Source organism: Parafrankia discariae (assembly GCF_000373365.1).
GTDB classification, from domain to species: domain Bacteria; phylum Actinomycetota; class Actinomycetes; order Frankiales; family Frankiaceae; genus Parafrankia; species Parafrankia discariae.
The window spans coordinates 1-40,905 of the sequence record NZ_KB891237.1 but is presented as its reverse complement, the minus strand read 5'-3'; the positions used below and the strand labels follow the sequence as shown (position 1 = coordinate 40,905).

Here is a 40,905-nt window from a genome sequence, read left to right as displayed (position 1 = left end):
GACGCATTCTAATAGAGCAGGAACAACGCATCAGCAAAGCGTGGAGGAGGCATTCCGAAAAACTTATCCATCACCGCACCCAGAGACGGTCGACGCGCTAACTAAGCGGCATTGGGCCATGACCACCCTCAAAACCTGGCGGCTACTCCGCAAGCCGCGCTGCTCCACCACCCGCATCACCAGCCTCGTTCAGGACATCCTCACCCTCCACCTCAAGACCACCCACCGAGGTTGAAAAAGCTCACTGAAGCGAGTTGGCCGAGCAACCGCATACGCCGGTAGGACAACTCACATCAGAACCGTCCCCGACCACTCACCCCGACACCGGGACATGACCGAAGCGAGTTGGCTGAGCCAGCCCACATACGCCGGTCAGACAACTCGCATCAGAACTGTCTCCCGGCCGCTCCGCCACGGCGCGGGTGAAGTGGGTGGCGCGGGGCGACGGACGGGCACCGGCAGGTACCGCGCAAGGCGCGAAGCACAAGGCGCGAGGCGGTACCCGCCGGCGACTAATCGCGCGCGTTCACCAGACGTAGCCGGGCGACAACCTCATGACCGGCCTGATAAAGCGCGGAAAAAGGGTGCCCTGGTTCACGGAGATCCCGTTCCGCCAGGTCCAGGTATCGGCGACCGACATACGTCAGAGCACGGAAGGTCACCTGCCCGGACTCCGGAACGGGAGCCCGCTCCGAGTCTTCGTCGAAGGTGTCGAGGTGCGCTTCGACGACCGAGAGGAAATGACGGGTCGCGGCGACCACGACACGGTGTGCGCCACCGCCCACCAGGCCACCACCGGCACTCGTGTAGAGGCTGGTGGTGCCGTCGGCCAGCGAGACGGCCGTGGCCGTGCCCTCGGTCATCCCGATTTCCATCAGCGCACCCCACACTACGGTGCCATCTGCGGGACGCCGCATTCCCTCGACCGCGGGATCAAGGGTGAGAACACCCTCGCGAAGCCGATGGAACAATAGTGCACAGTTGTCGGAGCGAAGAGGCGCGCGGCTACCGAGCATCGTCCAAATCGTAGTGGGGGAACCCGGGTCCGTCCCAGCATCCGACCGAAGCAGGCCCTTAATGATCAGTGCTGACCACACTTTTTGGTGGTGTGGTCGGCCGCGTGCGGACCACACACCGCTCCAAGGTCACCGTCAGGCAGCACACCAGCCCGCCGCCGTGACCGGCTCCGGCCCGGCGGCCAGGCCCGGGCGACAGAACCGGGCCATGGCTCCGGCCTCGGATCCAACTCCGGAACCGGGCCATGCCCCGGCCCTGGAACCGGGCTGTGGCCCTGACCTCGGATCCGGGAGGCCTCCCGGGCCGGACGGCACTCTGCAGAGGAACGAACCAGTCACTTAAGGCACACTTCGACCCGTGAGTGTCCGGATCACGACGTTCAGCCGCGACGGCGGGTCGTCCTCATGCACACCGGCGACCGACCAGGGCGGTCTCACGACTCCTACCTGGTTCCTGATCTGCGCCGTCGTGTGTGTCTGCCTGTGCGCGGCGGCCGGGGTGGGCACGATCGCCGTGGCCGAGCGGCGTGCCCACGCGGTGTCGACGATCGGTGGGCAGACGGCGGCCCGCACCCAGGCGTCCTGGGACATCCACCGACATCTGGCCGAGGCGGCGGCGGCCGAGGCAGCGACGTTCCTCGGGATCAACGCCACGCCGGACGAACCCGACTACGCCGACTTCGCCGCCGCGATGCGGGCCGCGACCGAGGCGATGGTGCGGGCCGGAGCCACCACCGATCCGGGGTTCGGCGACCTCGCCTGCTCCGGGCGGGAGCCTCCCGCCACAGCCGGACCGAGCCCCGCCACCTCGAGCAGGCCAAGCCCGGACAGCCCGGACCCAGCCAATGACAGCCCGGCCAGCCCGAGCCCGGCCGACGGCGGGCCGGGCGGAAGCGGGCCGGCCGACGGCAGCCCGGGCGGAGGCGGGCCGGGCGGAGGCGGGCCGGGCGGAGGCGGCGCCCGGCCCGTGCCGCCGCCGAGCGGCGAGGCCGCGGCCGAGGCGCTGGCCACCCTGGTCTGCCTCACTCCGGTGTACACGCGCTACGTCGGCGAGGCCCGCGCCAACGACCGCCTGGCGATGAGTGTCGGCGGGGCCTACCTGCGCGCGGCCAACTCGCTGATGAACGACCGTCTCCTGCCCGCCAGCGCGACTCTCGCCCGTTCCCAGACGGAGGAGCAGGCACAGGCGTTCCGGCGCGCGACCCGGGCGGGCGACGTCGTGGGGCTGGCCGTGGTCGCGTCGCTCGCGCTCGCGGCGCTGGCGGCCGCCCAGGTACTCGGCCTGTTACGGACCCGCCGGTTACTGAATCCGGGTCTGCTCGCCGCCGTGCTCCTGGTCGTGGTGGGGATCGCCTGGCCGCAGGCGGCCCTGGCCACGGAGCGGGCGAAGCTGGCGAGCGCCCGGTCCGCGGGCTATGACGTCCAGGCCATGCTGGCTCGGGTCCGCCATCTCGCGCTGCGTGCGGAGGGGGACGTTCTCTACTGGCGGATCGCTCAGGGCGGTGAGATCGTCTTCGACGCCGACTACGACCGGGCCGCGGCGCAGCTCGCCTGCGCCGCCCGGGGCCGCGAGCCGGGCACCACGCCCCTGAGCGACCCGCGGGCCCGCAACGGTCCGGGCTACCCCGGCGACCCCGGCGGCCAGAACGCTGCCGACGGCACCGACGGCTCGGCCGGCGCCCACGACGCCGGCGGCGCGGGCGGCGCGGGCACGGCGCGGGAAGGTCCGCCAGGCCCGCACGAGGCGTTGGCTCGCGATCCGGACTTCGTGCGCTGGTGTGGTCCGGCGACAGCCCACCCGCTCGATCCGGGCACCGTCGAACTCGCCGACCTGGCGCGCCGGGGCGGGGCGATCGCGATCGACGCCCCGGCCGACGATTCGACGCGTGACTCCACGGGTCGGTTCCGGGACCTGGCCAACACGCTGACGAGGGCGGACGGTGCGGCCGAGGCGCGGTTCGGCACCGAGGTCGCCGGGGCTGGTGACGCACTGCGCGGCGTGGCCGCCGGCGCGGGGGCGTTGTTCCTGCTCGCGGCGGTGCTGGTGGCCTTCGGGCTGGCGCCGCGGATCCGGGAGTACGGGTGAGACGCGCCGCGCTGGTGCCGCTGGTGGCCGCGGTGGCGCTGGCCGGGTGTTCGACCGTCCACGGCGATTTGTCCCAGGCGGCCGACCAGCCCTGGGAGCCGCTGGTGACCGCGTCGGCCGAGGCCGGCCAGGTCGCCGCGCCCGAGGCCGGAACGCCGACCGACCTCGTCCCGCCGATCGACGTCGAGGACCTCGTGCCGGGAGGGTCAGTCGACCGGATCCGCGGGCGCGGTTTCCTGTGGGTGGGTGTCTCGCGTGACACCCAGACCCGTGGCGCGTGGAATCCGGTGTTCCGCCGGTTCGAGGGCTTCGACGTCGACCTCGCCCAGCGGATCGCGCAGGCGCTGTTTGGGCCGGGTGAGACGGACACGAGGATCCGGTACCGCCCGGTCAGCTACGCGGAACGGCTGCCGGCGGTCGAGAACGGGGAGGTCGACATCCTCGTCAGTACCCTGACCTACTCGAGGTTACGAGCCGCGCGGGTGGGTTTGTCCGCGGGTTACTTCACCGCTCATCCACGGCTGCTCTCCCATCGGGAGCGCCCGTCCTCGGGTGCGGGGCCGGGCATCGACTCCCCGGAGGAACTCGCCGGGAAAAAGGTGTGCGCCCCGCGGGGCACGACAACGCTGACAAACCTGGAGAATGCCCATGAAATTTATCCGACCTTCGAGATCGTGGATCATCTCGACGAGCTGTCCGACTGTCTGGTCGCCTTCCAGCAGGGTGAGGTCGACGTCGTGGCCGCGAACGACGCAAGCCTGGTGGGGATGCTGAAGCAGGATTCCACCGCCGTCCTGGGCGAGTTCCCCCAGTGGCCGGACGAATACTACAGTGTCGCGTTCGAACGAGACGACACCGAGCTCGCCGGATTCGTCAACGGGGTTTTGGAACGTCTACGGCGCGATGAGGGGGCGTGGCTGGAACTATGCAGGAAATGGGAGGACCACGACGAGATGCCCTGCGAGGACTCGCGGCCACCCGAACCGCGGTGGAAACGTTGACCACGCACGGGGCTGGCGGCACCGGAGGCGCGGGCCGCCCGGCGGCACCCGGGAAGGAGGGTGGGTGATGACCGCTGACGATCGGATCGTCTCGGCAGCCGGGCACGGGAAGGCCGCGCGGCTGGGGCTGGCCGAGGGGCCGGGCCGATGAGCGAGCCGACGGGCGTCGCGTGCGTCCGGCCCGGCTGCGTCGGCGGGGTCATCATGACCAGCGGCTTCTGCAACCGGTGCGGCGCGCCTGGCCCGGAGTCGGAAACGGAAACGGAGTCCGGGCCGGTACCTGTGCCGATACCGGCACAGGCGGCGCCCCCGGAGCGGGAAGCCGAACAGGACCCGGAGCGGGAAGCCGGGCAGGCCTCGGAGCGGGGAACCGGGCGGGAACCGGACACCGCCGATCCCGTGCTGGTTCCCACCCAGCCGATCAGCGTCTCCCGCCCGGCGGCCAAGGATCGCGACCCGCTGCGGCTGCCCGTTCGGCGCGACGTCGTCGTGGCGAACCGTCCCGTGCTGCTGTCGAGCCCGAACGTGCCGAACAACCTGCGCGAGTGCGCCGCGTGCGGCACCAGGGTCGCCCGGCCCGGCCCGGACGGCGCCGTCGAGCTGGAGGGGGTCTGTCCCCGCTGCCGACAGCCGTACTCGTTCACGGTCAAGCTCGTCGCCGGCGATCACGTCGGGCAGCAGTACACCGTGCACGGCGCGATCGGCCACGGCGGGATGGGCTGGGTGTACGCGGCGACGAACGACAATCTGGGTGACGACGACATCCAGGCCTGGGTGGTGCTCAAGGGCCTGCTCGACGTGGCGAACCCGGAGGCGCGGCGGATAGCCGAGGTGGAACGGCGGATGCTGATCTCCGTCAACCACCCGAACATCGTGAAGATCCGTGACTACGTCTCGCACCGGGGCGAGGACTACATCGTCATGGAGTACGTCCCGGGGGTGTCGCTGTCCCGGCTGGCCGAGACCCAGCCGCCCGGCCCGGACGGCCGGCCGCTGCCGCTGCCACCCGCGGACGCCATCCGGTACCTGCTGCGGCTGCTGCCCGCGCTGAGCCATCTGCACCGGCGCGGGCTGGCGTACTGCGACCTCAAACCGGACAACATCATGGTCAGCACCGAGCAGGTCACGCTGATCGACCTCGGTGGCGCGCGGCGCCTCGACGACCAGTTCTCCAGCTTCCTGTCGACGCCCGGGTACCGCGCCCCGGAGCTGGAGGACGGCGAGTTCCGCCCGGCGGAGGTGACCCGGCACAGCGTGCCGACCGTCGCCTCGGACGTCTTCGCCGCCGCCCGCACGCTGGCCCGACTCGTCCTCGGTCGGTTCCCGGGCTTCCTGGACGTCCACCGGCACGGCCTGCCACCGCGGGACGGACACGCGCCACTGCTCGACTTCGAGTCCCTCGACCACCTGCTGCGCCGGGGCACGGCGAGCGACCCGGCCGACCGGTTCGCGACCGTTGCCGAGTTCGCCGAGGAGCTCACCGGCGTGCTCTACGAGATCGTCTCGCGCACCGAGGGGAACGTCCCCCCGCTGGCCAGCCGCTGGTTCGAGCCGGAGCTGCATCCGACGGGGGAACCCGACGACGGCGGGCACGGCGAGGACGACGAGCCACCGACGGTCTGGGAGATCCTGCCCGACCTGCGCATCGACGCGGACGACCCGCAGGCCCGGGTGCTCGCGACCACCCTGGGGGAGGACCCGGCCGCGCTGGCCGACCGGCTCGCGGAGGTCGCGCGGCCGACCCGGCAGACCCGGCTGGCGCTGGCCCGGGCCCAGATGCGCGCCGGCCACACCGAGCAGGCCCAGCTGACGGTGCGGGAACTGGCCGCGGCCTACCCGCTGGAATGGCGGGTGATCTGGTGCCAGGGCCTGCTCGACCTGGCGGCCGGGCGGGCGGAGCAGGCCGCCGCGGCGTTCGAGAGGATCTACGCGCGCATGCCCGGCGAGCTGGCGCCGCGGCTCGCCGTCGCGACCGCCAGTGCCGCCGCCGGTGACCGGGGCCGCGCCGCCGAGCTGTTCGACGTCGTCAGCCAGGTCGACCCGGCGATCACCAGCGCCGCGTTCGGGCTGGCCCGTTGCCTCGACGACCGGGACGGCAAGCTCGACGCCTATCGGCGGGTGCCGGCGTCCACGCACGCCTACACGGCCGCCCGGGTGCGGATGATCGGGGTGCTCGTCGGCTCGCACCTGCGGCCCGAGCAGACCGGCCCGGTTCCACCCGTGGTGTCCCTGGACGACCTGCGCAGCGCCGAGGCGATCCTCGAGAGCTCCCGGCCGCGGCTCGGTCTCGACCGGCGGCGCCGCGCCGAGCTGCGGCTGGACATCCTCGCCGCCGCGCTGTGCCTGGTCGGCACCGGCGCACCGGTGCCGGAGCCGCAGTCGGAGTCGTCCGGGACCGGGCCGACGAGGGTGTTCGGGCGCAGGCTGGTCCCCCGCGAGCTGCGGCTGGGGCTTGAGGCGGCGTACCGGGACATCGCCCGGCTCGCCGGTGACCGCCGCGAGCGCATCCACTACGTCGACGCGGCGAACCGGATCCGCCCGCGGACCCTCTGGTGATCGGCGGGGCCAGCGGGCAGTCAGCCGATCCCGGCCGGGCGCCCTCTCCCGCCGCGCGACGGCGACTGGGCGTGCGCCGGTGCCTGGACCCGGATCACGATCCGCCGCCCGGGACGAGCACGCCGTCCGGCCAGTTCGGCTGGATGACGTTCGGGGGCACGCCCGGCACCCGCAGGACGTCGCGCAGATAGCGGTTGTAGAGCGTGTTCCAGGTCGGGCCGGTCATCAGGTCGAGCAGCACCCGGTTGACGAAGGCGACGAAGTCGTCGTCGGCGGCCCGGTTCGCCGCGGCCTCGGCCGGGGAGAGGCCCGGCCCGAGATCGGTGCGGGCGATCGCCACGCCGTACGGCTCGTCGAGGACGGCCCGGCCGGCCGGGCCCAGCACGCCGTCGAACGCCTCCGGGCCCAGGACGGTGACGGTGGCGTCCTCGGCGCGCATCCCGGCGAGGATCGTGTCGTCGGTGGCCACCGCGTCCACCTCACCGCGCTGGAGCGCGGCCAGGCAGTCCACGATCCCCACCCGGTTCACCGCGATCGGCCGGCCGGGCCCGCGCACCAGGTTCGCGATCTTCTCGAACGAGGTGCTCCCCTGCGAGGAGCAGACCGGCCGCCCGGCCAGGTCGGCGACGGTGCGCAGGCCCGCGCCGGCCGTTACCAGGATGCGCATCGCGGCCTCGTAGTAGACCCCGGAGAAACGGACCCGTTCCTTGCGGAGGCAGGTCATCGTCATCGTGCCGGCGACGATGTCGACGGTGCCGTCGGCGAGCAGCGACTCCCGGTCCCGCGTGTCGACGGCGCGGATCTGGACCAGGTCGGGATCGCCGAGGATGACCCGGGCGATCTCGCGGGCGATGGCCGGGTCGAAACCCTCCACCTCCATGGTGTGCCAGTTCATCGACCCGAACGGCGGGGCCACCGTGGTCACCCCGACGCGTAGGTAGCCGTAGCGCCGGATCGCCTCGATCCGCGACCCGCGCGCTCCCGGCGGCGGCAGCGTGGCGAGCGGGGGCATGCTCGCGCGGGCGACGCAGGCCGGCGCCGACGGACCCGGCGACGCCGACGGCCCCGCGGTGCCGGCGGATGCCTCGGTACGGGCCGGGGCGGCGACGCCGTCGGCGGGTGGCAGCGGCCGGGCCTGACGGGGCAGCGGGCTGCCGGTCGTCGCGCAGCCCGGCAGCGCGGCGAGCCCCAGCCCGATCCCGAGCGCGGCGAGCGCGGCGGTCACCCGGGCGCGAGAGCCGGGCCGGCGGCGCCTGGTCACAGGTACTCCCGGACCCGGACGCCGATCCCGATCACGCAGCAGGACGCCGCGGTGAGCAGAGCGACCGGCAGGATCGCGGCGAGCAGGCGGACGTCGGCGGACGCGGCGTCCACGTCGGTGTCGAAGCCGCCGAGATGGCCGTTCACCAGCCCGTCCACCTGGGTGATGAACCGGTCGAAGTGCTCCGAGCGCAGGGTCATGCCGACCACGTCGTCGAAGACGTCCGGGCTGCCGGCGGCGTCACCGGTCGGACGCGGCGGGCGCCGCAGGGTCGCGACGACCTCGCCGCGCTCCCGCAACCAGGCGGAGAACTCGGCCGTCAGCCCGGCCCGCTCGGCGGGAAGCTCGGCCAGGGCGGCCGAGAGTGCGCCCCCCCTCGGGGTGGGGCGGCCGTCCAGGCCGTAGCCGAGGCCGGCGACCGCGCGCTGGAAGCACGCGTCGGCGCCGCCGCCGTTGCCCAGCGACGCCAGGGACAGGTACTCGCAGGTCCGCGCCTCAAGGGCGAGGGTGCGCGAGGCGGCCAGCAGGGTCATCGGCACGAAGTCGCCCCGCTGGGCGGCGGACAGCCGGCTCTGCTGCCCGCCGAGCAGGAACAGGCAGGCCACCGCGAGCGCGCCGAGCGCGCCGGTCGCGGCGAGCAGGCCGGCGTTGAGGATCCGCCGCGTGCGGCGGTGCACGTACACCTGCGCGCCCACGAGGGCGACCAGCGCGAAGGCCAGCACGAGGAGCAGCAGGTCCTCACCGTGGCCACCGGTCGCCCGGCGGTAGTCGGCGTCCACCCGGTCGCCGTAGGCGGTGACCAGCAGGTTCGTCTGGCCGAGGATGCTCGTCGCCATCAGGTCGGACGCCAGACGCTGGTAGGAGCCGCCGACGGTGTTTCCCGCCCGGGTGTTCGCGGACGCCTCGGCGACCAGGCCCACGTACTCGGGGATCAGGGTGGCGATCCGGCTCATCGCGCAGTGCGTGGCGGCCGCGGGAGAACCCGGTGCTCGGGCCGGCCCGCACTCCCCCGGGTCGACCTCCCGCAGGTCGAGCAGCGCCGTCGTCGCCGAACGCACCGCGGCGCTGTACTCGTTGGGGGCCGCCGGCGCGGTCCCGCGGGAAGCGGCGGCCCCGCCGGAAGCCGCGTCGTCACTCGTGGGCCCGGTGACGGTGGCGTCCCCGCTGTGGTCACCGGTGTAGAAGCCGCTGGCCTTCACCCGGTCGTAGTCCGCGCGGCGCTCCGCGGGCGACGACGGGCGGGACGGCACGAGATCGGCCCAGGCGAAGACGTTGGCCGCGGCGGTCGCGTCCGCCTGGGCGAGAGCGGCCCGCAGCCGCTCGGCGATGATCAGCGCGGCGGCGGACCGCTTCTGGAGGCTCTCCGTGGCGTCGAGGCGCTGGGCGACCACCGCGCGGCTCACCGCCCCGGCGAGCAGGAGCGCCCCGATCAGCACCGCGAGGACTCCGACGAACCGCGAGCCCGCGCCGACAGCGAGAAACTGGCGAACGGACCGGACGGCAGCCGGAGCCTGCGTCGTCACAGTCACGCATCGTACACAGTTCACCCAATCGCCGCAGCCGCGATGACCGCCGCCGGCGGACGTCCGATCAGGGCCCGGTGAGCCGCCAGGTGGGAGGTTCCCCGGGCCGCTCGCGCACAAGCCCGCGCCGTTCGAGCGCCCGCAGATGCGCGAGCGCCTCGGAGACGGCGCTGCGCTTCATGAAGCCCCCGATCTCGTCCCACGGCCGCGACCACGTCATGAGCCGGGCGACCTCCCAGGCGGTGGTCGCGCCGGGGCGCAGCGCGGCGGTCACCTCGGCGAACCGGTGCTCGTGGTGCAGGCGCAGCTCGGCCAGCCGGGACGACAGGCCTTCGAAGCGGTACTCGTGCGCCGGCAGCGTGCCCTCCGCGGGCAGGGTGTCGACCTTGTCCAGCGAGCGCAGGTAGTCGCCCAGCGGGTCGTCCGTGGCCCGCGGCTCGAACGGGATGTTCGGCGTGATCCGCGGCAGCACGTGGTCACCGGAGAGCAGCAGGCGGTTGGCCGGCTCCCAGAAGCACAGATGGCCCGGGGAGTGGCCGGGTGTCCAGACCGCGCGCAGGTCCCAGCCGGGCACGTCCGGGCGGTCCCCGTCCTCGAGCAGGATGTCCGGCTGCGGCAGCGCGGGCAGCGGGCCGGGCGGCAGCATGTCGACGGTGAAGTCCCGCAGGGCGTCGGCGGGCGCGCCGGCCCGCAGCATCCCCGCGTTCGCGGCCTCGAACAGCTCCATCGGATCGGTCGGATGGTCACGCAGCAGGGCGGCGTCCGCCGGGTGCAGCGCGATCCACGCCCCGGACGCCTCACGCAGCCGCCCGGCGAGACCGTAGTGGTCGGGGTGCATGTGGGTCGGCATGATCCCGCGCAGGTCCGTGACCTGGTAGCCGGCGATGGCCAGGCCCGCCTCGACCGCGGCGAAGGCGGCGTCGGTGTCCCAGCCGCTGTCGATCACGTAGGCGCCATGATCCGTCTCGAACAGGTAGACGAAAACGTGGCTCAGGCCGGACGTCGGCAACGGCACCGGGATGCTCCACAGGCCGGGCCGGAGCTGTTCCACGGGTGGCAGGCCCACTCCGGGGCGCCGCGCCACGGCGGTCACGCGCCGATCACCGCCAGCTGACGGTCGGGCTGCGTCATCCGATCACTCCCCCGCTCCGGCCCGCACGACGTCACAGGTACCGCGAGTGGAGCTGGTACCGCCGACGGCGGACGGGCAACGGTCGTCCGCTCCCGACCGGCCGGAGCCGCACCGGACACAGAGAGCGAACAGCCGGGACGATATTAGGTACCTGTTTAACACTACTAAACGACCGGTAGCGAGCGCCACGTATGCGCGGCACTCACCGAGGGCACCCGCGTCCGGCCAGACCCGCGGCGAGGGGCCGCCACACGAACAAATGCGATCAAGCGCAGAACGGTTCTTCGACAATTCCCGCCAAGATCCCCGCCAAGATCTTCAAAATCACCGCTCGCCGTCAACAAAGTTGACTATCTTGAGTTTCCCGGTTCGATCAGCCAAGTTCCCATGCGGCGCTAGGGTAAATCTCATCATGGCGGCACCAACCGGGGCGAGGCAGGCCAGCCTCAGCACACGATGATCATCGACCGAGGGCGGGTCGCGGCCGCACTGCCCGGCTACGCCCTCGGCGCCGAGCTCGGTTCCGGGGCGTTCGGGCTGGTCCTCGCCGGCGAGCACCGGCGGATGAGACGCCCGGTCGCGATCAAGGTGATGCGGGCCAACGGCCTGGACGACCTGGCGGTGACCTTCGACAGTGAGGCCCGCGCCCTCGGCGGGCTGGATCACCCCCACATCGTCCGTGCCTACGACTACCTCGAGGTTCACGGGCTCTGCCTGGTCATCATGGAACTGCTGCCCGGGGGGACCCTCACCCACCGCCGAGCGACCCTCAACCCGCAGCAGAGCTGCGCGGTCGCTCTCGCGGTGGCCGCTGCGCTGGACCACGCCCACACCCGCGGGATCCTGCACCGGGACATCAAACCCGACAACATCCTCTTCGCCGCCGACGGCACCGTGAAAGTCACCGACTTCGGCGTCGCGAAGATCTTCGAAGGGTCCGCGGCGAGCGCGAGTGGCCTGGCCGGCACCCCCCAGTACATGGCCCCCGAACAGATCATGGCCGGCCACCTGGGACCCGCGACCGACTTATACGCGCTCGGCATCGTGCTCTACCAGCTCCTCACCGGCTACCCTCCCTTCAACCCGCAACAACCCGTCCAGGCCCTGTGGCACCAGCACCTCAACAGCCCGCCCCCTCCACCGGCCGGCGTGCCCGACCCCGTCGCGCAGGTCGTGCTGCGGTCCCTGGCGAAGAACCCCACCGACCGCTCGGCGAGCGCCGCCGCGTTCGCCGCCGAGCTCGCGCAGGCGGTCACCGATGCCTACGGCCCCGGCTGGGCTGGCCGTACCGGCCTGCCCCTGCATCTACCCGACCCGGGCCGCCGCGCCCTCCACCTACCGCCCCCGGCCGCCATCACCCCGCCCAGGTCCGGCGCCGGTTCCGAATCAACCCTGCCCACCGACGCACCCTCCGTCCTCCTCTCGCCTCCGGCACCCCGACGCGGCCTCCGCCGTCTCCTCGCCGCCGGCGCGGCGACGCTCACCCTCGCGATCATCACCACCCTCCTCCTGGTGATCACCTCCGCGCACCACCCCCCGGCCACGCTCTCCGCCACCCCCTCCACGACACCGTCCACCACCCCGTCCGCCGGCCCCCGCTCGGAACCCTCAGCGATTGACCCCCAGCCCCTCGGCCAACCCTTCACCGGCCACACCGGCGGAGTGTGGGCGATGGCGTTCTCCTCCGACGGGCGCACCCTCGCCACCGCCTCCGGCGACAGGACCGCGCGGCTGTGGAACATCACCGACCCCGCCCACCCCCAGGCACTCGGCCAACCCCTCACCGGCCACACCGACGGGGTGACCTGGCTGGCGATCTCCCCGGACGGACGCACGCTGGCCACCACCTCCCTCGACGACACGGCGCGGCTGTGGAACATCACCGACCCCGCCCACCCCCAGGCACTCGGCCAACCCCTCACCGGCCACACCGACGACGTGAACTCAGTGGCGTTCTCCCCCGACGGGCGCACCCTCGCCACCGGCGCGACCGACAGCACCGCGCGGCTGTGGAACATCACCGACCCCGCCCACCCCCAGGCACTCGGCCAACCCCTTGGCCACCCCGGCGGGGTCTGCTCAGTGGCGTTCTCCCCCGACGGGCGCACCCTCGCCACCGGCGCGACCGACAGCACCGCGCGGCTGTGGAACATCACCGACCCCGCCCACCCCCAGGCACTCGGCCAACCCCTCACCGGCCACCTCGACGTCGTGAACTCGGTGGCGTTCTCCCCCGACGGACGCACGCTGGCCACCGCCTCCGTCGACGACACGGCGCGGCTGTGGAACATCATCGACCCGGCCCACCCCGAGGCCCTGGGGCAACCCCTCACCGGCCACACCGCCGACGTGTGGACGGTGGCGTTCTCCCCGGACGGACGCACCCTCGCCACCGCGTCCAGCGACAAGACCGCGCGGCTGTGGAACATCACCGACCCCGCCCACCCCCAGGCACTCGGCCAACCCCTCACCGGCCACACCGCAGAGGTCTATCTGGCGCTGTTCTCCCCGGACGGGCGGACCCTTGCCACCGCCTCGAACGACAAGACGGTACGGCTGTGGAAGATCCGCTAGGCGGCGCCGGCCGCGGAACTCCCGCACCCCCAGGTTCGACCCGGTGACTCCCGACCAGGCATACCGGGCTGCGATGGGTGGCAGCGTCGAATGGTGACCGTTGCGACGAGGGTGCCCCGCACCGGCCATGTCGCCTGCCGCACGGTCGCGGCCCACCGCGGTACCCGCTGCGCGTGGCACAGTCCGTCGAGCAGCGGCTGCGGCAGCATCCCCCGGTAACCGACCCGCCAGGACGACACATGCGCCTGCGCGATCCGGTCAACACACCTTAAAGATCACAAACGGGATCAGGGCATGTCAGCATCGTTGACTGTCTTGTGTGGACCACAGGCCGCGGATGTCCTCGCGATGGCTCTGAGCCCAACGGGTGATCCAGGCGCGCGGGCCCGCCGGAGGGTCGTCGCGCCATCCGACGACGTCCCAGCCGATGAGCTCGGTGAACAGGTCCCGGCCGGCGTCGGCGGCGCCGAGGGCGGCCAGGTCGAGCGCCAGGTGCAGCGCCGCGAACAGGGTCAGTGGATGTTCGTCGCCGAGCCGCGCCCGGGCGCCGGCCAGCGCGCGGGCGTGCAGGTCGCGGGCGTGCGCGCCGCGGCCGAGGCCACGCAGCGCGACACCGAGCACTGCGGCGGTCCACACGGTGTCCGGGTGGGCGGCGCCGGACGTCCGGCCACGGCGGGCGAGGGTCTCCGCCAGCAGGTCGTGGGCCGCCCCGTACTCCCCCAGCCGGGTCAGGGCATGGCCGAGGCTGTGCGCCGAGCGCAGGGTGTCGCGGTCGTCCGGGCCGAACACCGCCCGCTGCCGGTCGAGGGTGTCCCGCAGCAGGCGGGCGGACTCGTCGTGGTCGCCGCTGTCCGCGGCCGCGCGAGCCAGGTTCCACGCCGAGTGGAGGGTGTCGCGGTGCTGCCCGCCGAGCACCCGGGCCCGGCGGGCGTGGACGTCGCCCAGCAGCGCCCGCGCGGTGTCGTAATCGGCGAACCCGTCCGCGCGGATCGCGGCCTCGAGGTCGGCGGCGGCGAGCGTGTCCGGGTGGTCCGGGCCCAGCTGGCGGCACCAGCGGAGCCGGGCCCGGTGCGCGAGGTGCTCACCCGCCTCGTACCGGGCGGAGGCGGCCAGGTAACGGGCGGTGCGCAGCACCAGCCGGCGGAACTCCGGGCACTCCTCGGCGTTCTCTTCCTCGGCGTTCCGTTCCTCGGCGCCGCGCGTGGTGAGCGCGCGGACGTGTGAGGCGAGCGGGGCGAGCGCCGGCCAGGAGGCCGGGTCCACGGGATCGCGGCCGGCGCGGTCCGCACGGACCAGCAGTTGTTGGGCGCCGAGCAGGGCCGCCGCCCGCCGCCCGCCGGCCAGCCGGGCGCGCACCAGCGCCTGGATGTGCCCGGGCACCCGGATCGTCGCCCCGTCCCAGTCGGCCAGCCCGAGGCGGTCGAGCCGGCCCGCCGCGGCGGCGGTGCCGGCCGGCGCCCGGGTGAGGGCCAGGGGCTCCGCGGCGAGGAACGCCAGCTGGTCGAGGAGGGCGGCCGGGCCCGGGTCGACCCCGTCCAGTCGGGTACGGCTCGCCGCCACGGCCGCGGCCACCGGGTCGGTAACGGCCCTCGGATCGGTAACGGCCGCCCGACCGAGCAGGGCCAGGTAGTCCGCGACCGGCTGACCGGTCACCGCCAGGTGCCGACCGGCCAGCGCGACCGCGCAGGGGACGTCCGCCAGCGCCCCCGCGAGCGCCGCGGCGGCCGGCGGGCTGATCCCGCGATGGTGCTGGCGCAGCAGCAGGACCGACTCGTCCCGGCTGAGGTCGCCGACCTCGATCAGCACCGGCGTGAGCGTGGCCACCGCCGGCCCGCGGCTTGTCACGAGCAGCCGGCCGCTGTCCGGCGGGGCGACGACGGCCAGGGCGCGGGGATCACCGACACCGTCGTAGATCAGCAGCCAGTCCGAGCGCTGGCCGAGCTCGGCCCACAGGCGGCGCAGCACGGCGGCCCGGGGGCCGGCCGCCGGCGGGGCGACGACGGCGGCCAGCTCGGCCAGGCACGACTCGGCGCGTTCGGGTGTGTCCGCGGCCACCCACCACACCAGGCCGTAGTCGCCGGCGTGCCGGTGCGCGTACTCGACGGCGAGCCGCGACACGCCCATCCCGGCCGCGCCGCGCGCGGACACCAGCCCGACGGCACGTCCCCGGTCGGCGTCACGCCCCGGGCCGGCGGCCCGGCCGGCTCCCCGCGGGTGCAGCTCGCGGTGGAGGCGCCGGAGCAGCGCGCCGCGGCCCACGAAGAACGGGTCACGGCGCGGGACGTTCCACCCGGCCGGCTGCCAGTCGCCCGCGGCGCGCCCCACGGGGAACCCGGGGCGGGTCCCCCGGCACGGGTCCGGTCGGCCGCCGGTCACCACCCGCGTCACCTCGGCTCGGTCGGCTCAGGAGGTCAGGTCGACGCGACCCGCGTCGACCCCCGGGGACGAACCCGTCGACCGGTTTCCCCATCCTCGCCGACGGTCGGCGTCATCGGCCGCGTCCGCGCCGGGCTGGGTGGCGGTGGCGGTATCGCCGCAGGCCCGGGGCGTGCCGCCGGCTCCCGCCGCCGCCACCTCGGTGGGATCCACGCCGGACGCCGCAGGTTGTCGGGCCGGCGGCCGTCTCATGGTGCCGGGCCGTCTCATGGTGCCGGGCTGACGTCCAGCCGGATCAGGATGGACTTCGACGTCGGGGTGTTGCTGCGCTTCGCGGTGCTGTCGAGCGGCACCAGGACGTTGGTCTCCGGGAAGTAGGCGGCGGCGCAGCCGCGGGCGGTGGGGTAGGAGACCACCCGGAAGTCGGGGGCGCGGCGCTGAACACCGTCGGTCCAGACTCCGACCAGGTCGACCCGGGTCCCGTCGGCGATGCCGAGCTCGGCCAGGTCGTCCGGGCTGACGAGGACGACCCGGCGGCCGTGGCGGACCCCGCGGTAACGGTCGTCCAGGCCGTAGACGGTGGTGTTGTACTGATCATGGGAGCGGATCGTCTGCAGGAGCAGGTGGCCGGGGGGTGTCGGCCGGAGCTCGCAGGTGTTCACGGTGAACGCGGCCCGCCCGCTCGGCGTCGGGAAGGTCCGGCTGTCGCGGGGCGGGTGCGGCAGCAGGAAGCCGCCGGGCTCGTCGAGGCGGGCCTCGTAGTCGGCGAACCCGGGGACCACGTTCGCGATGTGCGCGCGGACCCGTCGGTAGTCCCCGGCCAGCGCCGCCCAGTCCACCGCGGGCGTGGTGGCGGCCGTGGCGGAGGCGGCCGTTTCCGTCGGCCCGGTGGCCGTGGCGGTGCGGCCGAGGGTCGCCGCGGCCAGGCCGCAGATGATCGCGACCTCGGAGCGCAGCTCGGGCCCGGCCGGGGCCAGCCGGCCGCGGGAGGCGTGCACGGAGCCCATCGAGTCCTCGACGCTGACCCGCTGCGGGCCGCCGGCCTGGACGTCCAGCTCGGTGCGGCCGAGCGTGGGCAGGATGAGGGCCCGCTCGCCGGTGACGGCGTGCGAGCGGTTGAGCGCGGTGGAGACCTGCACGGTGAGCCGGCACCGGCGGATCGCGTCCTCGGTGACGGCCGAGTCGGGCGTCGCGGCGACGAAGTTGCCGCCCATGGCGACGAACACCTTCACCCGGCCGTCGCGCATCGCCCGGATGGTGTCGACGACGTCCAGGCCATGGTGGCGGGGCGGCGCGAAGCCGAACTCGGTGCCGAGGGCGTCCAGGAACGCGTCGGGCATCCGCTCCCAGATACCCATCGTCCGGTCGCCCTGGACGTTGGAGTGCCCACGCACCGGGCAGACCCCCGCGCCGGGACGGCCGATGTTGCCCCGCAGCAGCAGGAAGTTCACCACCTCCCGGATCGTGGCGACGGCGTCCGGGTGCTGGGTGAGCCCCATCGCCCAGCAGACGATCACCTTGTCGGCGGCGAGGACCCGCCCGGCGAGCTCGTCGATCTCGGCCGGGCGCAGGCCGGTCGCGGCGGTGACGTCGTCGGGGGTCAGGTGGGTGCGGGCATGCGCGGCGAACTCCGCGAACCCGGTCGTGTGCGCGGCGATGAAGGCCTGGTCGAGGACGGTGCCGGGGTGGGCCCGCTCGGCGGCGAGCAGCCGGGCGGACAGCGCCTGGAACAGGGCCAGGTCCCCGCCGAGACGGATCTGCAGGAACTGGTCGGCGAGCGCGGTGCCCCGGCCGAGGACCCCGGAGACCCGCTGCGGGTTGCGGAACCGCATCAGCGCCGCCTCGGGCAGTGGGTTGACCGCGACGACGCTGCCACCGGCCCGCTTCAGCCGTTCCAGCGAGGTCAGCATCCGCGGATGGTTCGTGCCCGGATTCTGCCCGACGACGAGCACGAGGTCCGCCGTCTCCAGATCCTCCAGGGTGACGGAGCCCTTACCGACCCCGATCGTCTCGGTCAGCGCGGCACCCGACGACTCGTGGCACATGTTCGAGCAGTCCGGCAGATTGTTCGTGCCGAACGCGCGGGCGAAGAACTGGTAAAGGAAAGCGGCCTCGTTGCTCGTACGGCCCGAGGTGTAGAAGGCGGCCTCGTCCGGGCCGTCCAGACCGGTCAGCTCGTCGGCGACGATCCGGAACGCCTCGTCCCAGCCGATCGGGACGTAGTGGTCGCTGCCGGCGGCCTTGTACACCGGGCTGACGAGCCGGCCCCGCTCGCCGAGCCAGTGCCCGGAGCGGGCGGCGAGGTCGGTCAGGCTGTGCGCGGCGAAGAACTCCGCTGTCACCCGGGCCCGGGTGGCCTCCTGCGCGACGGCCTTCGCGCCGTTCTCGCAGAACTCGGCGCGGGAGCGGTCGTCCGGCCGTGGGTCGGGCCAGGCGCAGCCGGGGCAGTCGTAGCCGTCGTCCTGGTTGAGCAGGCGCAGGGTCTGGACCGAACGGCGCACGCCCATCAGCTCCCGGCAGCGCGCCAGCGCGTGGGCCACCCCGGGAACACCGGCGGCGGACGTCGCCGGCTCGCCGATCGCCAGCCGACCGTCACCCGGTTCGTCCGTCCTCGGCTCGCCCGTCCCCGGTTCGTCCGTCCTCGGTTCGCTGATCCTGAGCTCGGGGTCCATCGCGGTCCGTCCGTCGTCGGGGGCTCGCTGGCGCCGCGGCCGTCCGTCCACCCGACGCTACGCGCGGCGCGCGCGAGCGGTACGCGCCGGCGGGACGTGCCGGGTCACGGGACGTCCGCCGGGTCAGCCGAGCGGCCGCTCCCGGTCGCGCAGCGCGGCCAGGACGGGGGCGTACATCCGCGCCTTGATGGTTCCCAGGGTGCTCCCCGCCCGACGGACCTGGGCACGCGCGAGCTCCAGGCCGGTGCCGCGGACCTCCTCCGCCGCCACCGCCTGGTCGACGATGCCGGCGGCGCGGGCGTCGAGGCCGCCGTAGCGGCGGGCCGTGGTCATCGCCTCGTGCGCGGCCTGCGGGCTCAGCCGGGCCTGGATCAGCGCGGACATCGCCGGGGTGAAGGGGATGTCGATGTCGGCCTCGGGCAGGCACCAGTAGCCGCGGTCGGCCCGCATCACCCGGAAGTCGTGCGCCAGGGAGAACATCGCACCTGCGGCGAACGTGTGCCCCTGCAGCGCGGCGACGGTGACGACCGGCAGGGCGAGCACCCGGGCCAGCAGTTCGTGGACGCTTATCGCGTATTCCTGCTGCCGGTCGGCGTGCGCGAGCAGCCAGTCCAGGTCCAGTCCGGTGGAGAAGTACTTCCCGGTCGCGACGGTCACCAGGGCCCGCGGCCCCGTCGTTTTCTCCACCTCGTCCAGTGCCGCGTCGACGGAGGCGATCCAGTCCGGGTGAAAACGGTTCTCCCCGTCCCCGATGTCGAGGACGAGGACGTCGTCGTGGCGGTCGAGCGTGGGCACGGCGGCTCCCTCTGGGCGGACGTGTTCGGCTGGTACGGCTGGGCTGTCGGGGGGCGGGTCGGAGTTCACCCGGCCGCGGCGGTTCCCGGCACCCGCGTCACCTCGGCCCACCGGCGGATCGTCGTGTCGCGAGTATGACTCCGACGCGCTGCGCCTAAGGGCGGCGCGTCCACAGGAATGTCCGTATCGTCCCGAAAGTCAGCGAAGTCACGTTGGCGGGTGGGGGGCATCCGACAGAACAGCCGAGCGGGAACCGGCGGCCGCAGGGACTGGCGACAGACGACACCGGTCGGCCATCCGTGGCCCGCTCAGAAAGGGACGACAATGAGACACGCTCAGACCCGATGGACCCGACTGCCCCGACTGGCGGCGGTCGGAACGGCGATGGGACTCGCCCTGACGCTGGGCGCCTGCGGGGGCGGCTCGGACGGCGCCGACGCCGGCGAGGCCGCGTCGTCCGGCGCGGGCGCGGGCGCGGGCGCGGGCGGTCCGCTCAACGGGATCGAGAGCAAACCGGCCACGGAGATCGTCTCGGCGGCGGCCACGGCGCTGCGCGCGGTCGACAGCGTGCACTTCGCCGGCGACGGGGTCGACGACGGCAAGCCGGCGTCGGTCGACCTGCGGCTGGACTCCCACGGCACCGTCACCGGGTCGATGAACACCAACGGCATGCGGATCGAGGTGCTCCGTTTCGCCGGCGTGGCTTACCTGCGCGGCGAGGGTCTCGTGGCGGCGTACCCGGGCGCCCGGCCCGAGCAGTGGGTCAGGACCGGCCCGATCCCCAGCGAGGACGACCTGACCCTCGACGGCGTGGCGGACGAGATCGACGACATCGCCGACGACATCAAGGCCGGCGAGAAGCCGACCGTCGAGCGGGTCACCGAGCAGAACCAGCCCGCGGTGAAGGTGACGACGAAATCCCACACCCTGTACGTCGCGAACGTCGGCCCGCCCCTGCCCCTGCGCCAGACCGGCACCGGTCTGGACAGCGGCACGACCGACGCCACGTTCACCGAGTTCGGGCAGCCGGTCACGGCCACCGCCCCCACCGACGTCTTCCAGATCCCGCAAGCCGCCTCCTGACCCGGGTTCCCCCCGGTTCTCCGGCACCGCCCGCCGGGCACGCACCCGCGTGCCCGGCGGGCCTCACGCGTCCGTGGGCACCGTTCCGCGGTCGCCGGGCGGCGGCGGCGGGCACCCGCCCGCCGCCCGGTTTCTCCGAATTCAACCGCGATCAATAAGAATTGAAATCGCTATCGACGAACACTGAGTCGCTGTTATCTCGAACACAGCTGACCCGGGAATCCCCGGGCGACACTCCGGCCACGGTGCGACCGGCCGACATCCGAGCGGCGCAGGTCACACATTCGGACGGGCTATGTGAAAAGGCCATCACCCACGAGGGAGGTGATTTGCCGGTGGCCCGCCTTATCGTGGGAAGCCGAGTAACCCGCGGGAACCCGGGTCACCGCGCCGAGGCCGCTGGCCGCGTCGCGATCACCGGGCCGAGGCCGACGGCCACGGTCAGCTGGCCACGGCCAGCGGGAGCCGCGGGCGCGCGCACCGAGGAGCGGGTGCGCACACGACAGCAGTGATCGGAGTACGCGCATGGCGCACGGTCAGACGGCCCCCGTCGCCGTCCAGGCATCCCCGACCCAGGTGCCCCGCCAGCCCCCCGGCCGGACCGGTCCCCGCGGCCCGCACACCGGCCGGCCCCGGTCCGGCGAGGAGGCCGCGCGTCGCCCCGGCACCGGTGGCCCCGGCGTCGGCGGCCCGCGCGCCGGTGAGCCGCTCCCCGGCATCGACCCGGTCGACGGCCAGTGGCCCGGGACCACCGGCTCGGCGCAGGGCACCCCGCCGCGCCGCCCCGGCTCCGTCCGGCGGACGACCTCGATCATGATGGAGCGCCCGGACGGCCTCACCGGCCCGCTGCACCTCACCGGGGTCGGCCGTGACCTGCTGACCACCGCCACGGGCGAGACGCGGGTCCTCGGCGAGGCACGGCTGCGCGTCGTCCTCGACTACATGGCCGCGCCCGGCCCCGTCCTCGAGATCGAGTCCGAACCGGCCGTACCCGGCTTCGCGAGCCTGGTCGGCGCCTCGGCGCGGGCCGGCTTCCGCGGCGCCGCCCGGCAGATCCTCGCCGCCGCCGACGCGGCCGGCGCCAACCCGGCCGACGGCACTGCCGCCGGCGACGGTGCCGGTGCCGGTGCCGGTGCCGCCGGGGTGTCCTCCACCCGGCGCTCGCTGCTCGAACAGCTCCTCGACGACGTGCCCGTGGCGACCCTGGTGTCGGGCTCCGCGCTCGGGCGCAACGGCATCTTCCGCGAGAAGCCGTCGACGCACGCCGGCGCGGAGGCCGGCGGCAACCCGATGCTGGAGGTCTGCGCCGGCTGGCAGCGCGACGGCCTGCTCGCGAGGCTGTCCGCCGAGCGCAGCGCCGACTCGCGGGCCAGGGTGCGCACGACCAGCGTCCGGGCCGGCGACCTCGCGCTCGACGAGGACCCGCTCGGGTGGCATCCGCTGCCCCCGCTGGGCCCCCACGCCATGCGCCGCCTGCGCCGAATCGATCTCGTCCCGATCGGCGACGTACCCACCGCCACCGGATCCACCCGGGACGGGGCCGCCCAGGCCGGACCCGCGGACGGGGCCGCGGCCTTCCAGGTCGACGCGCTGATGCGCGACACCTACCAGGAGCCGGCCGGCGCCGAGGTCGTCGTGCACGAGTACGGGATCGACGCCGCGGTCGACCAGGCGGCCCGCGTCGTGCGCTCGGTGGGTCGGGCCGGGGTCCTGCCAGGCCCCGAGTGCCCGCAGGCGCTGGCCAGCGCCGAGCGTGTCGTGGGGCTCGGCGCCGCGGACCTGCGCCGCACCGTCTCCCGCACCTTCACCGGGACGACCACGTGCACGCACCTCAACGACACCCTGCGCGCCCTGGGCGATCTCCCCGACCTGATCGAGCGGCTCCGCTCGGCCACCGCCCGCTGAGGATGGCCGACGGGGCGCCGTCATCAGGCCTTCCGCGCCGGGCATCCGGGACAAAAGTCCTGTTCCCGGAGTCCGTAGCGGCCGACCTCCCGCCCGAGGGGCCGCAGCGCGTCCCCCCGCGGGTACCTTGACGATCATGAGTGGTGTTCGTGTCTTCCTGCTGGACGATCACGAGATCGTCCGCCGGGGCATCCGGGAGATGCTGGAGGACTCCGGGGACATCGAGGTCGTCGGCGAGGCGTCGACCGCGGCCTCCGCGCTGCGGCGCATCCCGGCCGCCCGTCCGGACGTCGCGGTGCTCGACGCCCGGCTGCCGGACGGCAGCGGGATCGAGGTGTGTCGGGAGATCCGTTCGGCGCAGCCCGCCGTCGGCTGCCTCATCCTGACCTCCTACGACGACGACGACGCGCTCTTCGCCGCGATCATGGCGGGGGCCTCGGGGTATCTGCTGAAGCAGATCCGGGGCAACGACCTGGTCGGGGCGATCCGCACGATCGCCGCGGGGCGCTCGCTGCTCGATCCCGCCGTCACCCAGAAGGTGCTGGCCCGGCTGCGCGACGAGCCTGCCGAGGACGAGCAGCTCGCCGCGCTGGGCAGCCGGGAACGCCAGATCCTCCGGCTGATCGCCGAGGGCATGACGAACCGCCAGATCGCGGGCTGCGTCCACCTGTCGGAGAAGACGGTGAAGAACTACGTGTCGGCGATCCTCGGCAAGCTCGGCCTCACCAGCCGCACCCAGGCAGCCGTGTTCGCGGCCCGGCTCAAGAACTGACCGCCGGCCGGCCGGCCGGCGACCCCCGGGGCCGGCGGGCGGCCCGCCGTCAGCCGCGCGTAAGTGCCTCCCGCCAGTGCCAGGCGGGCGAGGTGCCGTCGCCGCGCGGCTGCCCCAGGTAGAGGGCGGAGGCCCCGGTCACGGCGTCGATGGAGTAGGCCACGACGAGCGTCACCTCCGCCCCGCCCGGTGGCCGCGCACCCGCCCGGTGGTCGCTCCCGCTCTCGCGCGGCCAGGGGATGCGGTCGAGATCGCCGCCGCCCGACGGCCGCACCAGGATCCGCCGGTCTCCCGCCCGCCACGCCGGCGAGCCGTTCAGGTCGTCGCGGACGACCACGCCCGGGGGCACCCGGGGCATCGACTGGACGTCCCGCGGGGCCAGGCCCGCCGCCAGCGGGTCCCCGGGCAGGTCGAGGCAGTGGAAGACCCGGTCGAGGCGGTCACGGAACAACCGGAGCGCGGTGCGCCCGGCCCAGCTCTGGTCGTGTCCCGCCCGCGGGTCGAAAGTGTGCACGGTCTGCCGGCGCGCGCTCGCCCAGGCCCAGCAGATGCCGTCCAGAACGCCGAGCCGCTCCAGCGCGCGCAGCGCCTCCACCCGCTCGCTCATACTCCGACGGTAGGCGGGCAGGAGGTGCCGGACCCGGCCCTGGAGCGGTTTTCGAAACATTCCCGAGCAGGTGCCCGCGGACGTCCGCACCTGGCTTCGGACGTCTCGCCCGATCGGCCCATCGCCACCACCATCGGACCGCGTGACGTCGCCCCGGGCGCGACGGCCCGGGTCGCGGCCGGGCTTGTCCTGTTGCCGACAGCGCGGGCCTCAGCACGCAACCAGAACTGATCGCTGCGCATCATGACTGACGGAACGGCGCGCGGCCCGGCGCGCCGGCCAACCGCCGGAGGGCTCATGGACGCGTGCCGCAGCGCCGAGGATCCAGCCACCGCGCCCGGCAGCCGGCCCGCCGCCGCCCCTCTCCAGCCCGATGATCCCTCCGAGCTGGGGCGCTACCGCGTTCTCGGGCGGCTCGGCGAGGGTGGGATGGGCACCGTCTTCCTGGGCACCGCCCCCGACGGCCGGCCTGTCGCGATCAAGATGATCCGGGCGGAGGTCGCCGGCGTGCCCACGTTCCACGCGCGCTTCCGCCGGGAGGCCGAGCTCGCCCGCCGGGTGGCCCGGTTCTGCACCGCCGAGCTGCTGGACGCCGTCGACCCGCCCGACGGGCCGCCCTTCATCGTCACCGAGTTCGTGGACGGCCCCACGCTGGCCGCCGCGGTCGCCGCCGGTGGCCCGCTCGGTGCCGCCGACCTGGAACGGGTGGCCGTCAGCGTGGCCGCGGCGCTGACCGCCATCCACGGCGCCGGCCTGGTCCACCGCGATCTCAAGCCGGCGAACGTCCTGCTGTCGTCCCTGGGCCCGCGCGTCATCGACTTCGGCATAGCTCACGCCGCGGACCTCACGCACGTCACGCGGGACTCGATCGTCGGAACGCCGGCGTTCATGGCCCCCGAACAGGCACAGGCGCAGCCGGTGTCCGGCGCGGCCGACGTGTGGGCCTGGGCCGGCCTGGTCGCCTTCGCCGGAACCGGGCGGCTGCCGTTCGGACTCGGACCGCCCGACGCGCAGATCTTCCGGATCGTCCACGGCGACCCGGATCTCGACGGGCTGGACCCGGCGCTGGGCGCCGTCGTCCGGCGGGCGATGAGCCGGCGGCCCGCGGACCGCCCCACCGCTCAGGACCTGCTACGACAGTTGGTCACCCTCGGCGTCGAGGTCCCGGCACCGGCGTCAGCGGCCCTCGCCCTCCCCGCGACGGACCATGGGGCGCCACCCCCGGGTGGGTCGCCCACGCACGACCCGGTCCCGCGCTCCAGCCCGGGCGGTGTGGCCGCCCACCCGGCCGGTGTGGCCGGCGGCTCTCCCATCGCGGCCGGGCGGCCGCGGCCGGGTCGCCGCCGCTTTGGACGCCTGCTCGTCGCCGCGCTGGTCGGGGTCGTCGTCCTGGCCGGTGGGTGGCTGCTCCTCCAGCCGCTGGCCGGCCGCGACGACCCCGACGCCCGTATCAGCACAACCGCGGCGCCGAGCGACCAGACGCCGCCACCGGACGGCGAGACGCCGGGCGGCGGGCCCGCAGACCCGGACACGGCGACGACCACCGGACCCGGGGCGGGCAAGGGCGCCGAGGAGGTCACCCAGCCCGGCGAGCCCGGTGGGCCCGTCGAGGTCCCGGACGTCGTCGGCCGGCCGATCGCCGAGGCGGAGGAGGCGCTCCGCGCCGCCGGGCTGACGGACATCACCCGCACCACGCGGCTCGACGACCGGCCCGTGGGCTCCGTCATCGGGATACTTCCCGCGGCGGGCAGCGAGGTGCCCCGGAACACGGCGATCGAGCTCACCGTGTCCGACGGGGCGCCGCACACCACCGTCCCCGACCTCGTCGGGCGCTCGGAGGTGGACGCCCGCGCCGGGATCTACTCCGCCGGCCTGCGGATGATCCTCCAGGAGAACGACGGGCCGTCCAGGATCGGGCCGGGACTGGTGGAACGGACCGACCCGCCGGGCGGAACCCAGGTCGCCTACGACACGACGGTGACGGTCACCATCGTGAGCCGGCAGGTGGCGGTTCCCGACGTGGTCGGTCAGAGCGCCGCCGCGGCCACCGTGACGCTGCGGGACCGCGGCTTCGACGTCGTCGAGGAACGGGGCACGGGCGCGCAGCCGCCGGGAGTCGTGATCGCCCAGACGCCCCGGGCGGGCCTCGTCACCCGGGGGGCGACCGTCACGATCACCGTGAGCCGGCCTCGGCCGGACGGCGACTCGCCGGTCACCGGGACTCCGGTGCCCCCGGGCCCCTGACCGGCGCCGGGTCCGCGAGGGCGGTCGGGAGGTCGCCCGCGTGGATCACCGCCAGGGAGGTCACCGCCCGGGTCAGCACCACGTAGAGCCGGCGCAGTCCCTGGACCGGGCCCGGCCCGGAGCGGGCGACCGACGCCGGGTCGACGAGGACCACGTGGTCGAACTCGAGCCCCTTCGCGAGAGAGGCGGGCACGACCGTCACCGGCCGGGACGTCTGCCCGTCCGGCGCAGGCGTGTCGGCGGGCGCGGCGTCGTCGGTCAGCTCAGCGTCGTCGGCGAGGGCGGTGGCGGGCTGGCCCGCCGCGCGCAGCGCCGCCGTCAGCGTGCCGACGGTCTCGTCCGGGGCGATCACCGCCACCGAGCCGCCGCGGCCCGCCTCGGCGCGGACCTGGCGGGCCGCCTCGCCGACCAGGTCGTCCGGCGGGGCGGCGATCACCCGCAGCGCACCCGGGACGGCGCGGGTCGACGACGCGGGCGGCAGGTCCGGCGCGATGCTCGGAAGCAGGCGGTCGGCGAACGAGAGGATCTCGGCCGGTACCCGATGGCCCCGGGTCAGCACCTCCAGCCGCGCGGCGGGCTTGCCGAAGTGGCCGAGCGCCTGCTCCCAGGAGCGCGCGGCCCAGGCGGTGGTGCCCTGGGCCAGATCCCCCAGGACGGTGAGCGACCCGGTCGCGCACCGGCGCCCGACGGCCCGGCACTGCATGGCCGAGAGGTCCTGGGCCTCGTCGACGATGACGTGCCCGAACGCCGGCACACCGTCGATCAGGTCCAGCGCCTCGTCCAGACAGAACAGGTCGGCCCGCGACCAGCGGGCGGTTCGTCGCGACGTGGGCCGGTCGGCCAGCAGCAGGCGCTGTTCCGGCCCGGAGAGCACGCCGTCGGCGGCGCGGGCGAGCAGCTCGGGGTCGGTGAACAGCCGGTGGATCAGCCCGACCGCGTCGGTGCGCGGCCACACGGTGTCGACCGCTGCCCGGACGGACCGGGTGCGGGCGAGGCGCTCCACCGCGGAGTCCGCCGGCAGGTGCCCCCGCTCCTCGGCCCGGCGGACCACCGCGGCGGCGATCCGTCGGCCGAGCAGGTCCCGGGCCACGCGGTGGCGATGGCCGGCCGACCGGATGCCGGCGGCCAGGTCGGCGATCTCGGCCCCGCTCACCGTCCAGCGGCCGAGCGGGCTCGTGATCGAGACCGCGGATGGGGACCCGTCGGGCCAGGTGGCGCCGAGCGCCCGCCGGATCACCACGGCCAGCCGGGCGTCGCCCTTGAGCTCGGCGACCGGCTCCGGGTCGGTTCCGCGCACCGGCGCGAGGTCCACGAGGGCGTTGAGACTGCGGTGGGTGACGGTGAACTCGCCGAGCGCGGGCAGGACCGCGCCGATGTAGCGGAGGAAGGCCCGGTTCGGCCCCACGACGAGCACCCCGGAACGGCTGAGCCGCTCCCGGTGGGCGAACAGCAGGTAGGCGGCCCGGTGCAGGCCGACCGCGGTCTTGCCCGTGCCCGGCGCGCCTTGGACGCAGACGCTCACCTCGAGATCGGCCCGGACGATCTCGTCCTGCTCCGGCTGGATCGTCGCGACGATGTCCCGCATGGGCCCCGACCGGGGCCGGGCGATCTCACGGGTGAGCAGGTCGCGGCCGGTCGGCCCGCCGGCCCGAGCGGCGCCCGGCGGCGGCCCGGCGAGTGGCTCCTCCTCGAACGCGGTGAGCTCGGCGCCGTCGAACCCGAACCGGCGCCGCGCCTGGAGCCCCATCGCGTCGCCCCGGTGGGCGCGGTAGTAGGGACGGGCGATGTCGGTACGCCAGTCGACGATCAACGGATCATCGCCGGCGGCCTCCCGCACGTGGCGCCGTCCCAGATGGACGTGCCGCCCCGGCGCGGCGGCAGCGTCCGCGGCGTAGTCGATCCGCCCGAAGAACAGCGGTGCCCCGTTCGCGGGGTCGCTCAGCGCCTCGAGCCGCCGCCGCCGCGCCGCCCGCAGGAAGGCGTTCGTCACCTTGTCCGCGACGGGGTCCCCTTCGGGGATCTCCGTCGCCTCGGCCTCGTGCCGCATCCGGGCCAGCGCCGCGCGGGCGCGGTCCAGGTGACGGCGCTCGGCGGCGAGCTCCGCCGACCACGGATCCCCGGTCGGTGGATCCGCTGTCAGCGGATCCACCGACCGGGGATCCCCGTCGCGTCCCTCGGCCGCGCCGTCACCCATGAGGACCCCTCTACTTTACGAAGTCAATAACTTGACCGAGTAAAGCAGATTGGGGACGGCTCACCCGGCTCCGGGCACCACCCGACCCGGGAGGTCCGCGAGGCCGGCGAGCGCGCCGAACGCCCGGCGGGCCACCGCCTCGGCCGCGGGCAGGACGTCCGCCGCGGCCGCGCCGGCGTCGAGGCGGCGCCAGTTCTCCCGGGCCAGCACCCGGTGGACGGTGAGAACCGCCGCCGCGGCGAGCCGGGCGTCCACCTGGACGGCGGGCGAGCCGGCCGCCTCGGCGAGCGCGGTCGCCAGGGCGTCCTCGTCGGCGGCGGTGAACTGGGCCATCCGGCCCAGCAGGCTCGGAGTCGAGAAGACCAGACGGTGGTAGGCGAGCACCTCGGGCAGGTCGCACAGCCCGGTGACCGGTTCGTGTCGTCGCAGGCCCGCGAGGAAATGAGCCTCCAGCGCGCCGAGCGGCGACCGGTCGGCCGACCGGGCCCGCACCACCCGGGCGGCCTCCCCACGGTGGTCGAGCACCCGGTGCAGGACCAGGTCCTCCTTGGCCGGGAAGTAGCTGAACAGCGTCGGCTTCGACACCTCGGCCGCCGCGGCCACCTCGGCGACGGAGACCCGCTCGAAGCCCCGCTCCAGGAACAGCGAGACGGCGGCGGCGGACAGCGCGTCCCGGGTGCGCTGCTTCTTGCGGTCCCGCAGGCCGAGTGGCTCGGTCATCACCGCCGCCTACACGCCCCGCTCCCCACCGAACCGTCGGAGGGCCTCGGGGGCGCGGCCGGGCCGCCGGGCCGCCGGACGTCCGGCGGTTCGCTCGGGTGCGATCTCGTACTCCACGACATGCACAGTAAGGCGCGCCGGCGCCGGACCGTCACGGCCCCGGGGGGGGGCGAACCACACCAGTGTCCGCTACCAGGCGTCAGGAGCCCCCCGGAAGGGAAGGAAGAAGGGACAGGCACGCGGACCACCAGGCATCACGTTCAGTTCCCCGGCGGCCCGCTGCACCGCTCCGGCGGCTCCGGCGACAGGCGTTCACGCTGCCGGCGGACCGGCGACGGGACAAAGGGGGACGGGATGACGCGACAGCGCCGATCGCGCCCGCCCAGGGCGGAGATCGCCGCACCGGGGACAGATCGTCACTTATCGCATCCGGTCCAGGCCTGAAGTTAACACGAAGGAAGCCTGGATTTAATTTCTGTTGAATCGCCATGTGCAATTCTGCAGTATGCAGACAGGTGGTGCTCCCGTGGTCGATATCGTTAAGATAGCAGCGTCGATCGACGATATCCCCACCGTTGAGGAAACAGACGCGATGCTGGAGGAGCTGCGCCGGCTTCCACGTAATACGGAGACGATCAGGTTGATGGATGACCTGCTGGAGCTCCGATCGCTACTCGGCGCGACGTGCTGAAAACGCGCGCCGAGTAGCGTCGGAAAGCTGGGCGGCGCACCTATGAACACACTGTTCAACTACGGTGCGCCGTCATTCCGGCCTGGCCGGTCAGCAGGAGGGTGTTACTAGGAGCCGAACGACTGGCCCTGGTTGCCCTGGTTGCTCTGGTTGCCCTGCTGGCCGCCACCGAAGCGCTCGCCGGCCTGACCCTGGCCGCCGCCGACACCGGCCAGCTCACGCAGGCGGTTCTCGACGTAACGCTCGCTGTGGTGCGTCTTGTCCGCGATCCGGGCGACGAGGTCATGGATGTCGGTCGCGGAGTCGAGGTCCGCCGCGCTGACCTGACCGAACTGGTCAAGGAGGCGGTAACGGAGCTGCCGCCAGTTCTGACGGAGCTGCTGCTCCACCTGCTGGCGCTGCTGCTGCTGCTCCTGCTGGCTCATTTTCTGATCCCTTTCTCAGCGGTCATTTACTGGCGCGCACCGAGGTGCGGGGCGAACGCTACCCCAGCGACTTCAGGCGGCGTCAAACCAACACCGGAATCCGAATGTATGCGGCCAGCCCGGGGCCACCACGACGGAAACAGCCCGCCGGCGCGCATAAACCGACCCCGGGGTTCAGTACCAGACCGACCGATTTATATCGGCCGCCGGCCGTCATTTCACCGTTTCCCGCTAAAGCGGGCGGCCACCCGGCCCGGCACCGCGCGGTCGCTGCCCGAGTCACCCGGACCGCCGGCCCGGACGCGGCTGAGTGCCTCGATCGCGCAGATTATCCCGGGACCGCCGAGGGCGAGAAGATGCGATCAGGAGCACGCCGAAAGTAGCGTCGAGGCATCCCGACGCAAGGAGGCGTCATGCGTGCCTGCGACACCTGCGGAAACGAATACTGGATGTCCTTCGAGATCCAGGTCGTCAGCGGTGAGACGTATACCTTCGACTCGTTCGAGTGCGCGGTGCAGAAGCTCGCCCCGCGCTGTGAGCACTGCGACTGCCGCGTGATCGGGCATGGGGTGGAGGTCTCCGGGCGTTTCTTCTGTTGTGCGCACTGCGCGCGGCAGACGGGCGGGATGGGCCGCGAGATCCGCGACGCCGTCGGAGCGCACCCCAACTGATCGGCGACCGGGGTGGGAGGCGGTACGCCCGGGTGCCGGGTCGGCCAGGCGACGGCGGCCAAGCGGTCGGATGGCTGACAGAAACCCCGGAGCAGCCCTTTTCCGCGGGTGAACTGGACGGGTGACCGGACCAATCACGCAATCCGAACACCGGCGGCCCGAAAACGGGCAGCCCGAGTGCGGAGAACCCGAACACCGGCAGCCCGACGACCGGCATCCGGCACGGCGCCGGCCCGCGCGCCGGAGCCGGTCGCGCGCCTGCCCACCGCCGGGACCGCGAATCCGCCTGCTGCGCCCCGGCGAGCAGGACATTGTCGACGAGGTGTTCGCCGGACTCTCACCGAGAAGCCGTTACCTGCGCTTTCACGCACCGCTGGGCACTCTGCCGGCGGCGCACCGCCGCGCCCTCGCGGACGTCGATCACCACGACCACATCGCGTTGGTCGCGGTGGAGTGCCATCCGCTGGGAATCGCGCGGCTGATCCGCACCGGACCGGCCGAGGCCGAGGTGTCGGTCGCGGTCGTCGACACCGCCCACCGCCGTGGGGTGGCCCGCCGGCTGCTCGCCGAACTCGACCGCCACGCCGTCGCGGCCGGAGTGCGCGAGCTGCACGCGAACGTGCTCGCCGAGAACAGCGCCGCGCTGGCGCTGTTCCGGGCGAGCTTCGCGCAGGGCCCGTGCGTGGTGGAGGGTGACGTGCTGCGCCTGACGTGCCTGCCCGGCCGCCGGACGCGGTGGGCGGGGCGGCCTGGCCGGCCGGGCGCGCCGGGCCGGCGCCGCCGGGGCAGGCGCCGGGCGGCGCCCGCCGCGGGCTGACGCCGGGCGGGAAGAACGGACGGATCAGCTGGGTCGGTCCGCCGGGCCGCTCTTGATCGCCTCGACGAGAGCGCCGAGCTTGTCACCGGAGAGGTTTCTGGCGAGATCGGCCTCACTGATCATCCCGACCAGCCGCTTGTCGTCGATGACCGGCATCCGCATCACCCGGTGCGTCATCATCTCGTTCAGGACGGTGTCGAGGTCGGCGTCCGCCCGGACGAACAGCGGCTTGCCCTTCCCGAGATCACCGGCGCGGGTCGACGCCGGGTCCCTGCCCTCCGCCACACAGTTGATCACGATGTCGCGGTCGGTGATGATGCCGCCGAGGCGGTCGTCGGCGCCGCAGATCGGCAGCGCGCCGACACCGAGGTCACGCATCATGCGGGCGGCGCTGACCAGCGACTCGTCCGCGCCAACGCACTTCGCGTCGCCGTGCATGATGTCCCGAGCGGTCGTCATGGCTGCTCTCCTTCGTCGTCATGCCTGCTGGGAGCCGTCCCGCGGCTTCCGGGGAAGCCGCGATCCGACTCGACATGACATACCCACCGCGACCGATCGCACACGATCAGTCGACAAGGGCGGCAGCGCACCGCGGATCAGTGGCGGTGTGCCGGGGACAGCTGGTGCACGGTCACCCGGCGCACGTCGCACGGGTCGCCGCCGGCGGGCGAACACGGCTCGCACTCCGTCTCGACCGTGGCGTGGACGACCCCGTGCTTCTCCGCCAGCACCGCCTTGACCCGGTCGGAGACCGCCCGCGCCTCCTCCAGGGTGGGATGCCCGGCCACCTCGACATGGGCGCTCGCCGCGGCGACCCGATCGGACAGGCCCCACACGTGCACGTCGTGCACCCCGGTCACGCCCTCCACGGCGAGGACGTCCGCCTGCACCACCGCCAGGTCGAGCCCGGCGGGGGTCGCCTCGAGCAGCACCCGGGACGACTCGGCGAGCAGGCGCACGCCCTGGACCCCGATCAGCGCCGCGACGACCAGGGAAAGCGCCGGGTCGAGCCAGTACCAGCCGCCGGTGAGCCAGATGACGAGCCCGGCGCCGGCCACCGCGACCGACACCAGCGCGTCGCCGGCCAGATGGGTGACCGCCGCCCTGGTGTTGATATCACCGTGCCGTTCGTGGACGAACAGCGCGCTGACCCCGTTTCCGACGGACGCGGCGATCGCCACAATCAGGACGGCCAGACCGTCGACCGGCTCGGGATGGGCGAGCCGCCCGGCGGCCTCGACACAGACCAGGGTGGTCACGACCAGCACGCTCGCCGCGTTCGCCTGGGCGGCGAGCACCGGCCAGCGCAGGCCGCCGAAGGTCCGGGTGGCGGACGGCGCCTGCCGCGCGAGCCGGATCGCCATCAGCGCGAACGCGACACCCACCGCGTCCGCGAGGTTGTGCACGGCGTCGGCGAGCAGGGCGACCGACCCGACGAGCAGCCCCGCCGTGGCCTGGCCGACGACGATCGCGACGTTCAGACCGGTCGCGAACGCGAGCCTGCGGCTCTGGGAGTCGAAGCCACGCGGTGCCGACCCGCCGGGCCCGGCCACCGCGCCGGGCCCGCCGTGGGTGTGCCCGGAGTCGTGACCGTGGCCGGGCAGGGTCTGCGGCGGGACGAGCCCCTTGCCGTGGCCGTGGTTGTGGCTGTTCTCGTGCCCGGGCCCGTCGTGGCGGCCCTCGAGGGTGTTCACCGGTCCACCAGGTCGGTGAGGTCGCGCGCGGCGACGCTCGCACCGGTGGGTACGAACCGGGCCGGCCGCTCCGCCTCGGCGGCGACGGGGTCGTCGCCCGTCGCCTCGTGCGCGTGGTCGGGATCGACCGCGAGCACGACGCTGAGCAGGTCGTCCAACGCGTGCGCGAGGGCGTCGTCGGCGAGCTCGTAGCGCAGCCGCCGCCCCTCGGAGACGGCCACCACCAGCCCACAGCCCCGCAGGCAGGCGAGGTGGTTGGAGAGATTCGTCCGGCTCACCGAGAGAATCTCGGCGAGCTCCGTCGGGTAGGACGGGCCCTTGCGCAGCACGAGCAGCAGGCGCGCCCTGGTGGGATCGGACAGCGCGTGCCCGAACCTGGCCAGAACCTCGCCATGCGCCACAAGCTTCACCATGTACTGAACAGTACAGCGACCGCTGACGTCAGTCGAGCCTGAACAGTCGACGCGGCTGGGTGCGACCGGGCCCGGCTGGTCGACGCGGCCGCCCAGGTGGGCGCCGGGCACCGGGGCGGCCGCGCGCCTCAGCCGGCGAGCAGGTCCTCGAGGAAGAGCAGCACCCGGGCCGGGACACTGCGTCGGCCCGGCCCGGCGAGCACAGCGTGCCCGCCGGGGACCACGGTCAGCTCGGTCCGGGCGGCCGTCCGGGTCGTCATCCGCACCAGCTGCAACGGGCTGATCGGGTCGTCCCGGCCGTGGATGAGCAGGATGGGGAGGTCGGGCAGCACCCGCGGCGGCGGGTCGGCGACCGGTATGCCGGCGACCGGCACGTGCAGCAGCGGCAGCCCGAGCAGGGCGAGCCCGTCGGGGCGCACGGCGGGTGAGCCGGCCATCGCCAGCGCAGCCAGCGCGCCCGAATCCGAGCCGAGCAGGACGAACGGGAGGCCGGGGCGGCGTACCTCGCCGACGGCGTGCGCCACGTTCCCGCCGGCCGGAACCACCGAGGCCGCGTAACCGTCAAGCGCCAGCCGCCGGGCGAGCCACTCGTAGGGCTCGCGGCTCTCGCCCCGCCCCATGAGCATCGCGACGGCCACCCGGACCGGCTCGGCGAAGAGATCGTCGTCCAGGCCGGCGTCATGATCCGCGAACCGGGGGCTGATCGTTGTCGAGGGCGTCATCGCGCCGTGGTCTCCTTGTCTGGCGCTCCGTTGCGCCGTCACGGCCCGCGGCGGGGATACGCGAGGCTCGTGCCGCCGGCGTCGCCGGCGCCGCGACCCCCGGGCCCACATGATCACGGCAGGGCCAGGAACCCCGGCAGACTATCTCCCGCGCGCGGGTCGCGGCGGAGGCCGGGGTGTCCGCCGAGCGACACGGCCGGACGACGCCCTGGGCCCGCACCGTCGGGCCCGCACCGCGCACGGCCGGCGCTTCGCCGATCCCGGGGCGCGGCGCCCCGGGATCGGCGCGACCGGCGCCAGCAAGCCGTCGCCGACCCCGGACTAGCTCTCGTGGATCTGCTGGGTGAGGTAGTTCGTCGCGCCGAGCTGGGCGATCAGCGCGAGCTGGGCGTCCAGCCAGTCGATGTGCTCCTCCTCGGAGACGAGGATCTTCTCCAGCAGCACGGCCGAGCCCACGTCCTTCTTCGACCGACACAGCGCGATCCCGTCGCGCAGCAACGCGACCGCCTCGTCCTCCTGCGCGACGTCGGTCTCCAGCTGCTCCGGCACGGTCTCGCCGATCCGCAGGGTGTGCAGCCGCTGCAGGTTGGGTAGGCCGTCCAGATAGAGAACGCGCTCAATCAGCGCATCGGCGTGTCGCATCTCGTCAATGGACTCGTGGTAGAAGTAGTCCGCCAGCCGGCGATATCCCCAGTTCCGCTGCATCCGCGAATGCAGGAAGTACTGGTTGATGGCTGTCAGCTCGTTCGTCAGGACCTTGTTCAACAGGTCGATGATGTCCTTGTCGCCACGCACCGTCGCCATCTCTCCTCAGTTGTCCTCTGCCGCGCCCGCGGGCCGCGGGGGCGCGGCCCCCCTCCGGACGAACGGCCGCCGCCACCGGGACCTCCGGCACCGTTCCGGCACGTCCGCGCCGGTCCGTCCGGGCGGCATCGCGACGCAAGGTACCCGTACCGTCGCCGGATACTCTTGCCGCCGCCGGATTGGGCCGGCGCGCCGCGAATTCGCCCAAGAAACAGGAAATCACAGTGGAGCCCGGCGCGCATACCGGCAAGGGCGCAGCGAACCTCACATCGACGCCTATTTAGGCTAGCCTGTCCTCAGTTAGGGAAGGCTTCGCTGATGCTTCACCGGCGTCACTGACGCTTCACCGGCGAGGCAGCCGCACCAGGCCGAGATAGAAGTCGTCGATACGGTGAATCACCTCGATGAACGCCTCGAAGTCCACGGGTTTCGAGACGTAGGCGTTCGCGTGCAGCGTGTAGCTGTACAGCACGTCGCCCGGTGCCTCCGAGGTTGTCAGCACAACCACCGGGATGGACAGCAGCCGCGGGTCGGCCTTCAGCGCGCTGAGAACCTCCCGGCCGTCCATCCGCGGCATGTTGAGGTCCAGCAGGATGAGGTCGGGCCGGGGGTTCGCGGTGTCCCGCAGGTAGGCCATGGCCTCCACCCCGTCGGCGGCCACATGGAGCTCGTGGTTGACACCGCGGTCGGTCAGCGCCTCCTCGACCATCAGCGTGTCGCCGGCGTCGTCCTCCACCAGCAGGATGTTGAACGCGCGGACAGCGGCGGCAGCGGTCACGAACGACCTTTCTTGGTGCGGAGTCTGGACTGAGATGGAAGTACCGACCGGACGCCGTGGCGTCACACCGGCCGGCGGCCGGCGGTCGGGCGGCCACCGGACACGGCCGTCGGCGCGGCCAACGATAGGCCGGTCGACGGTGGGGCGGGACGCGGGGCGTCCACCCAGGTGCTCCTGCCCGCGAGTGCGCCACGACTAACCGGCTACCAGGACCAGTCCCAACGACGGCACGTAGCCGCCATGCGACGCTGAGGCGGGGACGGTCCCGCCGGGACGTCATCGAGACAGCATGGAGTGCCACCAATGCGACGTGTCGTGGACGCGGACGCGGCGCTGTTCATGGGCTGCGCGCTGACCAACGCCCTGGGCGTGACCGGCCTGGTCCGGGCCTTCGGTTACCCGGGCATGCTGAACGACCCGGCCGGGGCGACCCTGGCCGCGGTGGGCTCGCGGACCGGGACCCTCACTCTGTTCGCCCTGCTCACGGCGGTGTCCGCGGTGCTGATCGTCCCGCTGACGACGCGGATCGTCCGCCTCGGGGCCATGCCGGGCCCGGCCCGGCCGGCCGCGCACCCGAACCGGACCGCCTGGGTGCTGCTGCTCACGGGCCTCGCCACCGCGACCGCCATGATCTTCGAATGGTGCTTCTGGCTCATCGGGGTGCCACTGCTCACCCGCAATCCGGCGGGCCCCGGACCGATCTCCCCCAGTGTGATCACGTTCGACGCGTTGCGGGTCACCCTGGGTGTGCTGTGCGGCGAGACGATCGGCCCGCTGCTGCTGTCCGCCTGGACCGTCCTGGTCGCCTCCCGTTTCGTCGCCTCCGTCTTCGACGACTGGTGGCCGCTCGCCCCCGCCCGCCCCGGACACAGCCCCCTCGGCGGGCACGGCTCGCTCGCCGGCCGGCCCGGCGGACGCGGCCCGCTTGACCGCCGGCCCGGCGTGCGCGATCTGCTCGGGCGCGGACTGGTCGGATCCGGGCTGGTCGAACGCGGTCGCCGGTCCGTCGCCGCGGCGGCGGACTGGCTGCGGCTGGAGGTCCTGCGCTGGGCGCGGCCCGTGCTCATCGGGAGCGGCCTCGCCTGCGCCGGGCTGCTGTTCGCGGCCGCCGCCTCGGCCGCCGGCCTGCTCCCCGCTCCCCGCCTGGCCGCGCTCGCCCGCCTGCTGTGGAGTCTGTGGCTGGCCGGGATCGGGGCCCTGGTCTGGGTCTCGCGGGCCCGGGGGGCGGGCCCGCGGCACGGGGCGGCGGCCCGGGGCCTCGCCCTCGGTCTTCCCTGGCGGGCGGGCGGTCCCCGGGCGGCCGTCCGGCCACGCCCGTTCCAGCGCACCCCCTTCCGGTACGCGGCCTACCGCGCCGCCGCCGCGGCCCGGAGCAGGGCGCTGCCCGGACACCGGCCGGGCCGGCACGGCGGTGGGGCGGAGCTGTGGGGCACGGCGGGCGGACTGGTCGGAACGGGCGGGGACGACGCCGTCACCGAGGCCGGCGACGAGGCGGTCGTGGACGTGGGTCCCCGCGCCCGGGCCCGCGTCGCCGCCGCCGAGACCTACGCCGACGCCCACGCCGCTGCCGACACCGACAGCGGCAGCAGCAGCGGCAGCGGCACCGACAGCGACACCGACACCGGCGAGGCCGAGGACAGGGTTGATCCGCCGACCGAGATCGTCACCGGGAACGGGGAGGGCGACGCGGCGGGCGACCACGAGCCCACGGACGCCCCGGAGTCCGCCCAGGGCTGACCCCGGGGCGGGGCGCCGTGCGCTCAGCCGGGCAGGCGGGGGCGGCGCGGCGCGAGCACCCGGCCCTGGACGCCGGCCTGGCGCACCGTCCAGCCGAGCTCGTCGGAGCCGGTGACCGACCAGAGCCACTCCCCCTGACGGCCACCTCGCTCACTCCGGCCCCGGCCCAGCGGGGCGGCGGCGAAGGCGGCGACGTCGCGCATGGCGACGTCCAACAGCGCCCCCCGGCCGGCCGCCCGGCACAGCGCGACCGCCAGCGCGCCGTAGAGGCCGGTCAGCGGGTCGGCGATCGCGTCGCCACAGAACACCGGGACCGCGCCACCGGAGACCGTCCGGTCCCAGCCGACGAGTCCGCCGGCCACGGCGGCGTCGTCACCGAAGGCGACCGGGCCGGGCCCGTGCCCGCCGGCGCCGGCCGCCCGCCCGTATCCGGTGATGCCGAGCCAGACCCGGCCGGGACGGGCTCGCACCCACCGCTCGGCGTCCAGGCCGAGCTGCGCGAGAGCGCGTGGCCGGGAGCCCTCGATCACGACGTCGGCCTGTTCGACGAGCCGGTGCAGCGCCGCCCGCCCCCGCGGGTCGGTGAAGTCGAAGCGTTCCTCGTCGTGGCCCGCGTGCAGCCACCGGTAGAAGTCCGGGTCCCCGAGCCGTGCCCCGTCCGGGCGGTGCACGCTCTCGACCTTCACGACCCGCAGACCCATCCGCCCCAGCAGGTGGGCCGCCAGCGGACCAGCCCACAACGACGACAGGTCGACGACGAGGGGACGACCGTTCTCCGGCCCGCCCGGCGCCGGCCCGGGGCCCTGCTCCGCCCGGCTCGGCGCGGCGCCCCGCACCGCGATCCGGACTGGTAGCCGCGGCCCGGCGGACTCTGTGGACCCGGCTGACCCGGCGGCCGGGAGCGACGCCACGGGCAGCCCCAGCAGCCAGGCGCGATCGACCAGGTCGACGCGGTCGTGCGCGGGCAGCAGGACGGCCAGCCCCGCCCAGGTCGTCTCCAGAGGGTCGCCGCGACCATCGGCGGGCGCGGTGGCTTCGGCAGGCGCGGCGGCCTCGGCGGGGTCCATGCCGAACAACGCCGGGAGCAGCTCCACGTCGTCCTGCCGGGCGAGGTTCACCGCGACCCAGCCGTCGGCGGCCCGCAGCAGCCGGCAGCTGCCGTTGGCGGAGATCGTCCCGCCGCGGCGCAGGCCGAGCAGGGCGGCCCGACCCGCCAGCAGCTCGGGGACATCGACCTCGACCGCCGCCCCCAGCGCGGCGGACGCGGCGCGCAGCAGCGCGGCGGCCGCCCGGGCCCGCCCCAGCACCGGGGCGTCCGGTACGACCGGGCTCGCCGTGGGCCGACCGGTGAGCCACATGAGCCCGGATCCGGCCCAGTCGAGCGCGGGAGAGGTCTCGAAGGACGGGGTTTCGAGCGGTCGGGCTTCGAGTGACCGGGCTTCGGGCGGCGGGGTTTCGAGCGGCAGGCCCGCCGCGAGCAGTGCCTCTCGCAGCTCGGCTGCCAGCTCGACCTCGATGTCAACCTGGACCTCGGCGTCGATCTCGGCGTCGGCGTCGGCGGAGCCGAGGTCAGCTGCTCGGTTCCGCGCCACGAGCCGGGATCTCACCACACTGGACCACCACGAAGCCACCACGCCCGCTGTACTCGATCTGGGCGAGTTCACCGGAGGTGCGCCCGATCAGGTTGCCGACCTTGAAACTGGAGACGACCCGGGTGCGGACGCCCGCCGTCCAGGCGACCGCCGCGTCGCGGTCGACGCACACCGGTTCGTCCGTCGGGAGGACGAGCGGGCTGCCCAGGCAGAGCACGCCGACGCCGCCCGTTCCGGAGACCTCGGTGTTGAACACGCCGCCCGCGATCATCGCGCCGATCCCGCCGGACGTCGTAGTGATCTTGTAGCGGACACCCGACTCGAGGGCGAGCAGGCTGCGGCCGTTGACCGTGAGCCGGTCGTTGTCCAGATGGAAGATCGAGATGTGGCTGCCGGACTCCGCGAACCAGACGGTGCCGCGGCCCTTGATCCGCATCAGGTCCTGCCCCTCGCCGGTGACCGCGCGCCGGAGGTAGCCGCCGACGCCCTGCCCCTTGTAGGCGAAGTCGACCTTTCCCCGGTAGGCCACCATGGACCCCTGCTTCGCGTACATCTCGCCGCCGTCGAGGCGGACCCGGAGCATCCGGTCGCCCTCCTCGAGCGCGAACGGCGGACCGCCGGAGTTTCCCGCCGCATGCTGCCCAAGTGGTTGATTCACAGGCACCATTGAACGCCGGACGGCGATCGCCGTCACCATCGATCGTGCGGCCGGGGCGGGTCGAACCGCCCGCGGGGCCGGGTCAGTCCCGGCGGTGCACGCTCACCGCGTAGCCGTCCTCGGGGCGGTCGGGCGCGCCGTCCCAGGTCGCGAAGCGGCGTTCGAGGGTGAGACCGGCGTCCGCGCACCAGCGGTCGTACTCGGTGAGGCCGAAGGGCGCCTCGGGCAGCGGCAGGTGCGCGCCGTCCAGGCCGAACCCGGCGACGAGCAGGCCACCCGGACGCAGGGCGCCCGCGAGGGCCCGCAGCACCCGTGCCTCCGTGCCCTCCGCCAGCAGTGGGATCACATTGCCCGCCGCCACGACCAGGTCGAACGGGCCAGCCCGGCCCGCCGGCGCCGGGGTGCCCTGGTCGGCGAGGCCCCGGTCGGCGAGCACGGCGGGCAGGTCCGCGAGATCACCGAGGATCCAGGTCACCTCGCCGGACACCGCTTTCGCCCGGGCGAGCATCGACGGGTCGGCGTCGACACCGGTGCACGAAAAGCCCAGTTCAGCGAGCCGGATGGCGACCCGCCCGGTGCCGCAGCCGGCGTCCAGGATCCGCGCGCCGGCGGGGACGAGCCCGGCGCAGAAGCCGGCCTCACCGTGCACGTCCAACCCGCCGGTGGCGAGGCGCGCGAACCGCTCGGCGTAGCGGTCCCCCACGGCACCGTCCGACGCGCCGCCGGAGCGCGCGCCGGTCAGGGACGCCCAACGGCTGACACCATTACCAGCGACCACCCGGCGACATTATCGGACGGCGGCGTCCCCCCGGACAGCGCGGCGTCACCTCCCGGCCGGCGCGGCTCCGTACCAGCTCGGTTCCCGGTCGGCCAGCCAGCCGTGAATGACGTCCCGCAGGCTCGCCGGACGCAGGTCGAGGCCGACCAGGTTGCCGATCGAGACCGAGGTGATGTCGACGTCGAACTCACGGCTGCCGATCTGCGACCCCCAGGGCAGATGGGCGGCGAACAGGACGTTGATCTCCTGGTGGCGGACGCCACCCTCGACGTAGACGTTCTCGGCGCAGCCGATGAACTCCAGGTCGGCCACGTCGAGGCCGGCCTGCTCCTGGGTCTCCCGGCGCAGGGCCGCCTCGACCGTCTCACCCGGGTCCACGTTGCCGCCCGGCAGGTAGAACCAGGGCTGCCCGCGGCGGTTCGCCAGCAGCACGCGGTCCTGGGCGACGAAGAGCACCCGGGCGCTGATCTCGACAGGGGCGGGCGGGGCCATGAGCGCTCCAAACAGGGGTCAGTGCGGGGGCGGGCTGGCGGGCCGGGCGGCTGGCAGGTCAGGCGGCTGGCGGGTGGCGGGGGGCGGGGGCGGGTCAGGCGATGCGACGGGCGGCG

General features: G+C 74.0%; 34 protein-coding genes and 1 pseudogene. 14 read left to right on the top strand and 21 right to left on the bottom strand.

Going from position 1 to position 40,905, the window contains the following annotated elements; genetic code table 11:
- Positions 1-235, top strand: a pseudogene (locus tag B056_RS46160) (hypothetical protein); the annotation flags it as partial.
- A gap of 277 nt (positions 236-512) precedes the next feature.
- Here B056_RS46160 and B056_RS0123975 read toward each other — a convergent pair.
- On the bottom strand, positions 513-1,016 hold the full coding sequence (locus tag B056_RS0123975; protein WP_026240073.1) for a hypothetical protein: 504 nt from the start codon (positions 1,014-1,016) through the stop codon (positions 513-515).
- Positions 1,017-1,374: 358 nt separating this feature from the next.
- Between B056_RS0123975 and B056_RS0123970 the strand changes: the two genes are divergently transcribed.
- From B056_RS0123970 to B056_RS0123960, 3 genes are all read left to right on the top strand, one after another.
- Positions 1,375-3,102, top strand: coding sequence for a hypothetical protein (locus B056_RS0123970; protein ID WP_018504397.1), 1,728 nt, complete (start codon positions 1,375-1,377; stop codon positions 3,100-3,102).
- Entirely contained in the window at positions 3,099-4,103 is a 1,005-nt protein-coding gene (locus B056_RS0123965; RefSeq protein ID WP_018504396.1) for a glutamate ABC transporter substrate-binding protein, read from the top strand. Before B056_RS0123970 ends, B056_RS0123965 begins: the two co-directional genes overlap by 4 nt.
- A 147-nt stretch (positions 4,104-4,250) precedes the next feature.
- On the top strand, positions 4,251-6,659 hold the full coding sequence (locus B056_RS0123960; RefSeq protein WP_230203159.1) for a serine/threonine-protein kinase: 2,409 nt from the start codon (positions 4,251-4,253) through the stop codon (positions 6,657-6,659).
- Positions 6,660-6,753: 94 nt separating this feature from the next.
- Here the strand turns inward: B056_RS0123960 and B056_RS37775 are convergent, their stop codons facing one another.
- From B056_RS37775 to B056_RS0123945, 3 genes are all read right to left on the bottom strand, one after another.
- A complete protein-coding gene (locus tag B056_RS37775; RefSeq protein ID WP_154677212.1) occupies positions 6,754-7,920 on the bottom strand; it encodes a transporter substrate-binding domain-containing protein in 1,167 nt (388 codons plus the stop codon).
- Positions 7,917-9,443, bottom strand: coding sequence for a hypothetical protein (locus tag B056_RS0123950; RefSeq protein ID WP_018504394.1), 1,527 nt, complete (start codon positions 9,441-9,443; stop codon positions 7,917-7,919). Before B056_RS0123950 ends, B056_RS37775 begins: the two co-directional genes overlap by 4 nt.
- Before the next feature lie 67 nt (positions 9,444-9,510).
- Positions 9,511-10,536 (bottom strand): MBL fold metallo-hydrolase, encoded by a 1,026-nt coding sequence (locus B056_RS0123945; RefSeq protein WP_020572669.1) that lies wholly within the window; start codon positions 10,534-10,536, stop codon positions 9,511-9,513.
- A 495-nt stretch (positions 10,537-11,031) separates the two neighbouring features.
- Here B056_RS0123945 and B056_RS0123940 point away from each other — a divergent pair, with 495 nt between their 5' ends.
- Positions 11,032-13,149 carry a WD40 repeat domain-containing serine/threonine protein kinase gene (locus B056_RS0123940; protein WP_018504392.1) on the top strand — a complete coding sequence of 706 codons (2,118 nt, stop codon included), beginning with the start codon at positions 11,032-11,034 and terminating at the stop codon, positions 13,147-13,149.
- A 297-nt stretch (positions 13,150-13,446) separates the two neighbouring features.
- Here the strand turns inward: B056_RS0123940 and B056_RS0123935 are convergent, their stop codons facing one another.
- The 3 genes from B056_RS0123935 to B056_RS0123920 all read right to left on the bottom strand — a co-directional run bounded on the left by B056_RS0123935 (position 13,447) and on the right by B056_RS0123920 (position 18,992).
- Positions 13,447-15,474 carry a tetratricopeptide repeat protein gene (locus tag B056_RS0123935; RefSeq protein ID WP_230203158.1) on the bottom strand — a complete coding sequence of 676 codons (2,028 nt, stop codon included), beginning with the start codon at positions 15,472-15,474 and terminating at the stop codon, positions 13,447-13,449.
- A gap of 317 nt (positions 15,475-15,791) precedes the next feature.
- Positions 15,792-18,197: an FdhF/YdeP family oxidoreductase gene (locus B056_RS0123925; RefSeq protein WP_018504389.1), complete on the bottom strand. Its 2,406-nt coding sequence runs from the start codon at positions 18,195-18,197 to the stop codon at positions 15,792-15,794.
- A gap of 123 nt (positions 18,198-18,320) precedes the next feature.
- Entirely contained in the window at positions 18,321-18,992 is a 672-nt protein-coding gene (locus B056_RS0123920) for an enoyl-CoA hydratase-related protein (RefSeq protein WP_018504388.1), read from the bottom strand.
- Here B056_RS0123920 and B056_RS44690 point away from each other — a divergent pair.
- From B056_RS44690 to B056_RS0123900, 4 genes are all read left to right on the top strand, one after another.
- A complete protein-coding gene (locus tag B056_RS44690) occupies positions 18,972-19,130 on the top strand; it encodes a hypothetical protein (protein ID WP_230203157.1) in 159 nt (52 codons plus the stop codon). The genes B056_RS0123920 and B056_RS44690 overlap by 21 nt on opposite strands.
- 246 nt (positions 19,131-19,376) lie before the next feature.
- Positions 19,377-20,075, top strand: coding sequence for a hypothetical protein (locus B056_RS0123915; RefSeq protein ID WP_018504387.1), 699 nt, complete (start codon positions 19,377-19,379; stop codon positions 20,073-20,075).
- A 525-nt stretch (positions 20,076-20,600) separates the two neighbouring features.
- Positions 20,601-21,980 carry a DUF2889 domain-containing protein gene (locus B056_RS0123905; RefSeq protein ID WP_018504385.1) on the top strand — a complete coding sequence of 460 codons (1,380 nt, stop codon included), beginning with the start codon at positions 20,601-20,603 and terminating at the stop codon, positions 21,978-21,980.
- Positions 21,981-22,116: 136 nt separating this feature from the next.
- A complete protein-coding gene (locus B056_RS0123900) occupies positions 22,117-22,752 on the top strand; it encodes a response regulator (protein ID WP_018504384.1) in 636 nt (211 codons plus the stop codon).
- A 49-nt stretch (positions 22,753-22,801) separates the two neighbouring features.
- Here the strand turns inward: B056_RS0123900 and B056_RS0123895 are convergent, their stop codons facing one another.
- The gene (locus B056_RS0123895) at positions 22,802-23,359 is read right to left on the bottom strand and encodes a hypothetical protein (protein ID WP_018504383.1); all 558 of its coding nucleotides are present in this window, start codon (positions 23,357-23,359) and stop codon (positions 22,802-22,804) included.
- 297 nt (positions 23,360-23,656) lie between these two features.
- Here B056_RS0123895 and B056_RS45805 point away from each other — a divergent pair, with 297 nt between their 5' ends.
- Complete coding sequence (locus tag B056_RS45805) at positions 23,657-25,603, top strand: PASTA domain-containing protein (RefSeq protein ID WP_051105726.1); 1,947 nt, start codon at positions 23,657-23,659, stop codon at positions 25,601-25,603.
- Here the strand turns inward: B056_RS45805 and B056_RS0123885 are convergent.
- Both B056_RS0123885 and B056_RS37765 read right to left on the bottom strand, forming a co-directional pair.
- Positions 25,572-27,797: a HelD family protein gene (locus B056_RS0123885; protein ID WP_018504382.1), complete on the bottom strand. Its 2,226-nt coding sequence runs from the start codon at positions 27,795-27,797 to the stop codon at positions 25,572-25,574. The genes B056_RS45805 and B056_RS0123885 overlap by 32 nt on opposite strands.
- Positions 27,798-27,857: 60 nt before the next feature.
- Entirely contained in the window at positions 27,858-28,517 is a 660-nt protein-coding gene (locus B056_RS37765) for a TetR/AcrR family transcriptional regulator (protein WP_018504381.1), read from the bottom strand.
- A 526-nt stretch (positions 28,518-29,043) separates the two neighbouring features.
- On the opposite strand from B056_RS37765, the gene B056_RS43695 reads away from it, so the two are divergent.
- A complete protein-coding gene (locus B056_RS43695; protein WP_020572668.1) occupies positions 29,044-29,208 on the top strand; it encodes a hypothetical protein in 165 nt (54 codons plus the stop codon).
- Between the two features lie 107 nt (positions 29,209-29,315).
- On the opposite strand, the gene B056_RS0123870 is transcribed toward B056_RS43695, so the two are convergent.
- Positions 29,316-29,633, bottom strand: a complete 318-nt coding sequence (locus B056_RS0123870; protein ID WP_018504378.1) for a hypothetical protein — start codon at positions 29,631-29,633, stop codon at positions 29,316-29,318.
- A 413-nt stretch (positions 29,634-30,046) separates the two neighbouring features.
- Here B056_RS0123870 and B056_RS0123865 point away from each other — a divergent pair, with 413 nt between their 5' ends.
- Positions 30,047-30,304 carry a hypothetical protein gene (locus B056_RS0123865; RefSeq protein WP_018504377.1) on the top strand — a complete coding sequence of 86 codons (258 nt, stop codon included), beginning with the start codon at positions 30,047-30,049 and terminating at the stop codon, positions 30,302-30,304.
- A gap of 322 nt (positions 30,305-30,626) precedes the next feature.
- Positions 30,627-31,121 (top strand): GNAT family N-acetyltransferase, encoded by a 495-nt coding sequence (locus B056_RS0123860; protein ID WP_018504376.1) that lies wholly within the window; start codon positions 30,627-30,629, stop codon positions 31,119-31,121.
- Positions 31,122-31,145: 24 nt separating this feature from the next.
- Here the strand turns inward: B056_RS0123860 and B056_RS0123855 are convergent, their stop codons facing one another.
- The 6 genes from B056_RS0123855 to B056_RS0123830 all read right to left on the bottom strand — a co-directional run bounded on the left by B056_RS0123855 (position 31,146) and on the right by B056_RS0123830 (position 35,532).
- The gene (locus B056_RS0123855; protein ID WP_018504375.1) at positions 31,146-31,580 is read right to left on the bottom strand and encodes a CBS domain-containing protein; all 435 of its coding nucleotides are present in this window, start codon (positions 31,578-31,580) and stop codon (positions 31,146-31,148) included.
- A gap of 137 nt (positions 31,581-31,717) precedes the next feature.
- Positions 31,718-32,815, bottom strand: a complete 1,098-nt coding sequence (locus B056_RS0123850; RefSeq protein ID WP_018504374.1) for a cation diffusion facilitator family transporter — start codon at positions 32,813-32,815, stop codon at positions 31,718-31,720.
- Positions 32,812-33,228 carry an ArsR/SmtB family transcription factor gene (locus tag B056_RS0123845; RefSeq protein WP_020572667.1) on the bottom strand — a complete coding sequence of 139 codons (417 nt, stop codon included), beginning with the start codon at positions 33,226-33,228 and terminating at the stop codon, positions 32,812-32,814. Before B056_RS0123845 ends, B056_RS0123850 begins: the two co-directional genes overlap by 4 nt.
- Before the next feature lie 128 nt (positions 33,229-33,356).
- The gene (locus B056_RS0123840; protein ID WP_018504372.1) at positions 33,357-33,950 is read right to left on the bottom strand and encodes an alpha/beta fold hydrolase; all 594 of its coding nucleotides are present in this window, start codon (positions 33,948-33,950) and stop codon (positions 33,357-33,359) included.
- A 321-nt stretch (positions 33,951-34,271) separates the two neighbouring features.
- Positions 34,272-34,745 (bottom strand): bacterioferritin, encoded by a 474-nt coding sequence (bfr, locus tag B056_RS0123835; protein ID WP_026240070.1) that lies wholly within the window; start codon positions 34,743-34,745, stop codon positions 34,272-34,274.
- 352 nt (positions 34,746-35,097) lie between these two features.
- The gene (locus tag B056_RS0123830) at positions 35,098-35,532 is read right to left on the bottom strand and encodes a response regulator (protein ID WP_018504370.1); all 435 of its coding nucleotides are present in this window, start codon (positions 35,530-35,532) and stop codon (positions 35,098-35,100) included.
- 303 nt (positions 35,533-35,835) lie between these two features.
- Between B056_RS0123830 and B056_RS0123825 the strand changes: the two genes are divergently transcribed.
- Positions 35,836-37,269: a hypothetical protein gene (locus tag B056_RS0123825; protein ID WP_035752596.1), complete on the top strand. Its 1,434-nt coding sequence runs from the start codon at positions 35,836-35,838 to the stop codon at positions 37,267-37,269.
- A 23-nt stretch (positions 37,270-37,292) separates the two neighbouring features.
- On the opposite strand, the gene B056_RS0123820 is transcribed toward B056_RS0123825, so the two are convergent.
- The 4 genes from B056_RS0123820 to B056_RS0123805 all read right to left on the bottom strand — a co-directional run bounded on the left by B056_RS0123820 (position 37,293) and on the right by B056_RS0123805 (position 40,789).
- Positions 37,293-38,861: a CoA transferase gene (locus B056_RS0123820; protein ID WP_018504368.1), complete on the bottom strand. Its 1,569-nt coding sequence runs from the start codon at positions 38,859-38,861 to the stop codon at positions 37,293-37,295.
- Positions 38,839-39,528 (bottom strand): AIM24 family protein, encoded by a 690-nt coding sequence (locus B056_RS0123815; RefSeq protein ID WP_026240069.1) that lies wholly within the window; start codon positions 39,526-39,528, stop codon positions 38,839-38,841. Before B056_RS0123815 ends, B056_RS0123820 begins: the two co-directional genes overlap by 23 nt.
- Before the next feature lie 73 nt (positions 39,529-39,601).
- Positions 39,602-40,297, bottom strand: coding sequence for a class I SAM-dependent methyltransferase (locus B056_RS37760; RefSeq protein ID WP_195905946.1), 696 nt, complete (start codon positions 40,295-40,297; stop codon positions 39,602-39,604).
- A 45-nt stretch (positions 40,298-40,342) separates the two neighbouring features.
- Complete coding sequence (locus tag B056_RS0123805; RefSeq protein WP_018504365.1) at positions 40,343-40,789, bottom strand: NUDIX domain-containing protein; 447 nt, start codon at positions 40,787-40,789, stop codon at positions 40,343-40,345.
- Positions 40,790-40,905 lie beyond the last annotated feature (116 nt).

Bases quoted from the DNA above. Each gene is read 5' to 3' on its own strand.
- B056_RS37765 (WP_018504381.1), bottom strand. From the start codon at position 28,517: ATGACCGAGCCACTCGGCCTGCGGGACCGCAAGAAGCAGCGCACCCGG.
- B056_RS0123870 (WP_018504378.1), bottom strand. From the start codon at position 29,633: ATGAGCCAGCAGGAGCAGCAGCAGCAGCGCCAGCAGGTGGAGCAGCAG.
- B056_RS0123925 (WP_018504389.1), bottom strand. From the start codon at position 18,197: ATGGACCCCGAGCTCAGGATCAGCGAACCGAGGACGGACGAACCGGGG.
- B056_RS45805 (WP_051105726.1), top strand. From the start codon at position 23,657: ATGGACGCGTGCCGCAGCGCCGAGGATCCAGCCACCGCGCCCGGCAGC.
- B056_RS0123960 (WP_230203159.1), top strand. From the start codon at position 4,251: ATGAGCGAGCCGACGGGCGTCGCGTGCGTCCGGCCCGGCTGCGTCGGC.
- B056_RS0123905 (WP_018504385.1), top strand. From the start codon at position 20,601: ATGGCGCACGGTCAGACGGCCCCCGTCGCCGTCCAGGCATCCCCGACC.
- B056_RS0123975 (WP_026240073.1), bottom strand. From the start codon at position 1,016: ATGCTCGGTAGCCGCGCGCCTCTTCGCTCCGACAACTGTGCACTATTG.
- B056_RS0123855 (WP_018504375.1), bottom strand. From the start codon at position 31,580: ATGACGACCGCTCGGGACATCATGCACGGCGACGCGAAGTGCGTTGGC.
- B056_RS0123940 (WP_018504392.1), top strand. From the start codon at position 11,032: ATGATCATCGACCGAGGGCGGGTCGCGGCCGCACTGCCCGGCTACGCC.
- B056_RS0123840 (WP_018504372.1), bottom strand. From the start codon at position 33,950: ATGACGCCCTCGACAACGATCAGCCCCCGGTTCGCGGATCATGACGCC.
- B056_RS0123885 (WP_018504382.1), bottom strand. From the start codon at position 27,797: ATGGGTGACGGCGCGGCCGAGGGACGCGACGGGGATCCCCGGTCGGTG.
- B056_RS0123845 (WP_020572667.1), bottom strand. From the start codon at position 33,228: ATGGTGAAGCTTGTGGCGCATGGCGAGGTTCTGGCCAGGTTCGGGCAC.
- B056_RS0123915 (WP_018504387.1), top strand. From the start codon at position 19,377: ATGGGACTCGCCCTGACGCTGGGCGCCTGCGGGGGCGGCTCGGACGGC.
- B056_RS0123815 (WP_026240069.1), bottom strand. From the start codon at position 39,528: ATGGTGCCTGTGAATCAACCACTTGGGCAGCATGCGGCGGGAAACTCC.
- B056_RS0123895 (WP_018504383.1), bottom strand. From the start codon at position 23,359: ATGAGCGAGCGGGTGGAGGCGCTGCGCGCGCTGGAGCGGCTCGGCGTT.
- B056_RS0123900 (WP_018504384.1), top strand. From the start codon at position 22,117: ATGAGTGGTGTTCGTGTCTTCCTGCTGGACGATCACGAGATCGTCCGC.
- B056_RS0123805 (WP_018504365.1), bottom strand. From the start codon at position 40,789: ATGGCCCCGCCCGCCCCTGTCGAGATCAGCGCCCGGGTGCTCTTCGTC.
- B056_RS0123825 (WP_035752596.1), top strand. From the start codon at position 35,836: ATGCGACGTGTCGTGGACGCGGACGCGGCGCTGTTCATGGGCTGCGCG.
- B056_RS0123865 (WP_018504377.1), top strand. From the start codon at position 30,047: ATGCGTGCCTGCGACACCTGCGGAAACGAATACTGGATGTCCTTCGAG.